Here is a 55,767-nt window from a genome sequence, read left to right as displayed (position 1 = left end):
CCCACGGTGCGCCGACCGAAGGCAACGCCCACCCGCATTTCTCCGGCAACGAAGTGGCGGTGGTGCACAACGGCATCATTGAAAACCACGAAGAGCTGCGTGAAGAGCTGAAAGGTCTGGGGTACGTGTTTGCCTCGCAGACCGACACTGAAGTCATCGTGCACCTGATCCACCATACGCTGAAGACTCTCCCCGACCTCGCCGAGGCGCTGAAGTCTGCGGTCAAGCGCCTGCACGGTGCCTATGGCCTGGCGCTGATCAGCGTGAAACAGCCTGATCGCCTGGTAGCCGCGCGCAGCGGCAGCCCGCTGGTGATCGGCCTGGGTCATGGCGAAAACTTCCTCGCCTCCGACCAACTGGCACTGCGCCAGGTCACCGACCGCTTCATGTACCTGGAGGAGGGCGATATCGCCGAGATCCGCCGCGACCAGGTGAAGGTCTGGGACCAGGCTGGCCAGGCGGTGCAGCGTGAAACGGTGCAGTACCACGAAGGCGCCGAAGCGGCCGACAAGGGCGCCTATCGCCACTTCATGCTCAAGGAGATCCACGAGCAGCCGACCGTGGTCCAGCGCACCTTGGAAGGCCGCCTGGGCAAGGACCATGTGATGGTCCAGGCGTTCGGCCCGCAGGCTGCCGAGCTGTTCGGCAAGGTGCGCAACGTACAGATCGTCGCCTGTGGTACCAGCTACCACGCCGGCATGGTCGCCCGTTACTGGCTGGAAAGCCTGGCCGGCATTCCTTGCCAGGTCGAAGTGGCCAGCGAGTTCCGTTATCGCAAGGTGGTGGTGCAGCCAGACACCCTGTTCGTGTCGATCTCCCAGTCCGGCGAAACCGCCGACACCCTGGCCGCCCTGCGCAACGCCAAGGAACTGGGCTTCCTCGGTAGCCTGGCCATCTGCAACGTCGGCATCAGCTCGCTGGTGCGTGAGTCCGACCTGACCCTGCTGACCCTGGCCGGTCCAGAAATTGGCGTGGCCTCGACCAAGGCCTTCACCACCCAGCTGGTTTCGCTGATGCTGCTGACCCTGGCCCTGGGCCAGGTGCGTGGCACCCTCGAAGCGGGCGTCGAAGCCGGGTTGGTGGAAGAACTGCGTCGCCTGCCAGCCCGCCTGGGCGAGGCCCTGGCCATGGACAGCACGGTGGAGAAAACCGCCGAACTGTTCGCCGACAAGCACCACACCCTGTTCCTCGGCCGTGGTGCACAGTACCCGGTGGCCATGGAAGGTGCGCTGAAGCTCAAGGAGATCTCCTACATCCACGCCGAAGCCTACCCGGCAGGTGAGCTCAAGCACGGCCCGCTGGCGCTTGTGGATAACGACATGCCAGTGGTGACCGTGGCGCCGAACAACGAACTGCTGGAGAAACTCAAGTCCAACCTGCAGGAAGTTCGCGCCCGCGGTGGTGAACTGGTGGTGTTCGCCGACGAGAATGCCGGCATGAGCAACGGCGAAGGCACCCACGTGATCAAGGTGCCGCACATCGTCGACGAGCTGGCGCCGATTCTCTACACCATCCCGCTGCAGCTGCTGTCGTATTACGTGGCAGTGCTCAAGGGCACTGACGTCGACCAGCCGCGTAACCTGGCGAAGTCGGTGACTGTGGAATAAGCGAGTCGATGGTCGAAGCTGAAATATGGCTACTTTGCGGTCGCGCAGTGAACGGATTGTCGCAAGCGCGGCTCCGACACGTACAGCGCACGCCTGGAAGGTGGTCATAATCCTGTAGGAGCGGCTAATGAAAAGCCCCGGCTAATAGCCGGGGCTTTTCATTTGTGCGATCAGTATGTTTCAAGCTGCTTTCAGCACAGTCTTCCCTGCCGCCCGTGCTTTGATGTTGCCGATCAGCGCATCCACGCTCAATGCACCCCCGCCGAACGCTGCAATCTGCAACAGGCCGCCTGCGATTGAGATGTTCTTGAAGAAGTTGATGAACTGCCCTTGGTCCGCCAGGTTGTTGTGGAAGGCGAAGGCTGCCATCACGGTGAAGAGCGCCATGACCACCGCGACGATGCGGGTTTGAAAGCCGATGATCAGCAGTGCTGCGAGGCCGAGTTCAACACCCAGTGCGGCCAGGTAGCTCAGTACCGGGAAGGGCAGGCCGCTCGATTCGATATAGGCAATGGTGCCCTCAGGCGAAGTCAGCTTGCTGAAGCCGCTGAGCAGGAAGAGCACCGCCAGCAACACACGACCGACGACAGCAGTTGTACCTTTGAAATTGTTCATCTTGTAGCTCCTGATACTTGAGTTCGAATGGCTCACCGCGCTGTGCCCGGTGGCGTTGTCTGCGGTATGGGGCCATTCTGAAGCGCAATATCAGCCAAGACAATTAGGCTGGAAAGTGAATAATTGTTCCGTAAATTGGGACAATTTGACCTGCCCTTTTTGCGCCTAATCGTTCACATCCACTGCTCAGGAAAACGGAGCACGGGCCTCATTGATCTCATCAGCGCATCAATTAATGAAAAATGAACGATTATCCCGAGCCTCGCTTTCGACGATCATGCTGGAAATAAGCACTTACAATTATTAAGAAACGCTGGAGATCCACCATGAGTCTGCCATCAAGCTCGGCGTCCGAGGGCAAGTCCAAGGCCGGAATGGTCTTCCGGGTAACGTCCGGAAACTTCCTCGAACAGTTCGACTTCTTCCTGTTCGGCTTCTATGCCACGCACATCGCCGGGGCCTTCTTCCCTGCCTCCAATGAATTCGCCTCGTTGATGATGACCTTCGCCGTGTTCGGTGCAGGCTTCCTCATGCGCCCGCTGGGTGCGGTGATCCTGGGTGCCTACATTGATGACGTGGGCCGGCGCAAAGGGCTGATCGTCACCCTGGCGATCATGGCCAGCGGTACCTTGCTGATCGTGCTGGTGCCCGGCTACGCCAGCATCGGGCTATTGGCCCCGGCGCTGGTGCTGATCGGGCGCTTGCTGCAAGGGTTCTCGGCCGGTGCCGAGTTGGGTGGCGTGTCGGTATATCTGGCGGAAATGGCAACGCCCGGGCACAAGGGCTTCTATGCCAGCTGGCAGTCCGCCAGCCAGCAGGTGGCGATCGTCGTCGCCGCAGCGCTGGGCTTTGCCCTGAATGAATGGTTGACTGCCGCCGAAATCGCCCAATGGGGCTGGCGTGTGCCATTTGCTGTGGGCTGCATGATCATCCCGGTGATCTTCCTGCTGCGGCGCAGCCTGCAGGAGACCGAGGAGTTCGCCGCTCGCGAGCATCGTCCAACCATGAAACAGGTGCTGGCCACGCTTGCCGCGAACTCCGCAGTAGTGCTGTTCGGCATGCTGATGGTGGCCATGACCACCACCGCCTTCTACATGATCACGGTTTATGCACCGACCTTCGGCAAGACCGTACTGCAACTGAGTACCGGCGATGCCCTGCTGGTGACCTTGTTGACCGCGGTGTCGAACTTCATCTGGCTGCCTATCGGCGGCGCTCTCAGCGACCGCCTCGGGCGCAAGCCGCTGCTGCTGGCCATGTCGCTGCTGACCTTGATCACCGCTTACCCGGCGCTGACCTATCTGGCTCAATCGCCTACCTTTGGCCACATGCTGGAAGTGCTGCTGTGGTTCTCGTTCCTGTACGGCATGTACAACGGTGCGATGATCCCGGCGCTGACTGAAATCATGCCGGTGGAAGTCCGTGTGGCAGGTTTCTCCCTGGCCTATAGCCTGGCGACCGCCTTGTTCGGCGGTTTCACCCCGGCCATCTCGACCTGGATGATCCACGTCACCAACGACAAGGCCGCTCCGGCCTACTGGATGATGTTCGCCGCGCTCTGTGCATTCGTCGCCACCTGGATGCTCTACCGTCGCCTGGCCAACCGCGCAGCGGTGATCGCATGAGGGCTTCGTTGAAAGCGTTGCTGGCCGCTACTTTGTTCGCCAGCTGCAGCCTTGCCCAGGCTGCCGAACTGACTGTGATGACCTCGGGCGGCTTCACTGCCGCCTACAAGCAGCTGGGGCCGAAGTATGCAGCGCAGAGCGGCGATACGCTGGTCACCGTGCTGGGCCCCTCCATGGGCAAGGCACCTGAGGCGATACCCAACCGCCTAGCTCGGGGCGAGCATGCCGATGTGGTGATCATGGTCGGCTATGCGCTGGACGAACTGATCCGCCAGGGCAAGGTGGACCCGGCCCCACGCGTGGAACTGGCTGATTCGCGCATCGGCATGGTGGTCAAGCAGGGCCAGGCCAAGCCTGATATCGCCACTCCTGATCAGCTGAAGCAGACACTGCTGGCGGCAAAGTCGGTGGCCTATTCGGACAGCGCCAGTGGCGTGTATATCGAGAAGGAGCTGTACAAGAAGCTGGGTATCGAGAACCAGCTGGTCGGTAAGAGCACGATGGTGGAACGTATTCCGGTGGCGTCGCAGGTGGCTCAGGGCACCTATGAGCTTGGCTTCCAGCAGGTTGCCGAATTGTTGCCAGTGCCGGGTGTCACCTTCGTGGGCAAGATTCCGGAAAACCTGCAGTCGGTGACCCGCTTCGCCGGCGGTATTCCGAAAGGCGCCGAGCATCCGGCCGAAGCGAAACAGCTGCTGGATTACCTGGCTTCGCCTACCGTGCAGCCTGATGTGCGGGCCACCGGGCTGGATTCAGTCGCCCGGTAACACCCCGGGCAGTTCGCGAATCAACCTGACCATCTCAAGCGCCGCAGGTGTCAATGTGCGCCCGCGGCGCTTGAGCAGGCCCATCTTGCGGCTGACCTGCGGTTCGACCAGTGCAATGCTGGCGAGGATCGGATGCGGCGTCAGCGGCAGGGCGATCGATGGCACCGCCGCAATACCCAGCCCCGCTTCGATCAGGCCAAGCAGGGTGGTTACATGCCTGGCTTCGCAAACACTCTCCTTGCTGACCTGCATCCCCGCCAGCGCCCGATCCAGTACCAGGCGGTTGCCAGACGACTTGCCCAGGCTGATGTAGTCATGTTCGTAGGCTTGTGCCCAGGTCACCTCGTCCAGCTTGGCCAGCGGATGGTCCTGGCGGCAGGCAATGACGTAGCGCTCCTCGAGCAAGTCGCTGAATTCGATTTCTGGTGCGAGGTTGCCGGTGAAACTCAGGCCGAAGTCCGCTTCGCCGGAGGCCACGGCGGCACTGACTTCGTTGGCGGAGGCGTCGTACAGGTTGATCCGGACTTTCGGGTACTGCGCATGGAAGGCACGGATCGCATGGGGCATGAAGTAATAGGCGGCAGATGGCACGCAGGCGATGGTCAGGGTACCGGTGCGCAGCGAGCCACCATCGCCGACGCTCAGCAGCGCCAGGTCCAGGTCGTCCAGCAGCCGCTCGACCTGGGGCAGGAACGCCCGCCCGACATTGGTCAGCGACACTTTGCGCGTGGTGCGTTCGAGCAGCTTCACGCCCAGTGCCGACTCAAGTTTTTCGATGCGCCGGCTCAACGCTGACTGGGTGATGCGGATGGTGTCGGCGGCGCGGCGGAAGCTGCCTTGCTCGACGACAGCGCGGAAAGCTTGCAGGTCATTCAGATCGAAGTTGATGCTCAACCGGTGGCTCCGCTGGTTTGATCGAAAGCGTGCATCAATGGTATTTCGAAAAAACCGGCGGAGCCAGCGGGGGTCAGATCTGCATGGCCATGCCGTGCACGTTCATCGCTGCCTGGCGCAGGGCTTCGGAGCGGGTCGGGTGCGGGTGGCAGATCAGGGCGATGTCTTCAGCCGAGGCGGCGAACTCCATGGCCACGCAGAATTCGCCAATCATCTCGCTGACACTCGGACCGACCAGGTGCACGCCGAGCACTTCATCGGTGTTGGCATCGGCGATGACCTTGGCGAAGCCTTCGGTCTCGTGGTTGATCTTGGCGCGGCTGTTGGCGGTGAAGGGAAACTTGCCGACCTTGTAGGCGCGGCCTTCGGCCTTCAACTGCTCTTCGGTCTTGCCGACGGTAGCCAGTTCCGGACGGGTGTAGATCACGCCTGGGATCAGGTTGTAGTTCACTTCATGCGGCTTGCCGGCGATACGCTCGATGCAGGCGACCGCTTCGTCTTCAGCCTTGTGCGCCAGCATCGGGCCGGAGGTGACGTCGCCGATCACCCACACACCTGGCACCGAGGTACGGTGGTGGTCGTTGCTCAGCGTGCCGCGCTTGTCGGTTTCCAGCCCTACGCTCTCAAGGTTAAGGCCCTTGGTATAAGGACGACGGCCGATCGCGACCAGCACGTAGTCAGCCTGCAGGGTTTCGGCGGCACCGCCAGCGGCCGGCTCGAGGGTCAGGCTGACACCGTCGGCTTCACTCTTCGCCTGGGTGACCTTGCTGCCCAGCTTGAAGGCCATGCCTTGCTTGGCCAGGGCTTTCTGCAGGGTCTTGGCGGTTTCTTCATCAGTGCCAGGGCAGATGCGGTCGAGGTACTCGATGACGGTGACTTGTGCACCCAGCCGGCGCCATACCGAACCCAGTTCCAGGCCGATGACGCCCGCGCCGATCACCACCAGATGCTTGGGTACCTGTGGCAAAGACAGGGCACCGGTGGAGTCGATGATGCGCTGGTTGTCGATGGTCACGCCGGGCAGGGGAGTGGGCTCGGAGCCAGTGGCGATGACGATGTCCTTGGCCTGCAGGGCGGTCTCGCTGCCATCTTCAGCCTTGACGATGACCTTGCCGACACCATCCAGCCGGCCCCAGCCTTTCACCCAGTCGACCTTGTTCTTGCGGAACAGGTATTCGATGCCCTTGGTCAGGCCGGTGACGCTCTCGTCCTTCTGTTTCATCATCTGGGCGAGGTTGAGCGTTGGCTTCACTTCAATGCCGAGGTGGGCGAACTCGTCGCCGCTGGCGGCTTCATAAAGCTCCGACGCGTGCAGCAATGCCTTGGACGGCATGCAACCGACGTTCAGGCAGGTGCCACCGAGGGTCGAGCGGCCTTCCACGCAGGCGACGCTGAGGCCCAGTTGGCCGGCGCGGATCGCTGCGTTGTAGCCGCCAGGGCCGCCGCCAATGATCACCACGTCATAGGATTTCATGGGTTTTGTACTCCAGATGAGGAAGCGCGAGAGGGGCATAAGGTTAAGCTGAGAAGGCTGGATTGTATACAATCTGTTGCTTTCATCAGATCAGTTGGTTCTAGACCTTGGTCTCGTTTAGAGGAAACATCCCACGAATGAACTACTCTGTTCCGGCGACGTTCGAAGTTTCAGGCGTCGTGGCCTTTTAGGGATAGGAGGAGTGTTCATGCTTGCTCAACTTCCACCGGCACTGCAAAGCCTGCATCTGCCGCTGCGGCTGAAACTGTGGGATGGCAACGAGTTCGATCTTGGCCCAAGCCCGCAGGTCACCATCCTGGTGAAGGAGCCGCAGCTGATCAGCCAACTGACCCATCCGAGCATGGACCAGCTGGGCACTGCATTCGTGGAGGGCAAGCTGGAGCTGGAAGGCGATATCGGCGAAGCCATTCGGGTGTGCGACGAGCTCAGTGAAGCATTGTTGACCGACGAGGAAGACGCCCCGCCAACGCGGCTGTCCCATGACAAGAGCACAGACGCCAAGGCCATCTCCTACCACTACGATGTTTCCAATGCGTTCTATCAACTCTGGCTCGACCAGGACATGGCCTATTCCTGTGCCTACTTCCGCGAGGCAGACAACACCCTGGATCAGGCTCAACAGGACAAGTTCGACCACCTGTGCCGCAAGCTGCGCCTGGATGCCGGTGATTACCTGCTCGACGTGGGCTGTGGTTGGGGCGGGCTTGCGCGTTTTGCCGCGCGCGAGTATGGCGCCAAGGTATTCGGCATCACCCTGAGCAAGGAGCAGCTCAAGCTCGGGCGCGAGCGCGTGAAGGCAGAGGGCCTGGCCGGCAAGGTTGACCTGCAGATTCTCGACTACCGCGACCTGCCTCAGGATGGCCGCTTCGACAAGGTCGTCAGCGTTGGTATGTTCGAGCATGTCGGGCACGCCAACCTGGCGCTGTATTGCCAGAAGCTGTTCGGTGCAGTGAGGGAAGGTGGCGTGGTGATGAACCACGGGATTACTGCCAAGCACGTCGATGGCCGACCGGTCGGGCGCGGTGCAGGTGAGTTCATCGACCGATACGTGTTCCCCCATGGTGAGCTGCCGCACCTGTCGATGATCACTGCGAGCATCTGTGAGGCAGGGTTGGAAGTGGTGGACGTGGAGAGCCTGCGCCTGCACTACGCCAAGACGCTGCACCACTGGAGCGAGAACCTGGAGAACCAGCTGCACAAAGCGGCAGCGCTGGTGCCGGAGAGAACCTTGCGCATCTGGCGCTTGTACCTGGCCGGCTGTGCCTATGCGTTCCAGAAGGGCTGGATCAACCTGCATCAGATTCTGGCCGTGAAGCCGTATGCCGATGGGCACCACGATCTGCCCTGGACGCGGGAAGACCTTTACCGTTGACCTTGCTCTGAATGAGGAAGGGGCCGCATCTGCGGCCCTTTCTTCATTCAGAGAATGGGTGAAATCAGCCGCGCTATGCGCATCCCCAACTGTTGGACACGATGGGTATCGCGGCTGTCCTCGGCGGTAATCTCGCGGGCCTGCTCGAAGTCGTCCAGCAACATCGCTTCCACCTGGTCAGCGAACGGGCGGTCTACGGTCAGCAAGGTGATCTCGAAGTTGAGCCGAAACGAGCGGTTGTCCAGGTTGGCGCTGCCGATCGCACTGACCTCGTCATCCACCAGCACCACCTTCTGGTGCAGGAAGCCTGGCTGGTAGCGAAACATGCGTACCCCTGCCCGAACCGCTTCGAATGCGAACAGGCTGGACGCTGCATAGACAATCCTGTGATCGGGCCGGGACGGGATCAGCACGCGTACATCCACCCCGCGCAGCACGGCCAGGCGCAGGGCAGCGAATACAGCTTCATCCGGAATGAAGTAGGGGCTGGTGATCCATACCCGTTTTACCGCCGAGTGGATGGCTTCGATAAAGAACAGGGAACAGGTTTCCTGCGGGTCTGCCGGGCCACTGGCCAGGGCTTGGCAAAGCACGCCGTTGTCAGGGTAGGTGTCCGGCAGGATCAACGGCGGCAGCTGGCGCGTGGCCCAGTACCAGTCTTCGGCGAACGACTCTTGCAGGCAGGCCAGTACCGGGCCGCTGATCTGCACATGGGTATCGCGCCAAGGTGACAGGTGCGGGTTTTTGCCGAGGTACTCATCACCCACGTTGTGCCCACCGATGAAGCCGAGCAGGCCATCGACCACGACGATCTTGCGGTGGTTGCGGAAGTTGACCTGAAGGCGGTTGAACAAACCTCGACGGGTAGCAAAGGCGTGGATCTGCACACCACCATCACGCAACACCTGGCTGTAGCTGCTGGGCAGGGCATGGCTGCCGACCCGGTCATACAGCACGAATACCTTCACACCCTCGGCGGCCTTGCGCAGCAGCAGTTGCTGCAGGGCCTTGCCAAGGCCGTCGTCATGGATGATGAAGAACTGCACCAGCACCACTTCACGTGCTTGTTCGATGGCGGCGAATATGGCGTCGAAGGTGGCTTTGCCATTGATCAGCAGCTTCACTTGATTATTGGCCAGGCAAGGCATTCGCCCGAGTTTCGGCATGGCGCGCAAGGCGGCGTAGCTTTCCGACTCTCTGGCAGTGAGGGCTTCCTCGACCCAGGGGCGCCAGTTGAGGTTGGCCATGGCGACGTGCATTTCCTGGTTGGCCTGGCGCCGGGCCTGGATGTAGGCGTAGAAGGAGCGCGCACCAAAAATCAGGTATGGAATAAGTGTGAAGTATGGAATGAAGAACAGTGACATGGCCCAGGCGATTGCACCTTGGGCGGTGCGCACGGTGAACACTGCATGCAACGCGGCGATCATGCCAAGCAAGTGGACCAGGCCGAGCACGTAGCCGAAGAAGTAGGGGCTGTGGTAATCCATACGCATCCTGCTTGGCGAATACACAGTGTTTAACAGAACACGTTCCATGTCCGCCTTGCAACCTGAAAGCGGATTTGGCGTCTAAGGCTGAGCCCGGCCCGTTGGCCGGTTTTTCGAGGAGCGTTCGTTCATGAAGATTCGTCTGCCACTGTTGGCTCTGGCCTTGGGCCTGAGCAGCCCACTGGTGCATGCGCAGATGTTGCAACCTGGCCTGTGGGAGCTGACTACCAGCAACATGCAGGTCGATGGCAAGCCATTACCCGACATGCAGTTCATGCTCGGGCAGTTGAAGAACCTGCCACCGGAACAGCGGGCCATGATGGAAGGTGTGTTGGCCAAGCAGGGCGTTACGATTGGCGGCAATGGCGTGCGCTCGTGCCTGACGCGTGAGCAGGTCCAGACCAACGACATTCCGCTGCAGGATCCGAAGTCCGGTTGCACGCAAAAAATCACCGACCGTTCAGGCAATGTCTGGAAGTTTCAATTCAGCTGCCCGAAAGCCCAAGGCACTGGCCAGGCGACGTTCCTCAGCGACAAGGAATTCACCACGCAGGTCAACGGCACCTTCAATGCCTCGGGCGTTCAGCAGCAAGGCAGCATGAACACCCGGGCCGTATGGCTCGGCAACGACTGTGGAACAGTCAAACCCCGTACCTGAGTTTCACCACTGCCACTGGCTGCTGGCTACCGCATCGTGGGCATGCAGGCTCTCTGCATGTTCCACGCGCAGCTTGAAGGCCGTCGCCCACTCCAACTGTCGTAGTGACTGATACAGCCGCCGAGCGGCGTCTTCACAGAACATCAGGTTCTGCCCATTGGCCAAGGCGAACGCCTGTTCGTCTGCGCGCTTCACTGCGGTCTGCACGGCGGTACCCAGGCTGTGCTCAATCCGGTTGATCAATTCGGTGACCGGTAATGACGCCAGATTGTTCTGCAGGCGCACGTTGATCAGCGCTTGGCTGCGCTGGCTATGGGGCGTCGCGACGATGCCCTTGCTACTACCGAGCCATTCCAATACTGCACTGCGCTCTAGCTGTTGTTCTGCGAAATCAGCCTCAAACTGCTGTTGAATCAATTGCCTGGCCAGGGCTGCCGAGCAGGGGCAGGTTGAGGAGTAAGGCACACGCACTGATAGTTCCACGTGGAACATTTCATTTTCTATCTTCGCTTCGAGGGTAATTGGATAGCGCTTCCAGCCGGCGAGCGGGCTGACCAGAGCAGGCCGTTTCAGCAGGTGCTCGAAAGACAGGTTGAGATAAGCCGCATTGGAAAGCCCTTCGTGGCTGGCAAGGAAGTCTGCCAGAAGACGGCGTATGGCCAAGGGCGTCAATGGCTGTTGTTCAAGCGCTTCCAGCGCGAGGTACAGGCGAGACATGTGAATACCCCGCGCAGTGCCATCCACCAGGCTGACACCGGCATCAGCCATGGCCGATAGATGATGGCCGTCGAACTGGATGGGCAGGGCGATACCGCACATGCCAACCCAATCCAGCGGGGCGGTGTGCTCTTGGGGCTGTGTGGCAATGTCCGGAAGCGTCAGGCTAGTCATGGGCGATACCAGGCAAGAAGGTCAGCGACATCCGCCGACCAGGCTGCAATGCAAATTGAAACGTTGGCCGCTGGAGCTGGAAATACGATTCAAGGTGGTCCAGCCAACACGTCGGCTGTAGCCGAACCAGGCTTCACCATCGCTGGCCAGGCCGGTGAAAAACGTCAGCGCGCCGTAGCGGCTGTTGGTCTGCGACCAAAGCCGGCGTGTCGTCGTATCGAAGCCGCGTAGGTAAAAATGGCTGCCCTCGGTGCGCACGCTGTAGTAACTGCCATTGCCGTCCTGGCAGGCGAGCAACGTTGCGCTGCGGGTACACAGCGCCAGCGAGTTGCTCTGCGCCAATGCCAGGGCTGGCAGAGGTGTGAGAAACAGCAGCAACAGGGCAGCAGGTGACAGGCGCATTTCCATCTCCGAATGACGCTTGCGACAAGTACGACTTGGCGAAATTGTATTGTTACTTTATAACATTATGCAATGCATCGTTTCGAGTGCGTCCGCCTGAAGAGGTTTCACCATGTCCAATCGCCTCCCTGTCACCGTGCTTTCCGGCTTCCTGGGCGCCGGCAAGAGCACCTTGCTCAACCATGTGCTGCGTAATCGCGACAACCTCCGGGTCGCGGTGATCGTCAACGACATGAGTGAAATCAACATCGACGCCAGCGAAGTGCAGCGCAACGTCAGCCTCAACCGTGCCGAAGAAAAACTGGTCGAGATGAGCAACGGCTGCATCTGCTGCACTCTGCGGGAAGACCTGCTGGAGGAAGTCGCGCGGCTTGCCGAGGAGGGTCGTTTCGACTATTTGCTCATCGAGTCCACGGGCATCTCAGAGCCGCTTCCGGTTGCCGAGACCTTCACCTTCCGCGATGAGCAAGGCCGCAGCCTGTCCGACATGGCGCGCCTGGACACCATGGTCACCGTGGTCGATGGCCTGAACTTCCTGCGCGACTATCAGCAAGCCGACAGCCTGGCCAGCCGTGGCGAGACGCTGGGCGAAGAGGATGAGCGATCCATCAGTGATCTGTTGATCGAACAGGTCGAGTTCGCCGATGTGCTGCTGCTGAGCAAGATCGACCTGATCAGCCAGCACGAGCGCGAAGAACTCATCGCCATCCTGCGTAGCCTCAATGCCCGCGCGCAGATCGTGCCGATGGTCATGGGCCAGGTGCCGCTGGCGCGGATTCTCGACACCGGGCTGTTCGACTTCGATCAGGCCGCACAGGCACCCGGTTGGCTGCAGGAGTTGCGCGGCGCACACATTCCGGAAACCGAGGAGTACGGCATCGCGGCGACCACCTGGCAAGCCCGCCGGCCCCTGCACCCACAACGCTTCTTCGACTTTATCCACAATACCTGGAGCAATGGTCGGCTGCTGCGCTCCAAGGGCTTTTTCTGGCTGGCCAGCAAGTTCCAGGAAGCCGGCAGCTGGTCGCAGGCCGGCGGCATGATGCGCCACGGCCTGGCCGGGCGCTGGTGGCGTTTTGTGCCACGCGAGCATTGGCCGCAGGATGAGCAGAGCACCGCCGACATTCTCAAGCATTGGCACGCCGAAACCGGTGACTGCCGCCAGGAACTGGTATTCATCGGGCAGAACATCGACTTCGCACAGTTATCCACAGAGCTCGATGCCTGCCTGCTGAGTGATGAGGAAATGGCGCTCGGTCCGATGGCCTGGCTTCGCCTGCCGGATCCGTTCGGCCCCTGGCACGCCGAGGAAGCAGCATGAAGCTGGCGCCGCGCCCTGTGGATATCCGCCAGGCGTTTGGTGAAGCGCCAAAGGTACTTACCGAGATCTTCCAGGATGGCGTAAACCTGGCCGTCTGGCAGCGCCGCCTGCCGGCCCAGCTGGAAGACTTTGCCGCCTTGGTGGTCAGCCTTGGCCAATCGCTGGCTGACCAGCGTGTACTCGATGTGAACGAGCACCAGCCGCCGCTGTTGCCGGGCTTGCTGCAGGAGGCTGCCGATCTGCATGGCTACGAGGGGTTTGTCGCCGATGTGAAGTGGCTGGTATCGGCCTACACCTGCCTGCTCGGAGCACGGCGGGTGGGGTTGCGGCTGCGGGTGCTGCAAGGGGCCATGTGCCCGCGCTTCCATGTGGATAACGTGCCCTTGCGCTTGCTGACCACCTACATTGGCCCTGGCAGCGAGTGGTTGGAAGAAGGCGCAGTAGAGCGGACCGGCCTGCATCTGGCAGTGGCGCCTGTGGATAACATTCGGCGCCTGCAGGCGGGTGAGGTGGCTGTCCTCAAAGGGGAAAAATGGCTGGGTAATGAAGGTGCGGGACTTATCCACCGCTCGCCTGCCAGCGAACAGCGGCGTCTGTTGCTCAGCCTTGACTGGCTGGCATGACGGGGCATAGTGGGGGGAAACCCGCATAGAAGCCCTGGCATGCTGCAGAACATTCCCACCCATGTCATCGCCGGCCCCTTGGGCGCCGGAAAGACCAGCCTGATCCGCCAACTGATGGCCCAGCGGCCGGCAAACGAACGCTGGGCCGTGCTGGTTAACGAGTTTGGCCAGGTCGGCCTCGATGCGGCGCTGCTCAGCCGTGATGAGGACGGTATTGCCATCGGCGAAGTGGCCGGAGGTTGCCTGTGCTGCGTAAACGGCACACCGTTCCAGGTCGGCCTGGGCCGTCTGCTGCGCAAGGCACGGCCCGATCGGCTGTTCATCGAGCCCTCCGGGCTGGGTCATCCTTTGCAACTGCTGAACCAACTGGGGCAGGCACCCTGGGTTGGGGTGCTGGCGGTGCAGCCGTTGGTGATGGTGCTGGATGCTCAGGCTCTGGCGCGAGGCGAGCCATTGCCGGAGGCTCAGCAACAGGCCCTGCAAGCGGCAGCGCTGGTGCTGCTGAATAAAGCCGATGCTGTGGATGAAGATATCAAGTTGTTGATAAATAAAGATTTTTTAAATATCCACAAGGTTTGGACCCGGCAGGGCTTGGTCCAGCTCGAAATGCTGCCTGTTTCATCCACAAGTCAGATCAGTGACAGTTCTGTGAATAATTTGCCTGAGCAAAGCCTATCCACAGCCCCTTCAGCACTGTGGATAGATCCAGCTGTGCCGATTTGTTCGGCCCAGGAGGGTGAGGGGGGTTGGAGCATAGGCTGGCGCTGGCACCCCAGTCAGCGATTCGATCCACAGCGCTTGCAGGCGTTTCTCGCAGCCTGGCCATGGAAGCGCGCCAAGGGAGTTATCCACAGCAAGGATGGCTGGCAGTCATTCAATGGCTTGCAAGGTGACTTGTCGCAGTGGCAGCCGAGCGACTGGCGCAAGGACTCGCGCATCGAGCTTATCTTCAATGGACAGCAATCTCAGTCGCTGCTGATGGATGCAATCGCCCGCTGCTTGATAAGTTAACCGGTTGGGGCTGCTTCGCAGCCCTTCGCGGGCAAGCCCGCTCCCACAGGTATTGCGCTGCTCCCGTGGGAGCGGGCTTGCCCGCGAAGGGCCGCAAAGCGGCCCCAACTTCAGTTGCGCCAGCGATTGTGCTCCTGGCGCCACTGCTGCATCTCGATCACATTGTCAGCCCGTGGCGGCGTCTTGATCTCGAACGGGTAGGGCGCCAGTTCGATCTGTACGCTGTGGGCACCGAACTGGGTCACGGTGCCGGGGTGGCGCTGTTCGCCGGTCACGGTGAACTCGAAGGCATAAACCCGAGCCAGGCGCTTCCTGCCGTTGGCATCGCGGATGAAGGCGATGCGTTTGAGCGCAACGGCGTCATCCAGCAGCTCCAGGTCGAGCTTGGCGCAATGCTGTTTGACCCGCTCCAGGGCCTTCTCGCGCAGCCCATGGTTGTGCCATAACCAAGCGCCTGCCGTGGCCAACAACATCAGGACGAAGAGATTCTCCAGGGTCAACATTTACGTATGCTCCAAACAGGTCGAACCAGCTTAACTGCGTCCCTGGCCTGTCGTACAGGTGGCAATCGAGTTCATACTGCGCGCTGCACAATCCTTGAAACAGCTTTGGAATCCGCCCGCATGAAACGTACCCCGCATCTGCTCGCCATCCAGTCCCACGTGGTGTTCGGCCACGCCGGCAACAGCGCTGCGGTGTTCCCCATGCAGCGTATCGGGGTCAACGTCTGGCCCCTTAATACAGTACAGTTTTCCAATCACACTCAGTATGGCCAGTGGGCGGGTGAAGTGCTCGCTCCAGCGCAAATTCCTGCGTTGGTGGAAGGCATTTCCAACATCGGCGAGCTGGGGCACTGCGATGCGGTGCTTTCCGGCTACCTGGGCAGTGCCGAACAGGGCCGGGCGATACTCGCCGGCGTTGCGCGGATCAAGGCGGTGAACCCGAAGGCGTTGTACCTGTGCGACCCGGTCATGGGCCATGCGCAGAAGGGCTGTATCGTTCCGCAGGAAGTCAGTGAGTTCCTGCTCGATGAAGCCGCGGCCGAGGCAGATATCCTCTGCCCCAATCAGCTGGAACTGGACAGCTTCTGCGGCCGTCGTGCGCAATCCCTCGAGGACTGCGTGAACATGGCGCGCAGCCTGCTCGAGCGTGGCCCGCAGGTGGTGCTGGTCAAGCACCTGGCCTATCCGGGGCGTACTGAAGACATGTTCGAGATGTTGCTGGTAACCCGCGAAGAGAGCTGGCACCTGCGCCGCCCCCTGCTGGCTTTCCCGCAGCAACCGGTTGGCGTGGGTGACCTGACGTCGGGGTTGTTCCTGGCCCGCGTGCTGCTGGGCGACAGCTGGCTGCAGGCCTTCGAGTTCACCGCAGCGGCCGTGCATGAGGTGCTGCAGGAAACCCAGGCCTGCGCCAGCTACGAGCTGCAGCTGGTGCGGGCCCAGGATCGCATCGCTCACCCGCGCGTGCGCTTCGAGGCGCAGCGCCTGGCGTTCTAGATCGAGTCGGTTTTCAGGTCCTGGTAGCGCTTTTCCAGTTCCTGACGGATCTGGCGGCGCTGCTGGCCCTGCAGGAAGCGGCGTTTCTCTTCGCTGGTATTTGGCTGCAGTGGCGGCACCGGCACCGGGCGGCGGTTGTCATCGACCGCAACCATGGTGAAGAAGCAGCTGTTGGAATGGCGTACCGACCGTTCGCGGATGTTTTCGGTGACCACCTTGATACCCACTTCCATCGAGGTGTTGCCGGTGTAGTTGACCGATGCGAGGAAAGTGACCAGCTCGCCGACGTGCACCGGCTCGCGGAAGATCACCTGGTCGACCGACAGGGTCACCACATAACTGCCGGCGTAACGGCTGGCGCAGGCATAGGCCACTTCGTCGAGGTACTTGAGCAAGGTGCCGCCGTGTACGTTGCCAGAAAAGTTGGCCATGTCCGGGGTCATCAGGACGGTCATGCTCAGCTGGGCGTTTCCAGGTTCCATAGTGTGCTCACGGTGAGGTTGCGCTGAATCGGGGTGGGTATCTTCTGACACTTCTGCTTCCCCTCTTGAAGATTTGCCTTCCTGTTACGGGACGTTGCCGAACGCTCTATCGTCACGCCTGATGCGTCATCAGAGGCGGCTGATCGGCCGATCTGTTTCTACATATTGCACCGGCATTTTGCAGCGGGGTGCGATGTTACCCTGAGTACGCCCATGCAACATGGGCTTTCCTGCATTCAATACAGTATGTACTTGCTGCTCGCTCGGCTTGGCCTTGGCAGAGGAGCGGTCTGCCCGGGCATCCAGCAAAGTCGAAAAGGAGTATCGCGCCATGCATGCCATCAGCTTCATCCAGGACCTGGCAGTGATCATGCTGGTCGCCGGCGTGGTGACGATTCTCTTTCATCGCCTCAAGCAGCCCGTGGTGCTGGGCTACATCGTCGCGGGTTTCATCATCGGCCCACATACCCCGCCGTTCGGCCTGATCCACGATGAAGACACGATCAAGACCCTGGCCGAGCTGGGGGTGATTTTCCTGATGTTCTGCCTGGGTCTGGAGTTCAGCCTGCGCAAGCTGTTCAAGGTCGGCGCCACGGCATTCATCGCGGCGTTCCTGGAAATCGTCCTGATGATCTGGATCGGTTTCGAGATCGGCCGCTGGTTCGGCTGGAACACCATGGACGCGCTGTTCCTCGGCGCGATTCTGGCGATCTCCTCGACCACCATCATCGTCAAGGCGCTGAACGACCTGAAGATGAAGAACGAGCGTTTCGCCCAGCTGATCTTCGGCGTGCTGATCGTTGAAGACATCCTCGGCATCGGCATCATCGCCTTGCTGTCCGGCATCGCCGTCAGTGGCTCGGTCAGCTCCGGCGAGGTGTTCTCGACGGTCGGCAAGCTGTCGTTGTTCATGATTGTCGCGCTGGTCATCGGCATTCTGCTGGTGCCGCGGCTGCTGGCCTACGTGGCAAAGTTCGAAAGCAACGAGATGCTGTTGATCACCGTGCTGGGCCTGTGCTTCGGCTTCTGCCTGCTGGTGGTCAAGCTGGAATACAGCATGGTGCTGGGGGCCTTCCTGATCGGCGCGATCATGGCCGAGTCGCGCCAGCTGCTGAAGATCGAACGCCTGATCGAACCCGTTCGCGACCTGTTCAGCGCGATCTTCTTCGTCGCCATCGGCCTGATGATTGACCCACAGGTGCTGGTCGACTACGCCTGGCCGATCGTGGTCATCACCCTTGCGGTGGTGCTGGGCAAGATGCTGTCGTGCGGCATGGGCGCATTCATTGCCGGTAACGATGGCCGTACCTCGCTGCGGGTGGGCATGGGTCTTTCGCAGATTGGCGAATTCTCCTTCATCATCGCGGCTTTGGGGATGACCTTGCAGGTCACCAGTGACTTCCTTTATCCGGTGGCGGTGGCGGTTTCGGCCATCACCACGCTGCTGACGCCATACCTGATCCGCGCCGCCGATCCGCTGTCGCAAAAGCTCGGCAACATCGTGCCAAGGCGCCTGGCACGGGTGCTGTCACTCTATGGAGAGTGGTTGCGCAACATTCAGCCGCAAGGCGAAAGCGCCATGCTGGCGGCGATGATCCGGCGCATCCTGCTGCAGGTCGGCGTCAACCTGGCGTTGGTGATCGCCATCTTCTTCAGCGGCGGTTATTTCGCCGGGCGCATCGGCAGTTGGCTCAATGAGTGGGTGACGGATGTCAGCCAGCAGAAGGCGCTGATCTGGGGCGCGGCGCTGCTGCTGTCGCTACCGTTTCTGATTGCCGCCTATCGCAAGCTCAAGGCACTGTCGATGCTGTTGGCCGAGATGGGGGTTAAGCCGGAAATGGCCGGGCGGCATACCCAGCGCGTGCGTCGCGTGGTTGCCGAGGTGATTCCGCTGCTGTCGTTGCTGGTGATCTTCCTGCTGCTGTCGGCATTGTCGGCCAGCATCCTGCCGACCAGCGAGCTGTTGCTGGTGATCGCAGTGGTCGCGGCAGTGGTGGTGGCGTTGCTGTGGCGCTGGTTCATCCGCGTGCATTCACGGATGCAGATCGCCTTGCTGGAGACGCTGGAGAACAGTCGAGATCATTCACACTGAGGGCAAGCCCTCTGCGCAAGATTTCACCGTCGTCCGAGGGGATGGAGCGGTAACGATGTCGCCAGGCGCAGAAAGCCTGGCGATTTTACCTGCATTGATGGCACTAAGCCATTTTCAGTGGGTCAGCTTTCCAGCCACACGTCCCGTGCCCAGTGCCACACCGATTCCCAGCTTTCTTCGGCAATGGCTTCTTCGTCGCCATCCCACAGCACTACGGTGCCATCTTCCTCGACGCAGTAGTAGTTGTTGCCGTCCTCGCACAGCGGAATCAGGTCGCGCGGAACACCGGCGTCCCAGGCGTTGGCGGCGACGTCGGGCAGGTAGGTGTGGGATTGCGGGTCGGTGCAGGTCACCGGCTCAAGCGAGCCGTACACCACATCGCTGACGGTCAGCAGAAACTCCTTGAACACGAACGGAATGTTGATGAACAGCTGTTCCTCGATCTCGACCAGTTGGTCCTCATCGGGAAGCTCCAGCGGCACCGGCACGGGTTCATTGGCTTCACGGAGTTGTTCGATCACTTCTTCCACGGTTTACATCCTCTGACCTTGATGACAACGCTGCGCGTTATACCCTAGTAGCCCGCTCTGGCAAAAGCAAAAACCCCGGGACAGGCCCGGGGTTTTTTGTGCAACGTGTGACGGTTAACCGTTTTGACGGATACCGGCGACCAGCCAAGGCTGGTTCTCGCCCTGGGCGCGAACCATGTGCCAGCTTTCGCTGAAGGCCTCGCCCTGGTCGAAGCGCGAGGTCTTCGACACGCCACGGAAGGTCAGGGTGGCGTCGGTGCGGTCGGCGCGATCGTCGACACCGTCCAGTTGTACGTCGAGGTCATCGATGTAGGTGGACTGGAAGCCATCACCCAGGTCGGCACGCTCGCGCTTGAGGAACTCGAGCATCTGCGGGGTGACGAACTCGGCGATCTTGTCCATTTCGTTGGCATCCCAGTGCTGCTGCAGCGACTGGAAGTGGCTGCGGGCTGCGGCCAGGAAGCTCTGCTCGTTGAACCACGCCGGTGCGTTGATCACCGGGGCGGCTGCGGCAGCAGGGGCAGCCGAACCACCGAAGATCGACGGCTGAGCAGGCTGCTGGCCATGCGCTTCACGCTGGAACGGCGCGTGGCCCGGCGCGGCCATTTGCGGCTGCTGCTGGCGACGGCGTGCGGCAATGAAGCGGAACACCAGGAAGGCGATCAGGCCCATGATCAGGAAGTCCATGATCTGCATGCCCTGGAAGCCGTCACCCATGAACATGGAAGCCAGCAGGCCACCGGCGGCGAGGCCGGCCAGAGGGCCCAGCCAGCGCGAAGCACCGCTGGCGGCGGCCGGGGCGCGGCCAGGAGCGGTCGGCGCGGCAGCAGGCGTGGTTGGCGTAGCCTGGCGGGTCTGGTGGATAGGCGCGGCGCCCGAGCTCTTGCCGCCGCCAAATCGCTTGGCGTTGGCGTCCAGGCTCAGCGTCAGGCCGACGCAGAGCGCCAGTGCGATGCTAAGAAAACGTTGCATAAATGGGATTTCCCCTGTTGTGGATTGCACGCGCGCCATGGTGCACAGGTTCCTGTGCACATGACCAGCGACAAGATGTTTCCAGCTTTTGCCTGAATGGTTCGAGGCTTTAGATGGCCTCGAGCTTGGCGTACCCCAGCATGAGCCATTTGCTGCCTTCGGCAAAGTTCACCTGCACCCGCGCCTGGGCACCGGAACCCTCGAAGTTGAGGATGACCCCTTCGCCAAACACCGCGTGCTGCACGCGCTGGCCCAGGTTGAAGGCGGTCTGCGGAATATTGGCATTGGCAAACAGGTTGCTGTTGGTGCTCGTCGAACCGCCGAATGGTCGGCTGACACTGTTGGAAAGTCGTACTTCCTGAACCAGTCCGCTCGGAATCTCACGTACGAAACGAGACACCTTGTTGTAGGTTTCGCTGCCATAGAGGCGACGGGTCTCGGCATAGGTCATGATCAGCTGGCGCATGGCGCGGGTGATACCCACGTAGGCCAGGCGGCGTTCCTCTTCCAGGCGGCCGGGTTCTTCCAGGCTCATCTTGTGCGGGAACAGGCCTTCTTCCATGCCTACCAGGAACACGTATGGGAATTCCAGGCCCTTGGCGCTGTGCAGGGTCATCAATTGGATGCTGTCTTCGTGCTCGTCCGCCTGGGTGTCGCCGGCTTCCAGCGAGGCATGGCCCAGGAATGCCGACAGCGGCGACAGGTCGGCGTCGTCTTCGCTGGTTTCGAAGTTGCGCGCGGCGCTGACCAGTTCCTCAAGGTTTTCTACCCGTGCCTGGCCCTTTTCACCCTTTTCTTCCTGGTGATAGATGATCAGGCCGGACTGCTCGATGGCGGTCTGGGTCATGGTGTGCAGCGGCATGTCGGCGACCTTGCTGGCCAGGCCCTCGATCAACTCGATGAAGGCACCCAGGGCAGAGGCCGCGCGGCCTTTCAGCGCCTTGGCGGCCAGCAGCTGGCACATGGCTTCCCACATCGACAGCTGGCTGTGGCGGGCATGCTCGCGAATGGCCTCGACGGTTTTCTCGCCGATTCCACGGGGTGGCACGTTGATCACCCGCTCCAGGGCCGCATCGTTGCCGCGGCCCTCGATCAGGCGCAGGTAGGCCATGGCATTCTTGATTTCGGCGCGTTCGAAGAAGCGCTGGCCACCGTAGATGCGATAGGGGATGCGTTCGCGCAGCAAGGCTTCTTCCAGCACCCGCGACTGGGCGTTGGAGCGATACAGGATGGCGATGTCGCTGCGCGCGTTGCCTTGCTTGATCAGGCTCTCGATGGTCTCGACCACATAGCGCGCTTCATCGTGTTCGTTGTAGGCGGCGTACAGCGTCAGCGGCTCGCCTTCACCCATGTCGGTCCACAGTTCCTTGCCCAGGCGCCCGCTGTTGTTGGCGATCAGCGCGTTGGCGGCCTTGAGGATGCCGCCGGTGGAGCGGTAGTTCTGCTCCAGGCGGATCATCTCGGCATCAGGGAAGTCGGCGGTGTACTGGTGAATGTTTTCGATCTTGGCACCGCGCCAACCGTAGATGGACTGGTCGTCGTCGCCCACAGCCATCAGGCTGCCACCATTCTTGCCCGCCAGCAGGCGCAGCCAGGCGTACTGCACGGCGTTGGTGTCCTGGAACTCGTCCACCAGCAGGTGACGGAAGCGCCGCTGGTAGTGTTCCAGCAAGCCAGGGTGGTCGCGCCACAGGTCGAGGGCGCGCAGCAGCAATTCGGAGAAGTCGATGACCCCGGCGCGTTCGCAGGCCTGTTCATAGGCGCTGTAGACATCGCGCATGGTCTGCAGGAACAGGTCGCCGCTGGCCTGGATGTGTTGCGGGCGCAGGCCCTCGTCCTTTTGCCCGTTGATGAACCACTGGGCCTGACGCGCCGGCCATTTCTGCTCGTCCAGGCCGAGTTCGCGCATGACGCGCTTGATCAGCCGTTGCTGATCATCGCTGTCGAGGATCTGGAAGTTCTGCACCAGGCGTGCTTCCTGCCAGTGTGCCCGCAGCAGGCGGTGCGCCAGGCCGTGGAAGGTGCCCACCCACATGCCCGCCGGATTGATGCCCAGCAACTGCTCGATCCGCTGGCGCATTTCGGCGGCAGCCTTGTTGGTGAAGGTCACCGACAGAATCGAGTGCGGCGAGGCCTGCTCGACCTGGATCAGCCAGGCGATGCGGTGCACCAGCACGCGGGTTTTACCGGAACCGGCGCCAGCAAGCACCAGTTGACGCCCAAGCGTGGCCGCGACGGCCTGGCGTTGGGCATCGTTGAGGGAATTCAGCAGGAGGGAGAGGTCATCTGTGTGCATCCGGCCATTCTAGGGGGAGGCCGGTTAAGGGGCAAACATCTACTGTATGAATATTCACCTCAAGCGCTGTCGCTCATCGAGTTCTGACGCCAGTCAGCCTGATCGCCGCATGGCTGCGATCAGGCTGACTGGCGCCAGGCTTACTTGACTGCCTCGCGGTAGCCAATTTCAACCCTTTGCGAACCCTTTGGCTCGATGATCTCGAGAGTCCTCCATGAAGTACCGCCTTCGCGCCTGTAGAAAACCTCCTTCTCGGTAAGGACCTGAAGGGCAACGCTTCCGTTATCCACAAGTTTCAACTCGAGTACTTCCCAGCCCCCGTGGTGGCGTACTTCGGGTGCTACCAGAACAGGTTCGATGCCTGTGTGGGCAACCGTCACGGTTCCTCGCACTTCGAAGCAAGTCGGCTCGCCGGGTGCATCGCTGTTGTAGGCAATCAGATTTTTGATCGTGTTCATGATGAAGTCCCTGGTAATTGAGATAGCGCTGATAGACGCAGCGCCACTTTCGCTTTCCAGGGTGGCCGATGGGATCCGGTAACATTTCAGCTATACCAGCGTCTGCTCCGCGCGAGGTAGTGAAAGATGACCAGGAGCAGTTTGGCCAGGTCTGCCGTTTGTGTAAGATCGCAGCTCGTTGAGTGCCAACCATAACAAGAACTCTACAAGAACCAGCGCTATGACCCAGGACTGCACGGCGATCGGAGTATCGCTGGAGATGACAAGGAATGTGCGCAGGCAGTTCGCCACCCAGCTCTCCGTCGAGCGAACGCGTCTGCTGTATCAAGGCTCTCTGTTACCCACATTGTTCATGCTGCTCAACGGCTTGCTCTGCGCCTGGCTGTTGTGGAGCCCTGGGCGTTATCTGCTGGTGGGCGTGTGGCTGGTATGGCTGCTGGCGCTGGTGGCCCTCCGGGTGATCCAGGTTGCGGCGTTCGACGCCGCCTCGGCGCAACGCCAGGCCAACCCCGGCTGGCGCCGCATGTTCCTGTTCGGTTCGGCATTCAGTGGTTTGACCTTGGCCTGCGCCGCGATCGCCTTGGTGCCGCAAGACAACTTCGTGCAGCAGGCCTGGGTGTTCGGCTTGCTGGGGATGGCCACTTTAAGTGCGAGCATCGCCTATGCAGTCAGCCTGCCGGCCTTTCTCAGCTTTGCCTTGCCCTGCCTGTTGCCGCCGATCCTGTTCCTGTTCTACTTCGAGGCGGGGCAGCAGCGTGGCTGGGGCTGGCTTGGCCTGATTTTGCTGGCGGCGCTGGTGGTGGTGGCCTGGCAGGTCAACCGGCTACTCGACCGCAGCCTGCTGCGGCGCTTCCAGAATCAGGCGTTGAACCAGGACCTGCTACGGATCTCCGCGCAGAAGGTGCTCGAAGAACAGCAGCGCCTGGCGGCCACGGTGTTCGAAGCCTGCAATGAAGGCGTGGTGATTCTGAGTGCCGAATTCGTGGTGCTTGCAGTGAATCAGGCCTACTGCCAGATGACCGGCTACAACCGTTCCGAGCTACTGGCGCGCGAATGGTTCGAGTTGCCGTGCCATAGCGATGCGCGCCGGCACAGCCAGGCCATCGAGTCGGCGCTGGCGCAGCAAGGCGGCTGGCAGGCTGAGCTGGTAGAGGCGCGCAAGCACGGCGAGTTGCATCCGCAACGGTTGCAACTGACGGCTGTGCGCGACACCCAGGGCCAGTTGAGCCAGGTGGTCGGATTCTTCACCGACCTGTCTTCGCGGCGGGCCTCCGAGGAGCGCTTGCGCTACCTGGCGCACTACGACGAATTGAGCGGGCTGGCCAACCGTTCACTGTTCCGCCTGCGTCTGCAGGAAGCCGCTCAACGCGTGCGCAGCAACGGCCGCAGCCTCGCCCTGCTGCATGTCGATCTGGACCGCTTCAAGCTACTCAATGAAAGCCTGGGTCATGAGCTGGCCGATCAGCTGATTCGCAAGATTGCCCGGCGAATTGTCAGCACCGTTCCCGAGGCAGATACCGTGGCGCGGCTTTCTGGCGATGAGTTTGCCGTCCTGTTCGATGGTTACAGCAACCTGTCGAGCCTGGTGCGGGTCACCACCCGGTTGTTGAACAAGCTGCGCAAGCCGCAGCGGCTCGACGGGCACGAGGTCGTGGTCAGCGCTTCGGTGGGCATCAGTGTGCTGTCCGACGCCACGCTCGATGCCGATGCCCTGATCAGCCAGGCAGACATGGCCAAGCAGCATGCCAAGCATCTGGGCGGCGACAACTTCCAGTTCTATACCGAGAGCCTGCGCGCCAGCACTCTCGAGCGCCTGCAGCTGGAGAACCAGCTACGCAAGGCCATCGATGAAGAACAACTCATGGTCTTTTACCAGCCCAAGCTGTGCCTGCTCAGTGGGCGTCTGCATGCCGCCGAGGCCCTGGTGCGCTGGCAACATCCAGGGTGGGGCATGGTGCCCCCAGGGGAGTTCATCGGCCTGGCCGAAGAAACCGGGCTGATTGCCCCTATCGGCGAGTTCGTGCTCCGCCATGCCTGCAGGCAGGCTCGCGATTGGCAGCGCCAGGGGCTGGAGGTGCGGGTTTCGGTCAACCTGTCGGTGTACCAGTTGCGCCAGGGCAAGCTGGTCAGCCTGGTGCGTCAGGTGCTTGAGGAGACCGGCCTGGCACCGCACCTTCTGGAGCTGGAGCTTACCGAAAGCCAGCTGCTGGACAGCGTCGAGCACATCATCGCGACCTTCGAGCAATTGCACGCGCTGGGGGTGAAACTGGCCATCGACGATTTTGGCACCGGCTATTCGTCATTGAGCTACCTCAAGCGGTTGCCGGTGGACTATGTGAAGATCGACCAGGCATTCATCCGCGGCTTGCACGAAGGCAGCCAGGATGCGGCCATTACCCAGGCAATCATCACCCTGTCCAGGAGCCTGGGCCTGAAGGTGGTGGCGGAAGGGGTGGAAACGGCGGAACAGCTGGCGTTCCTGCGGGAACACGCGTGTGATGAGGCCCAGGGCTACCTGATCAGCAGGCCTGTCCCGGAGCCTGAGTTCAGGCAGATGCTTGCCCGCCCTTGGACGCATTGAGGCAAGGTCCCTCAGCCATGCCAGTGCCTGCCGTGCCTGGCCAGCAGGCTGTTGGCCTGTTCCGGGCCGTTGCTGCCAGCAGCATAGTGGCGGGGCGCCTGGAAGTGCTCTTCCCAACCCTTGATGATCGGGTCGATCCAGGTCCAGGCAGCCTCCACTTCGTCGCGGCGCATGAACAACGTCGAGTCGCCCTCCAGGATGTCCAGCAGCAGGCGTTCGTAGGCGTCCCATCGGCGGGTCTGGCCAAATACCTGGGCTAGGTTCAGGTCCAGATCGACCGGCTCCAGGCGCATGCCCTTGCCGGGGCTCTTGGTCATCATGCGCAGGCTGATGCGTTCCTCGGGCTGCAGCTGGATCAGCAGCTGGTTGACCTGGCCGCCGCTGAACAGCTCGTGGGGCACCGGTTTGAACTGGATGACGATTTGCGACGAGCGCCGCGCCATGCGCTTGCCGGTACGCAGGTAGAAGGGCACGCCGGCCCAGCGCCAGTTGTCGATGTGGGCGTGCACGGCGACGAAGGTTTCGGTGTCGGTGTCGTTGTCGACGTCCTTCTCGAAGTAGTAGGCCGGTACTTCCTGGCCGCCGATGTGCCCGGCACCGTACTGGCCGCGCACGGTCTTGTCCTGCACGTCCTGGCCGGTGATGGGCTTGAGGGCACGCAGGATCTTCACTTTCTCGTCGCGCACGGCTTCGGCCTCGAATTGCGCCGGCGGTTCCATGGCCACCAGGCACAGCAGCTGCAAAAGGTGATTCTGCAGCATGTCACGGGTCGCCCCGGCGCGGTCGTAGTAGCCACCGCGGTTTTCCACACCCAGGGTTTCGCAGACGCTGATCTGCACATGGTCGACCTGGCCGTTGCGCCACACCGGTTCCAGCAGGGCATTGGCGAAGCGCAGGGCCATCAGGTTCTGCACGGTTTCCTTGCCCAGGTAGTGATCGATGCGAAACACCTGCGATTCGTCGAACACCGCGCCGATCGCTTCGTTGATGGCGGTGGCGGATGCCAGCGAGTGGCCGATCGGTTTCTCCAGCACGATGCGCGCTTCACTGTCGGCCAACCCGGCAACACGCAGATGGTTGGCGATCGGTACGAAGAGGTTGGGCGCAGTGGCCAGGTAGTAGATGCGGGTCAGCCCTCCAGGCTCGCCGAGGTAGCGCGCCAGGCGGCCGAAATCGGCGCTTTGCGCGGCGTCCATGGGGAAGTAGTCGAGGCGGGCGGAAAAGCGTTGCCACACGTCCTCGTCGAAGTCGTGGCGGGCGATCTGCGCCCGGCAATGGCGCTCGGCGAGCTTGAGGTATTCGTTACGGCTAATGTGCCGGCGGGCGAGGGCAATGATGCGCACCGCGTTGTTCAGGCGTGCCTCGCGATACAGGTGATAGAGCGCCGGCAGCAGTTTGTGCAGGGCCAGGTCACCGGTGCCACCGAACACCAGAATGTCGCAAGGAATAGTCAAACCACCACTCTCCACGTTCGTTTAACTGGGCGGGTTGGCGTCCATGTAGTATAACTACAAGAAAGCTACATCCCGGCCAGCCGATCATAACCGAGTCCAGCCCGTGAATCTGTTGCAACATATCGCCCAATCGCGCCACCTGCTGCGCAAATCGGAACTCAAAGTGGCCGACCACGTGCTGCTCGACCCGGCTGCCGTCATGCACAGCTCGATGGCCGACCTGGCGCACAGCGTGGGCATCAGCGAGCCGACGATCGTGCGTTTCTGCCGGGCGATCGGTTGTTCGGGCTTCCAGGACCTCAAGCTCAAGCTGGCGCAAAGCCTGGCAGCCGGTGCCAGTTTCGGCCAGTTCGCGATTCATGAGGACGACTCGGTTGCCGACTACAGCCTGAAGATTTTCGACACCACCCTGCACACGCTGATGGAAGTACGCGAGCACCTCGACCCCCAGGCCCTGCAACAGGCCGTGAGTGCCATGGCTCAGGCGCAACGCGTGGAGTTCTACGGCTTTGGCGCGTCCGGTGCGGTAGCCGCCGACGCCCAGCACAAGTTCTTCCGCCTGCTGCTCAGCGCTGCGGCCTACTCCGACCCGCACATGCAGGCCATGTCGGCGGTGACGTTGAAGCCGGGTGACGTGGCGGTGTGCATTTCCCAGTCGGGGCGTTCCAAGGACTTGCTGATCACCGCCAACCTGGTGCGTGAAAGCGGTGCCAACCTGATCACTCTGTGCCCGAGCGCGACGCCGCTGGCGGAACTGTCGACGGTCAACCTGGCGATCGACGTGCATGAAGATACCGAGATCTACACCCCGCTGACCTCGCGTATCGCTCACCTGGTAGTCATCGATGTGTTGGCCATGGGCGTGGCCATGGCCCGTGGGCCGAGCCTGGTCAATCACCTGAAGAGCGTGAAGCGCAGCTTGCGCAGCCTGCGTTTGTCGCCCAAGTCGATCAAGGCTACAGACGACTGATATCAGCCTGTACCGGCCTCTTCGCCGGCAAGCCCGCTTCCACAGGAATCGCACTGCCTTCAAGAAGCATACAGTACCTGTGGGAGCGGGCTTGCCCGCGAATAGGCCCGCACAGGCAAAGCAGATTTCACGGTTTTGTCACCATTCCACAGCCAAACCGTAAACCGCCGAGGCCAGTCTGAAACTCCCGCATCCTAACTGGGAGACAGGCAATGGCTCGTGACTTCGACGGTACGTACCAACCCAGCGCCAAGGCTCGCAAGCAGCAGGAAAAGGATCAGCGCCGCATGGAATACCGCCGCGCGATCGAGAGCTATTGCGACCAACGTCAACTGCTCCGTGACCTTGTGGATTACCCCGAGTTACAAGCACTCACGGTATGGCAGGCGTCGGCGGCAGCTTCCCCGAGAAGCGCTCAACAAGCGCGCTGATCAACGCACGTTCGCTGCGGATGAACGCAAGAAAGGCCAAGGCCACCGGCGACTGTCGCTTGGCCTTGGCCTGCACCACACACCAGCTGCGGTACAGCGGCAACTCTTCCACCGGCAGCTCCCTGAGCACCCCCGTGGCCAGCTCCAGGTTCACGGCGTGGCGGGTCAGCAGGGCGATCCCCAGGCCGGCGATCACGCATTCGCGCTGGGCATCGGCCGAAGCGACCTCCAGTGTCTGGGTGAAGTGCACGCGCTTGTCCTTGAAGTACTCCTCGCAGGCCTTGCGCGTTCCCGAACCTTGCTCGCGGACCAGCAGGGTATGAGGCTCCAGGTCCTGCAGGCGCAGCTGTTCGAGCTTGCACAGCGGGTGTTCAGGCGGGGCCACAGCCACGATCGGGTTGTTCAGAAACGGCAGAAACTCCAGGCCCATGTCCTGCGGCACCATGGACATGATGATCAGATCGTCGCGGTTGTCGGAAAGCCGGCGGATCGCCTGGGCCCGATTGACCACGGTAAGGGTCAGGTTGACCTCCGGGTGACGCTGCTTGAAGGCGGCGAACAGGTGTGGCACGAAGTACTTGGCACTGGACTCGATCGCCAGTTTCAGCTGCCCCTGCAATGAGCCCTGCATGTCCGACAGCTGCATGTCGAGGCTTTCCAGGCGCCCGAAGATGTCGCGGCTGGCCCGCTGCAGCGCTTCGGCGGCTTCGGTCAGGTAGAGCTTCTTGCCGACGTACTCGAACAGCGGCTGGCCAATCAGCTCCTCGAGCTGACGGATCTGTAGACTAACGGCGGGTTGCGTCAGTGCCATCTCCTCCGCCGCTCGGCTGTAAGAGCGTAAATCACACACCTCGTTGAAGATCTGCAATTGACGCAATGTCATACGCATCAAGGACTTACGCATTTTTATCGGCTCTTTGGCAATACCTTGTTACCGAACTATAAGCTTTTGCTAATACAGCCTCTAACAAATATTGATTTTTGTTTATCGACCTTCAGCGCTAGGGTGAATGTGCGACTGGCCAGCAACCTCTGGTCACGCGCCGACCGGTAAAACCGGATCGACTGTTCCTACGGCTTTGGGAAGACTCCAGTGATAAAAAAAATCCTGATCGCCAACCGGGGTGAAATCGCAGTTCGGATCGTCCGTGCCTGCGCCGAGATGGGCATTCGCTCTGTCGCGATCTATTCCGATGCCGACCGTCATGCCTTGCACGTCAAGCGCGCCGACGAGGCCTACAGCATTGGTGCCGAGCCGCTGGCCGGCTACCTGAACCCGCGCAAGCTGGTGAACCTTGCTGTGGAAACCGGCTGTGACGCCCTGCACCCGGGCTACGGTTTCCTTTCGGAAAACGCCGAACTGGCGGAGATCTGCGCCGAGCGCGGGATCAAGTTCATCGGCCCGGCCGCCGACGTCATCCGCCGCATGGGCGACAAGACCGAAGCGCGTCGCACCATGATCCAGGCCGGTGTGCCGGTGACCCCCGGTACCGAAGGCAACGTTGCCGATATTCATGAGGCCCTGAGCGAAGGCGACCGTATCGGTTACCCGGTGATGCTCAAGGCCACTTCCGGTGGTGGCGGCCGTGGTATCCGCCGCTGCAACAGCCGTGAAGAGCTGGAACAGAACTTCCCGCGGGTGATCTCCGAGGCCACCAAGGCCTTCGGTTCGGCCGAAGTGTTCCTGGAAAAGTGCATCGTCAACCCCAAGCACATCGAGGCGCAGATCCTGGGTGACAGCTTCGGCAACGTCGTGCACCTGTTCGAGCGCGACTGCTCGATCCAGCGCCGTAACCAGAAACTCATCGAAATCGCTCCGAGCCCACAGCTCACCCCCGAGCAGCGCGCCTACATCGGCGACCTGGCGGTACGTGCAGCCAAGGCGGTGAACTACGAGAACGCCGGTACCGTGGAGTTCCTGCTCGCCGATGGCGAGGTGTACTTCATGGAGATGAACACCCGGGTGCAGGTGGAACACACCATCACCGAGGAAATCACCGGGATCGACATCGTCCGTGAGCAGATCCGCATCGCTTCCGGGCTGCCGCTGTCGGTGAAACAGGAAGACATCCAGCACCGTGGCTATGCGTTGCAGTTCCGCATCAACGCCGAAGACCCGAAGAACAACTTCCTGCCCAGCTTCGGCAAGATCACCCGTTACTACGCCCCCGGCGGCCCGGGTGTGCGTACCGACACGGCTATCTACACCGGCTACACCATTCCACCGTTCTACGACTCCATGTGCCTGAAACTGGTGGTCTGGGCGTTGACCTGGGAAGAAGCCATGGACCGCGGCCTGCGGGCCCTGGACGACATGCGCGTGCAGGGGGTGAAGACCACCGCCGCGTACTACCAGGAAATCCTGCGCAATCCGGAATTCCGTAGCGGTCAGTTCAATACCAGCTTCGTCGAAAGCCACCCGGAACTGACCAACTACTCGATCAAGCGCAAACCCGAAGAGCTGGCCCTGGCCATCGCCGCCGCCATCGCCGCCCACGCAGGCCTGTGAGGAACCCTATAATGTCCAAGAAAATTCACGTAACCGACACGATCCTGCGCGACGCCCACCAGTCCCTGCTGGCTACCCGCATGCGTACCGAAGACATGCTGCCGATCTGCGACAAGCTCGACAAAGTCGGCTACTGGTCGCTGGAAGTCTGGGGTGGCGCCACCTTCGATGCCTGCGTGCGCTTCCTCAAGGAAGACCCGTGGGAGCGCCTGCGCAAACTGCGTGCGGCCCTGCCTAATACCCGCCTGCAAATGCTGCTGCGTGGCCAGAACCTGCTCGGCTATCGCCATTACAGCGACGACGTGGTCAAGGCCTTCGTCGCCAAGGCTGCGGTCAACGGCATCGACGTGTTCCGCATCTTCGACGCGATGAACGACGTGCGTAACCTGCGTGTTGCCATCGAAGCGGTGAAGGCTGCTGGCAAGCACGCCCAGGGCACCATCGCCTACACCGTCAGCCCCGTGCACACCATCGAGGCCTTCGTTGCCCAGGCCAAGCAGATGGAAGCCATGGGTTGCGACTCGATTGCGATCAAGGACATGGCTGGCTTGCTGACGCCGTTCGCCACCGGCGAGCTGGTCAGGGCACTGAAGGCCGAGCAGTCGCTGCCGGTGTTCATCCACTCCCACGACACCGCCGGCCTGGCCGCCATGTGCCAGCTCAAGGCCGTGGAAAACGGTGCCGACCACATCGACACCGCGATCTCCAGCTTCGCCTGGGGCACCAGCCACCCGGGTACCGAGTCGATGGTCGCCGCGCTCAAGGGCAGCGAGTTCGACACTGGCCTGGACCTGGAACTGCTGCAGGAAATCGGCCTGTACTTCTACGCCGTGCGCAAGAAGTACCACCAGTTCGAGAGCGAGTTCACCGCCGTGGACACCCGCGTGCAGGTCAACCAGGTGCCAGGCGGGATGATTTCCAACCTGGCCAACCAGCTCAAGGAGCAGGGCGCGCTGAGCCGCATGAACGAGGTGCTGGCCGAGATCCCGCGTGTGCGTGAAGACCTCGGCTTCCCGCCGCTGGTGACCCCGACCTCGCAGATCGTCGGTACCCAGGCGTTCTTCAACGTGCTGGCCGGCGAGCGCTACAAGACCATCACCAACGAGGTGAAGCTGTACCTGCAAGGCGGTTACGGCAAGGCCCCAGGTGTGGTCAACGAGCAGCTGCGCCGCCAGGCGATCGGCAGCGAAGAAGTGATCGATGTGCGCCCGGCCGACCTGCTCAAGCCAGAGATGGCCAAGCTGCGCGCCGACATCGGTGCACTGGCCCGTTGCGAAGAAGACGTGCTGACCTTCGCGATGTTCCCGGACATTGGCCGCAAGTTCCTCGAAGAACGCGAAGCCGGTACCCTGACCCCCGAAGCCCTGCTGCCGATTCCCGAAGCAGGCGCTGTGGCGTCCCATGCCGGTGAAGGGGTACCGACCGAGTTCGTCATCGACGTACACGGTGAAACCTACCGCGTCGACATCACCGGGGTGGGCGTCAAGGCCGAAGGCAAGCGTCACTTCTACCTGTCGATCGACGGCATGCCGGAAGAAGTGGTGTTCGAGCCGCTCAATGAGTTCGTCGGCGGCGGTGGCAGCAAGCGCAAGCAGGCCAGCGCGCCGGGCCACGTCAGCACCACCATGCCGGGCAACATCGTCGATGTGCTGGTCAAGGAAGGTGATGTGGTCAAGGCCGGCCAGGCGGTGCTGATCACCGAGGCGATGAAGATGGAGACTGAAGTGCAGGCGGCCATCGCCGGCAAGGTCGTGGCCATCCACGTTGCCAAGGGCGATCGAGTGACGCCGGGCGAGATCCTGATCGAGATCGAAGGCTGAGATCAGCCCTCATCTACAAGCGGTTAACCTCTGGGGAGCGGATGCTCCCCTTTTTTTATCGTCAGCAGTGCATTTTAATGCAGATTTTATAAAGATGAGCTACCTTTATCTGCATTAAAATGCAGGTAAAGGATGGAGACTGTAGAGAATCTGCACTATGCTGCAGATAACACGCCCGAATCGTCCGGCAGCATGCAGTAAATTGCAGGTGAACCATGCACAGACTCACGCTCCAACTCCATGATCAAGGGCGGTGGCATGATGCTGTTGCCATCGCCTTTGCCGAGCCTGAAAAGAGCCTCTCTAGTCCCTGTGAGTTCGGGTACACCTCCGAGTACGTCAAAACCAATCTGGATGCCTACGACAGTCTGTTCTGCCAGGCCGCAAGCGCCAGGCTGCCGGTGGACTTCGGCTCCCATCGTCTGCCGCACGCTCCGGCATTCCTTTACGACATCGCGCCCGCTGGGGCTGCGAAGCGTTTTTTGCTCAGGCATATCGGCCGAGAGAAACCGGAAGGCATGGGTGAGGACCTGTATTTGCTCGGGCGCTCCACCCCGGCCCCTATTGGCAATCTGCGCATCAAGGAGTCGGTCGAGGAACTGGACCTTGCGGACCCGATCGGTTTTTCACGGCAAGACGTCATCACTCGCGATCAACGCTTTCTCGAATACGCGGCATCTGTTGGCATTGCCGGATATCTTGTCCGGTCTTGGGCTCCCGGATGCAGTGATGAATCATCCGGCGATTGCGCTGGGCAAGCTTGAGCGCCGGATGGCGGAGTGGGGGTTGGCATGACGGTTTCCATCGACGCCCGCGGGCTGATGATCGATGGCGTGCGCGAAGGTATTGCCGATGGCAGCCTTGAGCTGGGGGCTGCCGTGCGACGGCTGCGCGTGGAGGTGGCGAAGATGCAGCAGACTCAGTTTGCGCGGATGTGCAAGATTTCCGTGCGTACGCTCATTCAGATCGAGCAGGGGGACGGCAATCCCACGCTCAAGTCGTTGAACGCTGTATTCAAACCATTTGGTTTGCAGATGGGTGTCGTAAGGCGCGCGAGCCAGGTCAGGTAAACCCCTCAGACCAATCACAGGCCGGCTGGCCCGTGATCGGTCTTGATGATCAGCCCCTGCGGCAGTCCACAAGTGTTCGTGCCTGGCCTTCCGGCCTCTGGTTTTCTGCGCTCAACCACTGCTCGAACCCCGCCGCGACCTGCGGCCATTCATCATCGGTAATTGAGTACCACGCCGTATCGCGGTTGTGGTCCTTCACCACCAGGTGTTTGCGGAACACGCCCTCGAAAACGAAGCCGAAGCGCTCTGCCGCGCGCTTGGAGCGGGCGTTGGCGTTGTTGCACTTCCACTCCAGCCGACGGTTGCCCAGCTCAAAGCCAAGCTTGGCCAGCAAGTAGACGGCTTCGGTGCTTTTAGGCGTGCGTTGCATGGGGGCGCCGAAAGCGATATGGCCGATCTCGATGCGGCCGTGGTCCGGCACGATCGACATCAGCGTGAGCATGCCTTGGGCTTGGCCGCTGGTGCGATCGATGACCGTGAAGTACAGAGGATCGTGGCCGGCGGCGTTGCCATGCAGCCAGCGGTCGAAGGCGGCGCGCTCGGTGAAGGGGCCGTAGGGCAGGTAGTCCCACAGCAGCGGATCGGACGCCGGGCCTTGCAGCGTGGTCCAGAGGTCGTCGCCGTGGCGCGCCGGGTCGAGTTTCTCCAGGCGGATGAAGCGGCCGTCGATGGGCTCGGCCTTGGGCGTAGCGGCAGGTTTCCAGTTCAGTGCGTCAGTCATGTGCGGCCTACAACCCTTTGCGGAATTGGATGAAGCCCGGGCGCTCGGCAACCTGCTCGTACAGGCTGATGGCGGTGGCGTTGGTTTCGTGGGTCAGCCAGTGCACCTTGATGCAGCCAGCGGCCTTGGCCGTGGCATACACGTGCTCGATCAGCTGGCGGCCGATGCCCAGGCCGCGCTGGCTGCTGTCGACGTAGAGGTCCTGCAGGTAGCAGGAATTCTCGATGCTCCAGTTGGAACGATGGTAGATGAAGTTGACCATGCCCACCGCCTTGCCATCGACCCATGCCAGGGTCGAATGCGTCGGTTCATTCGGGTCGAGCAGGCGTTGCCAGGTGCTGAGGCTGACCGTTTCGGCCAGTTCGGTCTGGTAGAAGCGCAGGTAGGCTTGCCACAGGGCGAGCCAGGCGGCGTGGTCTTGGGCGCTGACAGGGCGCAGGGTAACGCTGGGCATGGGCTTTTCCTTCAGAGTTGGCGCATGTGCGCCGCAAGTTGGTTGTCCAGGTAGTCCGGGCTGGCGCCCAGGCCATCGCGCACGCCAGCGATATCCTGCGCCGAGCGGTTCTGGCTGAGCTTGCGCGCGCCTTGCAGGCGGGTGATGGGCAGGCGGATGCCAACGATGGCGCGGAGCATGCTGTCGAGGTAGTCGGCGGGGGCGTCGGCGACTTTCCAGGGCTCGCTGCGGCCCTGTTCGTGGCGGTCAGTCAGGCGGCTGACGATCTGCAGCAGTGGTGCGGCGTCGTGGATCACTTCGGCCGTGCCGTAAGCGTGTACGGCAAGGTAGTTCCAGGTCGGCACCACCTTGGGGTTTTCGGCCTTGCTCGGGTAATAGCTGGGGCTGACATAGGCATCGGCACCCGGAAACACCAGCAATGCTTCGGCGCCTTGCTCCAGCGCCTGCCATTGCCGGTTAGCTCGCGCCAGGTGGGCGTAGACCGTGCCGAATTCGCCCTCGTCGGTGGCCAGCAACACCGGCAGGTGCGTGGCCAGCAGGCCCTGTTCACCGTGGCTGACCAGCACGGCCAGGCGGGTGTCGCGCATGTGCTGGTGCAAGCGCTCAAGGTCATGTTCCTGATGGGGTTTGCTGTTGTACATGCGCTGAGTCCTTGTCGAATGGCTCCATCGTAGGCAGGCTATTGGCTCTGAGTAAGAGCCATTAAAGGCTGTTTTCATAGGTCCAATCTCATGAGCGAGCGCTCCCTCGTATTGCCTTTCGATCCTGCTGGAATCGTTCTCGATCGTCGCCGTGGTCTCAGTCAGCAGCTGTACCAGGCCTTGCGTGCACGGGTGCTCGATGGCCGACTGAGCAGCGGTACCCGGTTGCCGGCCACGCGCGAACTGGCGAACGTGCTGGCGCTGTCGCGCAACAGCGTGGTGCGTGCCTACGACCAGTTGTATGCCGAGGGCTACATTGAAAGCCGGGTCGGTGATGGCACCTATGTGAGTCGCCTGGCAAAACTATCCACACAACTGTCCACAGGGTTATCCCGGGGTTTATCAACAGACTTATCCACATTTTCGCTTGGAAATACTGAGGATTTATCCAGCAACAAGCTTTCCAGTGAGCCGTTGGAGCGTCTGAAAAGTAACCATCTGCCGCCACCAAAAAGCGGTGCGCCGAGGGCATTTCGAGTTGGGATTCCGGCATTCGATCTATTCCCGTTCGACGTCTGGGCCAAGCTACAGGCGGGTTTCTGGCGCAATCCGGCCCTTTCGCAGCTTGGTTATGGCGACCCGGCGGGTGAACCACTGTTACGCGACCTGATTGCAGCCTACTTGCGCCGTTCACGCGGCCTCTCCTGCGCGGCTGAACAAATAGTGATCACCAGTGGCGCGCAGCAGGCGATAAGCCTTTGTGCACAGTTGCTGTTGCAGCCGGGCGACGGGGTGGCTGTGGAAAACCCGGGTTACCGGGCGGCCGGGTACACCTTTGCCGTGGCCGGTGGCAAGGTCACTGGCGTGCCGGTGGACGAGGAGGGCATGGATTGCCAGCGCCTGGAGCAGGTGACGGGCTGCCGGTTGGCCTACGTTACCCCTGCGCACCAGTATCCGACCGGGGTGACCATGAGCTTGCCTCGGCGCCTGGCCCTGCTGGCCTGGGCTGAGCGCAACGACGGTTGGATCATCGAGGATGACTACGACGGGGAGTATCGCTACAGCGGTGCGCCCCTGGCCCCGCTGGCAGCGCTCGACCGCCAGGGGCGGGTGTTGTACGTCGGTACCTTCGGCAAGATCGCCTTCCCGGCATTGCGCCTGGGCTACCTGGTGTTGCCGCCGCGACTGGTGCAGGCGTTCAGCCAAGGCAGGGCACTGGCTGTTCGGCATTCGGAGGTGGGGACGCAGTGCGTGATGGCCGAGTTCATGGCGCAGGGGCATTTCCAGCGGCATATTCGGCGCATGCGCAAGGCAGCGTTGAGCCGGCGCAATGTGCTCAAGGCCGGGTGGCCGGTGGATGTGCCTGGGCTCGGTGCGATGCCTGAAGTGGCGGCGGGGCTGCACGTGAAGGTGGATGTGGATAACTTTGCGCGGGAGCAGCAGCTGGTGGCCAGGGCCGAGGCGGTGGGCGTCGAGGTGAACCCGCTGAGCAGCTACTGGCTGGAGGAAAGCGAGGTGCCTGTGGATAAGCGGGCAGGGCTGGTGCTGGGGTTTGCGGCGGTGCCGGAAGGGCAGATTGCCGAAGCCTTGATGCGTTTGCGCAAGGCCTGGAGAGCGTGAGTGGGGCCGCTGCGCGGCCCATCGCCGGCAAGCCCGGCTCCCACAGGGGTAGTGCAAAGCTCAAGGCTTGCGCTTGACCTGTAGGAGCCGAGCTTGCCGGCGATGGGCTGCGAAGCAGCCCCTGGCTTACCTCAGGTACCGGACTTGATCCGGGTCCAGGCCCGAGTTCGCGCCCTTTCAGCCTCACGCGACAGCGGCTTCAAGGTATACAGCTTGGTCATCGCCTCCGCTGTCGGGTACAGGTTCGGATTGTTGCGAATCGCCGGGCTGACCTTGTCGGTGGCATCCTTGTTCGGGTTCGGATAGCCGACGAAGTCGCTGATCGGCGCGATTACTTCAGGTCGCAGCAGGTAGTTGATGAAGGCATGGGCGTCCGCCGGGTTCGCCGCGTTCTTCGGGATCGCCAGCATGTCGAACCAGATCGGCGCACCTTCCTTGGGCAGGCGCATGTCCACCACCACGCCGTTCTTCGCATCCTTGGCGCGGTTGGCAGCCTGCGAGAAGCTGCCGCTGTAGCCCACCGCCACGCAGATATCGCCGTTGGCGATGTCGGCCATGTACTTCGAGGAATGGAAGTAAGTGATGTAGGGGCGGATCTTCAGCATCAGTTCCTCGGCCTTCTTGTAGTCGGCCGGCTTGTCGCTGTTCGGCGGCAGGCCCAGGTGCTGCAGGGCCAGAGGCAGGATCTCCGAAGGCGAGTCAAGCAGCGCCACGCCGCATTGCTTGAGCTTGGCGATGTTCTCTTCCTTGAAGATCAGGTCCCAGCTGTCGACCGGTGCCTGGTCGCCGAGCACGGCCTTGACCTTGTCCGGGTTGAAACCGATCAGGATGGTGCCGTACATGTAGGGCACGGCGAACTTGTTGCCCGGATCGTTGGCTTCGATCAGCTTCATCAGCGCCGGGTCCAGGTGTTGCCAGTTTGGCAGTTTGCTGCGGTCCAACGGCTGGAACACCCCGGCCTCGATCTGCTTGGCGAGGAACACGTTGGACGGCACGACCACGTCGTAGCCGGAGTTGCCGGTGAGCAGCTTGGCCTCGAGCGCTTCGTTGGTGTCGAAGATGTCATAGATCAGCTTGACGCCACTGTCCTTCTGGAAGTCGCTCAAGGTCTGCGGGGTGATGTAATCGAACCAGTTATACACACGCAGGGTGCGCTGCTCGGCCTGAGCGTGCAGGGCACCGGTGAACAGGGTGGCAGCGATGAACGGGGCGAGCAGACGCTTGAGTCGGACCATTACTGGGCTCCTGGCTGGGCGCGCTGGAAACCTTCCAGCACATTGACCGCGTTGATACCGATTTCTTCCACAGCGTAGCCACCTTCCATCACGAACAGGGTTGGCTTGCCGAGCTGGGCGATGCGCTTGCCCATTTCCAGGTAATCCGGGCTGTCCAGCTTGAACTGGGAGATCGGGTCGTCCTTGAAGGTGTCCACGCCCAGGGAAATCACCAGCACGTCGGCATCATAGTCGGCGATGCGCTGGCAGGCGGCTTCCAGTGCAGCGCTCCAGGCCGCCCAGTCACTGCCGGCGGGCAACGGGTAGTTGATGTTGCAGCCCTCGCCTGGGCCCTCGCCGGTTTCGTCGGCATAGCCGAGGAAGAACGGGAACTCAGCTTGTGGATCGCCGTGGATCGAGGCGAAGAACACGTCGCTGCGCTGGTAGAAGATGTCCTGGGTGCCGTTGCCGTGGTGGTAGTCGACGTCGAGGATCGCCACCTTGGCGCGGCCTTGGTCGAGGAAAGCCTGGGCTGCAATCGCAGCATTGTTGAGGTAGCAGTAGCCACCCATGACTTCAGCGGCAGCGTGGTGCCCTGGTGGGCGGCACAGGGCGAAGGCCGAGTGCGCGCCTTGCTGGATTGCCGCCTGGGCAGTCAGGGCGACTTGCGCGGCGCTGTAGGCGGCTTGCCAGGTGCCTGCGGTGATCGGGGCGCCGGCGTCGAAGCTGTAGTAGCCCAGTTCGCCATGCAGGCCGGTTGGCTTGACCTGGCGCAGGGTGCGCGCCGGCCAGGTGAAAGGCAACAGGTCGCCGTCGTGGCCCAGCGCAGCCCAGCGTGCCCAGGCGCCCTGGAAGAAATCGAGGTAGTCGGCACTGTGGATGCGTTGCAGCGGCGCACGGCCGAAGTCGGTCGGGCCCTGGATGTCGCCGAGGTTGCGCTTTTTCACTTGCTCGAGGACATGGTCGGCCCGTGAGGGCATTTCGAAGCACGGCATCAGTTTGCCGTCGATCAGCTCGCAGCGGCCGTGGTGCAGGCGATGATCATCGGAATAGATCGTCAGCATTTGTTGTTCTCCGGTGGTACTGGCGTGGGCCCATTTTCACGGGCGGCCGAGTGCCGGAGAACGACGCAAACGGCCAAAAGGGGATCGATGTGGCCAAGCTCGTTGGCCGCTACAGGTCAACCGCGGAAATGGCTGGGCGCCACACCGCTCCAACGCTGGAATGCATGGCGGAAGCTCGCGGTCTCGCTGAACCCCAGCGTTTCGGCAATCCGGTAGATCGGCATCTGCTCATCGGCCAGTAATTGCTTGGCTCGATCGAAGCGCAGTTCATCGAGCAGTTGTTGATAACTGCAGCCCAGCGCCTGCAGGTGCCGGCGCAAGGTTCGCGACGAGCAGTTCATCTGCCGCGCCAGCCCCTCCAGGCCCGGCGCCGCATCCAGCTGTTGCAGCAACAGCTGGCGGATCCGCCCGAGCCAGGCCTGGCGCCCGGTGAACTCCAGGTTCAGGCGCCGGCAGCGCTCGCTCATGGCCTTGTGGGTAATCGGGTCGGCCAGCGGCAATGGCATGTCCAGCCAGCGCCGTTCGAAGGCAAAGGCGTTGTCCTCGGCGTCGAAAGCCAGTGGGCACTGGAAGGCGCCGGTGTAGAGGTTGTGGTAGCTGGGTCGCGAGTGCTCGAAGCGTGCACCAAGCAGCGGCAGCGTGCGGCCGAGCAGGTCATCGCAGATCACTTTCAGCGACACCAGGCAGAATTCGGCATTGAAGGCGGCGAGGGCAGGGCTGTCATGGTATTCGCTGGCGCTGAACCAGACGCGTTGGCCGTCATCGACCAGGCGCAGCTTGAAGACTGTTCCCAGCAGTGCCGGATAGTGCAGCGCCAGGCGCAGGGCGTCACCCAAAGTGGCACTGGAGAGCAGGGCGTAACCGAGCATGCCGTAGCACGACACATGCATGCGCCGGCCCAGCTCAAGGCCGATCTCCTCGCGCCGGGCCACGGCATTGGCGCACACCTGCAGCTCTTGCTGGGTGGTGATGCGCGCGTCGCTATGGCCCAGGTCGGCCGGGCCTATGCCGCTGCCGGCGAGCAACGTCGTCGCCTCGCAACCCTCTTCCTGGAACAGGTTGAGGATCAGCGAAACCGCGTTGAGGGTGGTCAGGTGGCTGTGCAGCATGCTCGGTCATCCCGTGGGCCTGGGAAGCATTATGGAGCAAGTTACGTGCCGGGCGATTAAAGAAGCAGTCAGGCATGACGGACCCGAAACAACTGTGGGAGCGAATTTATTCGCGATGCGCCGCGCGGGCGGCACTCGATCTCCCAGGCACCAAATGTCTTCTGTCAGGCGAAAAAAAAGGCCCGGAGCGTGCGCTCGGGCCTTTGAAAGGTTGAGAGGTGTCTAGTCCCTCGACCTGGTGAGACTGTTTGCAGCGGCCTGGTTACGCCTTCAGCGGAACCAGACGTGGAGCGATCATGTTTTCCGGACGCAGGATGTCGTCGAGCATCGCGTCGTCCAGCAGCTTTTCTTCACGCACCAGTTCCAGTACGCCGCGGCCGGTTTCCAGGGCAACGCGGGCGATACGGGTGGCGTTTTCGTAGCCGATGTACGGGTTCAGGGCGGTGACCAGGCCGATCGAGTGCTCGACCAGTTCACGGCAGCGCTGTTCGTTGGCGGTGATGCCGACGATGCAGTGTTCGCGCAGCATGTCCATGGCGCGCTGGAGCAGGCGGATCGAGTCGAAGATCTTGTAGGCGATCAGCGGCTCCATCACGTTCAACTGCAGCTGGCCACCTTCGGCGGCGACGGTCAGGGCCAGGTCGTTGCCCATGATGGCGAAGGCCACCTGGTTGACGGCCTCAGGGATTACCGGGTTGACCTTGCCTGGCATGATCGAGCTGCCTGGCTGACGCGCTGGCAGGTTGATCTCGTTGATGCCGGTACGCGGGCCGCTGGACAGCAGGCGCAGGTCGTTGCAGATCTTCGACAGCTTGACCGCGGTACGCTTGAGCATGCCGGAGAACAGCACGAAGGCGCCCATGTCGGAGGTGGCTTCGATCAGGTCGGCAGCCGGTACCAGCGGTTGGCCGCTGATGGTGGCCAGGCGCTGTACGGCCAGGGCCTGGTAGCCAGGGTCGGCGTTGATGCCGGTACCGATGGCAGTACCACCCAGGTTGATTTCGGTCAGCAGTTCCGGAGCCAGCGAGCGCAGGCGCTGCAGGTCTTCGGTCATGGTGGTGGCGAAGGCGCGGAATTCCTGGCCCAGGGTCATCGGCACGGCGTCCTGCAGCTGGGTACGGCCCATCTTCAGTACGTGGTCGAATTCCTTGCCTTTGGCAGCGAAGGCCTGGATCAGGCTGTCGAGGCTGGCCAGCAGGGCGTCGTGGCCCAGCAGCAGGCCCAGGCGGATGGCGGTCGGGTAGGCGTCGTTGGTCGACTGCGCCATGTTCACGTCGTTGTTAGGGTGCAGGTACTGGTACTCACCCTTCTGGTGGCCCATGGCCTCCAGCGCGACGTTGGCGATGACTTCGTTCGCGTTCATGTTGGTGGAAGTACCGGCACCACCCTGGATCATGTCCACCACGAACTGGTCGTGGTAATCGCCTTTGATCAGGCGAGCGCAGGCTGCACTGATGGCAGCGTGCTTGGCATCGCTCAGGTGACCCAGCTCACGGTTGGCGTCGGCAGCAGCCTGCTTGACCATGGCCAGGGCCACGACCAGCTTCGGGTAGTGCGACAGCGGAACACCGGAGAGGTGGAAGTTGTTGGCAGCGCGCAGGGTCTGGATGCCGTAGTAGGCATCGGCAGGGACTTCAAGGGTACCAAGCAGATCTTTTTCGACGCGGAACGATGCAGCGGAGGACATGATGGATATCATCTCGATTTTGACCCGGCACATGCCGGAATGGCGCCAATCCTAGGCCTGAAGGGGATTTTGCGGCCAATGCTGTTGCACGCTAACCTATGCACAAACGGCATAGTGTTTCATGTGACGCCAATTGACATTCGAGCGTGTTCCATTTTGGTGCACGCCGGGAGATCTGCTTCATGAACCTCGAAAGCAAGTGGCTGGAGGACTTCAGTGCCCTGGCCTCCACCCGCAGTTTTTCCCAGGCGGCCGAGCGACGTTTCGTCACGCAACCCGCTTTCAGCCGGCGTATACGCAGCCTGGAAGCGGCCCTGGGGCTGACCTTGGTGAATCGTTCCCGCACGCCGATAGAACTGACCGAGGCAGGTCAGCTGTTTCTCGTCACTGCGCGCACTGTTGTCGACCAGTTGAGCGAAGTTCTCCGCCATTTGCACCACCTCGAAGGTGGCCAGGGCGAGGTGATCCAGGTGGCTGCCGCGCACTCTCTGGCATCGGGCTTTTTCCCACGCTGGGTGGCCCAGTTGCGCAACGATGGTTTGAACATCGCCACCCGCCTGGTTGCGACTAACGTCGGAGACGCGGTGCATGCCCTGCGGGAAGGTGGCTGCGACCTGATGCTGGCTTTCTACGACCCGGATGCGGCGCTGCAGATGGACGCCGAGATCTTCCCGTCGCTGCACATGGGCACCACCGAGATGCTGCCGGTGTGCGCCGTGGGGAACGATGGCAAGCCCATGTTCGACCTGGAAGGCGATGCCAGCGTGCCGTTGCTGGCCTACAGTGCCGGCGCGTTTCTCGGGCGTTCGGTGAACTTGCTGCTGCGCCAGCGCAACCTGCGCTACACCACTGTGTATGAAACGGCCATGGCTGACAGTCTCAAGAGCATGGCACTGGAGGGGATGGGGATCGCCTGGGTGCCGCGCCTGTCCATGCGAGGTGAGCTGGAGCGCGGTGAGCTGGTGATCTGCGGAGGCAGCCAGTGGCATGTACCGCTGGAAATCCGCCTTTACCGCTGCGCACTGGTACGCAAGGCCAACGTGCGCCTGCTGTGGCGCAAGCTGGAGTCGGCAGGTGGCCCGGGCGAGGTCTCAGTTTGAGTTGTGCTTCAGGTAGTCGGCTATGGCTGCACGGTTCTGGTCGCTGTATCGATAGCAGTTGGAGCGCAGCGGCACACGATTGGGCACCATGTAGGTTTCGCAGAACCAGCCATTGAACTCGGTCTTTGCATTATCGTGGGTGGCGGAAAGCATATGACCTAGTTCATGACCGGGGGCCGCATAGGTGACCATCGAAGCGATGCCGGTGTTGCCGTTGAAATGGGCAAGCCCTGCGACGAAGTTCAGCCCGCTTCGGTCATAGCTGTCCTTGGTCAGCAGCAGGTCCTTGTTCATGAAGGAGAAGGGTCTGGCCGAACGCTGAGTCGTTATTTCCTCGGTGAAGGCATCGAGTATCTGAGTGGATGACATCGCGCGATAGTCGATGTCGGTCAGGCCCCGGATGGCGCGTTGAAAGATCACTTCGATCGGATGCTGCGTGAAACTACGCATTTCATCGAGCCAGTGCTGGAAGTAGTCATCCTGCAATTGCTTGTCGCTGATACCTGCCAGTTCATCATGCGGATAAACGGTAACCACCAGGGATCTGGCTGCCCAGGCCGAGGGCAGGATCATGCTGCAGGCGAGGCCAAGGGTGAGCGCGATGTAGCGGGCTTTGAGCATCTTTGCATCCTTCGAGGGTGACCGGTGGCGAAGGGGCGAATTCTCTGGGCCTGTCGCACCTTCGAGCAGAGGGAAAAGTTGTCCCGCGAGACAGCTTGCCCTTTGATCCGACATGTGCTTGTGGGGGTGGGCGGCTCGCCCAGAAATACGCTACAATCCCGCGCCTTCGACCGACCCGGTCGAATCAGAATCCGTATGACAAGCCACGCCGGTCCACCTGCGTGGCTTGTTGCTTTTAGCGCGCCAGAAGGCGCTTGCAGGAGAGGCTCGACGATGAGTGCACTGGTTGGCGTGATCATGGGCTCCAAGTCCGATTGGTCCACCCTTAGCCACACCGCCGATATGCTGGAAAAACTCGGCATTCCCTACGAAGTGAAGGTGGTTTCCGCCCACCGCACCCCGGACTTGCTGTTCCAGTATGCCGAAGAGGCCGAAGGGCGTGGCATCGAGGTGATCATTGCGGGTGCCGGTGGCGCTGCCCACCTGCCAGGCATGTGTGCCGCCAAGACCCACCTGCCGGTGCTGGGTGTGCCAGTGCAGTCGTCGATGCTGTCGGGCGTCGATTCGCTGCTGTCGATCGTGCAGATGCCGGCCGGTGTGCCAGTGGCCACCCTGGCCATCGGCCGCGCTGGCGCCGTCAACGCCGCGCTGCTGTCGGCGAGCATCCTGGGCGCCAAGTACCCGCAGTATCACGCGGCGCTCAAGCAGTTCCGCAGCGAACAGACCGACACCGTGCTGGACAATCCAGACCCGCGCCAGGCTTGAGGTTGAACCCATGAAGATCGGTGTAATCGGTGGCGGCCAGCTGGGCCGCATGCTGGCCCTGGCGGGTACCCCGCTGGGCATGAACTTCGCCTTCCTCGACCCGGCGCCAGACGCCTGTGCCGCCCCGCTGGGCGAGCACCTGCGTGCCGACTACGGCGACCAGGACCACCTGCGCCAGCTGGCCGACGAAGTCGACCTGGTGACCTTCGAGTTCGAAAGCGTCCCGGCCGAAACCGTGGCTTTCCTGTCGCAATTCGTCCCGGTCTACCCGAGTGCCGAAGCCCTGCGCATCGCCCGCGACCGCCTGTTCGAGAAGAGCATGTTCCGCGACCTGGGCATCCCGACCCCAGCCTTCGCCGACATCCTCTCGCAGGCAGACCTCGACGCGGCGGTCGCCAGCATCGGCCTGCCAGCGGTGCTCAAGACCCGCACCCTGGGTTACGACGGCAAGGGCCAGAAGGTGCTGCGCACGCCTGAAGACGTGGTGGATACCTTTGCCGAACTGGGCAGCGTGCCATGCCTGCTGGAAGGCTTCGTACCGTTCACTGGCGAAGTATCGCTGGTGGCCGTGCGTGCCCGCGATGGTGAAACCCGCTTCTATCCGCTGGTGCACAACACCCACGAGAGCGGCATCCTGCGCCTGTCGGTAGCCAGCGAAGCGCACCCGTTGCAGGCCCTGGCCGAAGACTACGTCGGCCGTGTGCTCAAGCAGCTGGATTACGTTGGTGTGATGGCCTTCGAATTCTTCGAGGTCGACGGTGGCCTGAAAGCCAACGAAATCGCCCCGCGTGTGCATAACTCCGGGCACTGGACCATCGAAGGCGCCGAGTGCAGCCAGTTCGAGAACCACCTGCGCGCCGTGGCCGGCCTGCCGCTGGGTTCGACCGCCAAAGTCGGTGAGAGCGCCATGCTCAACTTCATCGGCGAAGTGCCGGCGGTGGACAAGGTAGTGGCCATCGACGGCTGCCACCTGCATCACTACGGCAAGGCCTTCAAGGTCGGGCGCAAGGTCGGCCACGCCACCCTGCGTTGCCAGGACATGGCCACCCTCCAGGCCAGAATCGCTGAAGTAGAGGCGTTGATCAGCAACTGATCGAAGCGCGCAATCGAACTTCTGCCAGCGGCTTGCCCTCTGAAATGGCAACAAGCCAAAGCGCTGTCTAGGCTTTGGCTTGTTCCATCTTCATTTCAGAGGGACTGCCATGGGCATCATTGGAACCATCTTCATCGGCCTCATCGTCGGCCTGCTGGCCCGCTTCCTCAAGCCGGGCGACGACAGCATGGGCTGGATCATGACCATTCTGCTGGGTATCGCCGGCTCCCTGCTCGCCACCTATGGCGGCCAGGCGCTGGGGATCTACCAGGCGGGCCAGGCCGCTGGATTCATCGGTGCGCTGGTCGGTGCGATCATCCTTCTGGTGATCTACGGATTCATCAAGAAACGCTGAATACTGGTTAGAATGCCCGGCAATTCATCCCGAGTTGCCGAGCATTTTCATGCGTGCCTTTTTCCTCATTCCGTTGCTTCTGGCCAGCACCCTGGCCCATGCCGAACTGCCCGAAACCGACTGGCTGGAGCTGATGCCCAAGTCGGACCAGAAGGCCCTCGAAGAAATGCCCGAGATCGATCACAACTCGCCGGAAGCCAATGGCACCTTCACCGCCAAGGGCGGCCTCAAGCAGAGCAAGGGTCTGCCGGCGGTGATGTATTCGACCAAGACCGTGGCCGCCATGAACGGCAAGGACATCCGCCTGGGCGGCTACCCGGTGCCGCTGGAAAGCGATGCCAAGGGCAACAGCACCTTGTTCTTCCTCGTGCCTTACCCTGGCGCCTGCATCCACGTGCCGCCGCCGCCGCCCAACCAGTTGGTACTGGTACGTTATCCGAAGGGGTTGAAGATCGATGACATCTACACACCGCTGTGGGTCAGCGGCAAGCTGAAGGTGGAGAAGGTCAGCAATGACCTGGCTGATGCGGCCTATGCGCTGGATGCGGGGCAGGTGAGGGTGGTCGAAGACGCCGACCTCTGATCGCCTGTGCCGGCCTCTTCGCGGCGGTTCGACGCCTCGATAAACCCGCTCCCACAGGTACCACATAGCTTTCGAAGGCTAGAATCGATTCTGTGGGAGCGGGCTTACCCGCGAAAAGGCCGCCGCCAGCTTCAGATCCTTTCGCTACCAATCCTGACCTGCAACGAATGGCTGGAGCCCGGCTTGAGTTCCACCACATCATCCCAGACATTCGCCGTCTCGATGCACAGCATCCGCTGCCAGCCATCGTCGGCCATGTCCGCCAGCTCCTTGGCCCGCTCGGTCCAGGGGTTCCAGATGACTGCCGAGCGCGATCCGCTACTGGTCAAGGTAATCCGCCGCGCCCAGTGCGGGTCGACAATGCTCAGCGTCTGCGGCGTACCCAGGTAGATCCGGTCGGTTTCCCCGGCAAACCCCAACGCACCCTGCTGCTGGCGCTGTTCCCAGTCGGCCAGGGTCTCGATGTAGTGCAGTCCCTCGACCCCTTCGACCCGCGCCTGGCGCACGTCGCTGACGGCGAAATAGCTGTGCAGGGCCTGGCTGATGGTCACGGGGCTGTTGCCCATGTTGCGGCTGGTCAGGGCCACGCTCAGCGTGTCACCCAGAACGATCTGCAGCTTCAGTTCGACATCATGCGGCCAACCCGGCAGATCGCCCTGGGCCTCTGGCAGCTCGAACTCGATGTGCAGGTCCGCCCCTTGCTCCTCGACGGCCAGCAACTGCCAGTCACGCGTACGCGCCAGGCCGTGGGCGGGCGCCGGCTCGCCATGGAACATGGCCTGCACCGATGCGGGATTGCGCTGCAGGTTGCCAAACCACGGCCAGCACACCGGCACACCGGCACGCACCGATTTGCCCTGGCGGAAGATGGCCTGGTCGCTCAGCCACAGCAGCGGTGGCTCGCCAACACGCTGGTAGCTGAGGATCTGCGCGCCCTGCTGGGCGATCAGTAGTTCGGCGCGGTCGCTGCTGATGCGCCAGCAGTTGAGTTCGCCGTGTTGCTCGGATTCGACCTTGAAGGTAGCCATTGCGCTCGTCTCATTGATTGCCTGTGGGCCCTTGGACCCGGTGACGTGCAATGAGTTTACCGCTCGCGAGGCTCAGCGACGAGGCACCGAGCGGGTTCGGCCGCTGCCGTCGATGGCGACGAACACGAACGTCGCTTCCGTGACCTTGCGCCATTCGCTGGACAGCGGGTCGTCGCTCCACACCTCGACCATCATGCGAATCGAGCTGCGGCCGATTTCCAGGGTCTGGGTATAGAACGACAGCTGCGCGCCCACGGCCACCGGCACCAGGAATGCCATGCGGTCGATGGATACCGTGGCCACCCGGCCGCCAGCGACGCGGCTGGCCATGGCGGTGCCGGCCAGGTCCATCTGCGCGACCAGCCAGCCGCCGAAGATGTCGCCGAAGCCATTGGTTTCGCGCGGCAGCGCGGTGATCTGCAAGGCCAGATCGCCTTGCGGGATAGGATCTTCTTGTTCGAGCTCAATCATGCGATGGGGCCTCTGACCCGTGACGCTTTCGTTGGTGTGGCGCAAGGCCGGGAAAACGATTCAGCTGACAACATACTACGCCGATTCCGTTTCGCTGGGCGGCCATAGGGAAACTCTGCGAAACCGTCTGACATCACGACCGGCGTTTTCGCACAACTTCCCTCGGTTAAAGCAACCTTTTCCTACGAACGGCCAGTATATATAGCCAATCGCCCAGCGACGACCGCACATTCACGAATATCTGTATGGATTTTGTATCGCTTTCAGCGCAGCTCGGCAATTTGCTATCTTCGCTCCTCGCCCCAATCCAGAAGCCGCGTGCCAAGCGGCCTGCATGCCCTACAAGAGAATGACGAGCGATGACCTCCGTGCCGAGCAGTATCGAGCAGCCCTCGCGGCCGCTGACCCGCAGTGACTACAAGACCCTCTCACTGTCCGCGTTGGGCGGAGCCCTGGAGTTCTACGACTTCATCATCTTCGTGTTCTTCGCCACGGTGGTCGGCAAGCTGTTCTTCCCCGCCGACATGCCCGAATGGCTGCGCCTGATGCAGACCTTCGGCATCTTCGCCGCCGGTTACCTGGCACGGCCGCTGGGTGGCATCGTCATGGCTCACTTTGGTGACCTGCTCGGGCGCAAGAAGATGTTCACCCTGAGCATCTTCATGATGGCCCTGCCGACCCTGATCATGGGCTTGCTGCCGACTTATGCACAGGTCGGTCTGTTGGCGCCGATCCTGTTGCTGCTGATGCGGGTGATCCAGGGCGCGGCCATCGGTGGTGAAGTGCCGGGCGCCTGGGTGTTCGTCTCCGAGCACGTGCCGGCGCGCAACACCGGTTACGCCTGCGGCACCCTGACCGCCGGCCTGACGGCGGGCATCCTGCTCGGATCGCTGGTGGCGACCCTGATCAACACCCTCTACAGCGCTGAAGAAGTGGCTGACTACGCCTGGCGGATCCCGTTCCTGCTCGGCGGTGTGTTCGGCCTGTTCTCGGTGTACCTGCGCCGTTGGCTGCACGAAACCCCGGTGTTCGCCGAGATGCAGCAGCGCAAGGCCCTGGCCGAAGAGCTGCCGCTGCGCGCAGTGCTGCGCGACCACCGGGGTCCGATCATCCTGTCGATGTTGCTGACCTGGATGCTTTCGGCAGGCATCGTGGTGGTGATCCTGATGACCCCGGCTCTGCTGCAGAGCCTCTACCACGTCAGCCCCACCGATTCGCTCAAGGCCAACAGCCTGGCGATCGTGTTGCTGAGCATCGGCTGCATAGGCGCCGGCAGCCTGGCCGACCGCTTCGGTGCGGGCCGGGTGTTCGTGATCGGTAGCCTGCTGTTGCTGGCCAGCTCCTGGACCTTCTACCACAGCCTGCCGACCCATCCTGAGCTGCTGTTCCCGCTGTATGCGGTGACCGGGTTGTGCGTGGGCGTAATCGGTGCGGTGCCGTACGTGATGGTCAAGGCGTTCCCGGCGGTGGTGCGCTTCAGCGGGCTGTCGTTCTCCTACAACGTTGCCTACGCCATCTTCGGCGGCCTCACGCCGATGGTGGTGACGGCGCTGCTCAAGGTCAGCCCAATGGCACCTGCCTACTACGTGGCTGGCCTGTGCGCCGTCGGTCTGGCCGTGGGCCTGTACCTGCTCGCCAACAAGCGCTGATCTGCGCCAAGGCGACTGGCCTCTTCGCGGCTAAAGCCGCTCCCACAGGTACGGTGCAGGCCCTGGGGTCTGTGCAAAACCCTGTGGGAGCGGCTTCAGCCGCGAAGAGCCGGACCTGTTTTCGGTGATGGCCTTTCATCCATTTGTCACATTCAAGTCATATCGTATTCATGCGGCCTGCAGATACTTGGCCCCGTTCCATCCAACACCCCCATATTCCTGCTAGGAGCAAGGCATGAAACTGAAGCGTTTGATGGCGGCCCTCACCTTTGCCGCCGCTGGCGTTGCAGCCGCCAACGCGGTAGCCGCTGTCGACCCTGCGATCCCGACCTACACCAAGACCACCGGTGTTTCGGGCAACCTCTCCAGCGTCGGTTCCGACACCCTCGCGAACCTGATGACTCTGTGGGCCGAGGCCTACAAGAAGGAATATCCGAACGTAAACATCCAGATCCAGGCGGCCGGTTCCTCCACCGCGCCACCCGCGCTGACCGAAGGCACCGCCAACCTGGGCCCGATGAGCCGCAAGATGAAGGACGTCGAGCTGCAGGCCTTCGAGCAGAAGTACGGCTACAAGCCGACCGCCATCCCGGTCGCCGTAGACGCCCTGGCCGTGTTCGTGCACAAGGACAACCCGATCAAGGGCCTGACCATGGCCCAGGTCGACGCCATCTTCTCGTCCACCCGCCTGTGCGGCGCCAAAACCGAGGTCAAGACCTGGGGCGACCTGGGCGTGACCGGCGACCTGGCCAACAAGCCGGTTCAGCTGTTCGGCCGCAACTCGGTATCGGGCACCTACGGCTACTTCAAGGAAGAAGCCCTGTGCAAAGGCGACTTCAAGCCTAGCGTCAACGAACAACCGGGCTCGGCTTCGGTCGTGCAGTCGATCAGCTCCTCGCTGAACGGCATCGGCTACTCGGGCATCGGTTACAAGACTGCCAGCGTCAAGACTGTGGCCCTGGCCAAGAAAGAAGGCGGCGAGTTCGTTGAAGACAACGAAACCAACGCCCTGAACGGCACCTACCCGCTGTCGCGCTTCCTGTACGTCTACGTCAACAAGGCACCGAACAAGCCTCTGGCCCCGCTGGAAGCCGAGTTCGTCAAGCTGGTGCTGTCGCAAGCGGGCCAGCAGGTCGTGGTGAAGGATGGCTACATCCCGCTGCCAGCCAAAGTGGTCGACAAGACCCTGGCTGACCTGGGCCTTTCCCACGCGGGTAACGTTGCAAAGAAGTAACTGACTGAGGATGAGGCCGGTGCTGATGCCCGGCCTCTTCCACGACTTTCCAGTCCGGTGCCAGGGTTCCTGAGCGGCGGGCTTTTTTGCGTCAACTCACTGTCATGTTTTTGTCATACGGGACCGCTAGGGTGTGCGCATGAATGATCTGGCCAATTCCACAATGACCCCAAACTCCCCTCCCGTGCGGATTGACTTCAATACGCCCGAGTTGCAACGCAAGCGCCGGATGCGCGCCCTCAAGGACCGCCTGACCCGCTGGTACGTACTGGTAGGCGGGCTTGCCGTATTGGCGGCCATTACGCTGATCTTCTTCTATCTGGCTTATGTGGTGCTGCCACTGTTCCAGGGCGCCGAGCTGACCAGCAAGAAAGCCCTGAAGCCGACCTGGCTGCAACAGGATGCCGGCAAGCCACTGATGATCGCCCTTGAAGAGCAGAACCTGGTCGGCATGCGCGTTTCGGACAAGGGGCAGGCCATTTTCTTCGACACCAAGAGCGGTAACCAACTCAGTAGTGTCGACTTGCCACTGCCGGCAGGCACCCAGGTCACGTCGATCAGCGCCGACCAGCCGGGCAGCCCGCTGGTCGTACTCGGTTTATCCAATGGTCAGGCGCTGGTGTTCCACCACGCCTACAAGATCACCTACCCGGACAACAAGAAGACCATCTCCCCAGGCATCGACTATCCGTACGGCCAGGCGCCGTTCGTGCTCGATGAGCAGGGCCGCGCGCTGGAGCACGTGAGCGTCAACGTCAATGGCGAAACCCTGGTGCTGGCCGGCTCCACCGGGGCGCACCTGCAGGTGATCGAGCTGTCGCGTACGGAAAACATGCTGACCGGCGAGACCAGCACCGAGCAGAACCGCATCGAATTGCCACAGATGACCGAAGTGGTGAAGAACATCTTCATCGACCCGCGTCAGCAGTGGCTGTATGTGATCAACGGTCGCGCCACCGCGGATGTGTTCAGTCTCCGCGACAAGAGCCTCAATGGCCGCTACAAGCTGGCCGAAAGTGCCGACACCGAAATCACCGCCACCGCCCAGCTGGTTGGCGGTATCTCGCTGATCATTGGTGACTCCAAGGGCGGCCTGGCCCAGTGGTTCATGGCTCGCGATCCGGATGGCGAGCAGCGCTTGAAGCAGATCCGTACCTTCCAGTTGGGCAAGGCGCCTATTGTCCAGATTGATGCCGAAGAGCGCCGCAAGGGCTTCGTCGCCCTGGATAGCGAAGGCAAGCTCGGCGTGTTCCACAGCACCGCGCACCGCACCCTGCTGGTCGAGCAGGTTGCCGAAGGCCCAGGCATCCTGGCCCTGTCGCCACGCGCCAATCGCATCATCATCGAAGAAGGCGGCAAGCTGCTGCCATTGAGCCTGCGCAACCCGCATCCGGAAATCTCCTTCAGCGCGTTGTGGGGCAAGGTCTGGTACGAAAACTACGACGAGCCCAAGTACGTCTGGCAGTCGACCGCGTCGAACACCGACTTCGAACCCAAGCTTAGCCTCTCGCCGCTGACCTTCGGTACCCTCAAGGCGGCGTTCTACGCGATGATCCTTGCCGCCCCGCTGGCCATTGCCGCCGCTATCTACACCGCCTACTTCATGGCGCCGGGCATGCGCCGCAAGGTCAAGCCGGTGATCGAACTGATGGAAGCGATGCCGACGGTGATCCTCGGCTTCTTCGCCGGCCTGTTCCTCGCACCCTACCTGGAAGGCCACCTGCCAGGCGTGTTCAGCCTGTTCCTGATCATGCCCATCGGTATCTTGCTGACGGGCTTCACCTGGAGCCGACTGCCGGAGTCGATCCGCCTGCGTATCCCGGATGGCTGGGAAGCGGCGATCCTGATCCCGGTGATCCTCGCCATCGGCTGGTTCGCCCTGTCAGTCAGCCCGTACCTCGAAAGCTGGTTCTTCGGTGGCGACATGCGTCTGTGGATCGAGCACACGCTCGGCCTGCGCTACGACCAGCGCAACGCCCTGGTGGTGGGTATCGCCATGGGCTTCGCGGTCATCCCGAACATCTACTCGATCGCCGAAGACGCCGTGTTCAGCGTGCCGCGCAGCCTGACCCTGGGCTCCCTGGCGCTGGGGGCGACGCCGTGGCAGACCTTGACCCGCGTGGTCATCCTCACCGCCAGCCCGGGTATCTTCTCGGCGCTGATGATCGGCCTGGGCCGTGCGGTAGGCGAGACCATGATCGTGCTGATGGCCACCGGCAACACCCCGGTGATGGAACTGAACCTGTTCGAAGGCATGCGCACCCTGGCCGCCAACGTGGCGGTGGAAATGCCTGAATCGGAAGTCGGCGGCAGCCACTATCGTGTGCTGTTCCTCGCCGCCCTCGTGCTGCTGATGTTCACCTTCGTCATGAACACCTTGGCCGAGCTGATTCGCCAGCGTCTGCGCAAGAAATACTCGTCGCTTTGATAGAAAGGTAGCGATCCGTGAAAAAGGATTCCCTCAAAGGCTGGTTCAAGAGCGGCGCCCCAGGCGTCTGGGTCAGCGGTGGCGCGGTGGCCATGGCGGTGATCATGACCGTTGGCCTGCTGGCGGTGATCGCCGTGCGCGGCCTGGGCCACTTCTGGCCAGCCGACCTGATCCAGGCCACCTACAAGGTGCCGGGCCAGGCCGACCATGTCGTCATCGGCGAAGTGGTGCAGAAGGAAGAGGTACCGCGTGCCCGCCTCAAGGGCGCCGGCCTGCCGGTGCCGGACGATGGCCCGGAGTTCATGACCCGCGAGCTGGTCAAGGTGGGTAACCGCGACCTCAACGGCAGCGACTTCACCTGGGTGGTCGGCGACTGGCTGGTCGATGAGCAGCACCCGGCCGACCTGATCGCCCTGGAGCGCCGCGAGTGGGGCAACTTCTACGGTTACCTGGTCAGCGTCAAGGAAGAAGGCCGCGTGGTTGCCCAAGGACCGGCGGCCTGGAACGAGCTGCAAGCCCGTCTCAAGCGCGCCAACCAGCTCAACAGCGAACTGCAAACCCTCGAGAAGAAGGACATCGGTGCCATCAACCATGGCCTTGAACGCTTGCGCCTGCACGGCCGCAAGCTGGAGCTGGACGGCAAGCTGGACGCCACCGCCCAGGCCGACATGGAAGCCGAGCGCGCCGAGCTGAACAGCCGCTACAAGGCCATCGAGGAGCGCCTGCTGGGCTTGCACCAGGCCTTTGCCCGCGACAGCCTGGTGGCCCGCGACGGCAACGGCCGCGAAGTGGAAATCAACCTGAGCAAGGTGGTGCATGCCATCCAGCCGAACGGTATGTCCGGCTTCAGCAAGCTGGGGACCTACTTCGCCAAGGTCTGGGAATTCCTCAGCGACGACCCGCGTGAAGCCAACACCGAGGGCGGTATCTTCCCGGCCATCTTCGGTACCGTGATGATGACCCTGATCATGGCCGTGATCGTCACGCCGTTCGGCGTGCTGGCCGCGGTCTACCTGCGCGAATACGCCAGGCAAGGCGCGGTGACCCGCCTGATCCGCATCGCCGTGAACAACCTGGCCGGCGTACCGGCGATCGTCTACGGTGTTTTCGGCCTGGGCTTCTTCGTCTACGTGCTGGGCGGCTCGATCGACCGGCTGTTCTTCCCCGAAGCATTGCCGGCACCGACCCTGGGCACCCCAGGTTTGCTGTGGGCGTCGCTGACCCTGGCGCTGCTGGCCGTGCCGGTGGTGATCGTGGCCACCGAGGAAGGCCTGGCGCGCATTCCGCGGACCGTGCGCGAAGGCTCCCTGGCCCTGGGTGCGACCAAGGCCGAAACCCTGTGGAAGATCGTCCTGCCGATGGCCAGCCCGGCCATGATGACCGGCATGATCCTCGCCGTGGCCCGCGCCGCCGGTGAAGTGGCGCCGCTGATGCTGGTAGGTGTGGTGAAGCTGGCGCCATCGCTGCCACTGGACGGCAACTACCCGTACCTGCACCTGGACCAGAAGATCATGCACCTGGGCTTCCACATCTACGACGTCGGCTTCCAGAGCCCGAACGTCGAAGCCGCGCGACCGCTGGTGTACGCCACCGCGCTGCTGCTGGTGCTGGTGATCGCCACCCTCAACCTGTCGGCTGTGTGGATCCGTAACCACCTGCGCGAGAAGTACAAGGCGCTCGACAGCTGAGCCTGACTTGCAAGCGTGCCGCCGGCCAGCCGGGCGGCCCTTTGAAACGTATTGATAGCGTATGGAGTTGACCATGCAGCATGATTCCCATACCCACGGCATCGACATGTCTGCCCTGGGTCGCGACAAGCAGGGCCTGCGCCTGGCCGAAGAAACCGTGGCCATCGAGGTACCGGGCCTGAGCCTGTTCTACGGCGACAAACAAGCGCTGTTCGACGTGCAGATGAACATTCCCAAGCAGCGCGTGACTGCCTTCATCGGCCCGTCCGGCTGCGGCAAGTCGACCTTGCTGCGCACCTTCAACCGCATGAAC

At 62.1% G+C, this 55,767-nt stretch carries 52 protein-coding genes (2 of these 52 cut by a window edge); 28 read left to right on the top strand and 24 right to left on the bottom strand.

Going from position 1 to position 55,767, the window contains the following annotated elements; all coding sequences use genetic code 11:
* Positions 1–1,607: the 3' portion of a glutamine--fructose-6-phosphate transaminase (isomerizing) gene (glmS, locus tag OCX61_RS27085; protein WP_261942110.1), read on the top strand. The gene continues 229 nt to the left of window position 1, outside the view; 1,607 of the gene's 1,836 nt are visible here — the last part of the coding sequence; the start codon falls outside the window, past its left edge; the stop codon is at positions 1,605–1,607.
* A 180-nt stretch (positions 1,608–1,787) separates the two neighbouring features.
* Here glmS and OCX61_RS27080 read toward each other — a convergent pair whose 3' ends face one another.
* On the bottom strand, positions 1,788–2,222 hold the full coding sequence (locus OCX61_RS27080) for a DoxX family protein (protein WP_261942109.1): 435 nt from the start codon (positions 2,220–2,222) through the stop codon (positions 1,788–1,790).
* A 326-nt stretch (positions 2,223–2,548) separates the two neighbouring features.
* On the opposite strand from OCX61_RS27080, the gene OCX61_RS27075 reads away from it, so the two are divergent.
* On the top strand, positions 2,549–3,847 hold the full coding sequence (locus OCX61_RS27075) for an MFS transporter (RefSeq protein ID WP_261942108.1): 1,299 nt from the start codon (positions 2,549–2,551) through the stop codon (positions 3,845–3,847).
* The gene (locus OCX61_RS27070; protein ID WP_261942107.1) at positions 3,844–4,614 is read left to right on the top strand and encodes a substrate-binding domain-containing protein; all 771 of its coding nucleotides are present in this window, start codon (positions 3,844–3,846) and stop codon (positions 4,612–4,614) included. The genes OCX61_RS27075 and OCX61_RS27070 overlap by 4 nt, the downstream gene beginning before the upstream one ends.
* Here OCX61_RS27070 and OCX61_RS27065 read toward each other — a convergent pair.
* Both OCX61_RS27065 and lpdA read right to left on the bottom strand, forming a co-directional pair.
* Positions 4,600–5,508: a LysR family transcriptional regulator gene (locus OCX61_RS27065; RefSeq protein ID WP_261942106.1), complete on the bottom strand. Its 909-nt coding sequence runs from the start codon at positions 5,506–5,508 to the stop codon at positions 4,600–4,602. The genes OCX61_RS27070 and OCX61_RS27065 overlap by 15 nt on opposite strands.
* A 73-nt stretch (positions 5,509–5,581) precedes the next feature.
* Entirely contained in the window at positions 5,582–6,982 is a 1,401-nt protein-coding gene (gene lpdA, locus OCX61_RS27060) for a dihydrolipoyl dehydrogenase (RefSeq protein WP_261942105.1), read from the bottom strand.
* Positions 6,983–7,190: 208 nt separating this feature from the next.
* Here lpdA and cfaB point away from each other — a divergent pair, with 208 nt between their 5' ends.
* Positions 7,191–8,375: a C17 cyclopropane fatty acid synthase CfaB gene (gene cfaB, locus OCX61_RS27055; protein ID WP_261942104.1), complete on the top strand. Its 1,185-nt coding sequence runs from the start codon at positions 7,191–7,193 to the stop codon at positions 8,373–8,375.
* A gap of 47 nt (positions 8,376–8,422) precedes the next feature.
* Here the strand turns inward: cfaB and cls are convergent, their stop codons facing one another.
* On the bottom strand, positions 8,423–9,862 hold the full coding sequence (cls, locus tag OCX61_RS27050; protein ID WP_261942103.1) for a cardiolipin synthase: 1,440 nt from the start codon (positions 9,860–9,862) through the stop codon (positions 8,423–8,425).
* A gap of 130 nt (positions 9,863–9,992) precedes the next feature.
* On the opposite strand from cls, the gene OCX61_RS27045 reads away from it, so the two are divergent.
* Positions 9,993–10,520 carry a DUF3617 domain-containing protein gene (locus OCX61_RS27045; RefSeq protein WP_261942102.1) on the top strand — a complete coding sequence of 176 codons (528 nt, stop codon included), beginning with the start codon at positions 9,993–9,995 and terminating at the stop codon, positions 10,518–10,520.
* 3 nt (positions 10,521–10,523) lie between these two features.
* On the opposite strand, the gene folE2 is transcribed toward OCX61_RS27045, so the two are convergent.
* Entirely contained in the window at positions 10,524–11,411 is an 888-nt protein-coding gene (folE2, locus tag OCX61_RS27040; protein WP_261942101.1) for a GTP cyclohydrolase FolE2, read from the bottom strand.
* Positions 11,412–11,432: 21 nt separating this feature from the next.
* Positions 11,433–11,813, bottom strand: a complete 381-nt coding sequence (locus OCX61_RS27035; RefSeq protein ID WP_261942100.1) for a glutamine synthetase — start codon at positions 11,811–11,813, stop codon at positions 11,433–11,435.
* A 112-nt stretch (positions 11,814–11,925) separates the two neighbouring features.
* Here OCX61_RS27035 and zigA point away from each other — a divergent pair, with 112 nt between their 5' ends.
* The 3 genes from zigA to OCX61_RS27020 are packed head-to-tail and all read left to right on the top strand — an operon-like array spanning position 11,926 to position 14,768.
* Positions 11,926–13,134 carry a zinc metallochaperone GTPase ZigA gene (zigA, locus tag OCX61_RS27030; protein WP_261942099.1) on the top strand — a complete coding sequence of 403 codons (1,209 nt, stop codon included), beginning with the start codon at positions 11,926–11,928 and terminating at the stop codon, positions 13,132–13,134.
* Positions 13,131–13,757: a DUF1826 domain-containing protein gene (locus OCX61_RS27025; RefSeq protein WP_261942098.1), complete on the top strand. Its 627-nt coding sequence runs from the start codon at positions 13,131–13,133 to the stop codon at positions 13,755–13,757. Before zigA ends, OCX61_RS27025 begins: the two co-directional genes overlap by 4 nt.
* Positions 13,758–13,796: 39 nt before the next feature.
* Positions 13,797–14,768, top strand: a complete 972-nt coding sequence (locus OCX61_RS27020) for a CobW family GTP-binding protein (RefSeq protein WP_261942097.1) — start codon at positions 13,797–13,799, stop codon at positions 14,766–14,768.
* A gap of 110 nt (positions 14,769–14,878) precedes the next feature.
* Here the strand turns inward: OCX61_RS27020 and OCX61_RS27015 are convergent, their stop codons facing one another.
* Positions 14,879–15,271, bottom strand: a complete 393-nt coding sequence (locus OCX61_RS27015) for a DUF3301 domain-containing protein (RefSeq protein WP_027917088.1) — start codon at positions 15,269–15,271, stop codon at positions 14,879–14,881.
* Positions 15,272–15,391: 120 nt separating this feature from the next.
* Between OCX61_RS27015 and pdxY the strand changes: the two genes are divergently transcribed.
* Positions 15,392–16,264: a pyridoxal kinase PdxY gene (pdxY, locus tag OCX61_RS27010; RefSeq protein ID WP_261942096.1), complete on the top strand. Its 873-nt coding sequence runs from the start codon at positions 15,392–15,394 to the stop codon at positions 16,262–16,264.
* Here the strand turns inward: pdxY and OCX61_RS27005 are convergent.
* Positions 16,261–16,746 (bottom strand): acyl-CoA thioesterase, encoded by a 486-nt coding sequence (locus OCX61_RS27005; protein ID WP_261942095.1) that lies wholly within the window; start codon positions 16,744–16,746, stop codon positions 16,261–16,263. The two genes, pdxY and OCX61_RS27005, sit on opposite strands and share 4 nt — an antisense overlap.
* Positions 16,747–17,077: 331 nt before the next feature.
* Here OCX61_RS27005 and OCX61_RS27000 point away from each other — a divergent pair, with 331 nt between their 5' ends.
* Complete coding sequence (locus OCX61_RS27000; RefSeq protein ID WP_261942094.1) at positions 17,078–18,838, top strand: cation:proton antiporter; 1,761 nt, start codon at positions 17,078–17,080, stop codon at positions 18,836–18,838.
* 122 nt (positions 18,839–18,960) lie between these two features.
* Here the strand turns inward: OCX61_RS27000 and OCX61_RS26995 are convergent, their stop codons facing one another.
* The 4 genes from OCX61_RS26995 to OCX61_RS26980 form a co-directional block, all read right to left on the bottom strand.
* A complete protein-coding gene (locus OCX61_RS26995; RefSeq protein ID WP_261942093.1) occupies positions 18,961–19,368 on the bottom strand; it encodes an SMI1/KNR4 family protein in 408 nt (135 codons plus the stop codon).
* Positions 19,369–19,482: 114 nt separating this feature from the next.
* A complete protein-coding gene (locus OCX61_RS26990; protein WP_110638879.1) occupies positions 19,483–20,340 on the bottom strand; it encodes a Tim44 domain-containing protein in 858 nt (285 codons plus the stop codon).
* Between the two features lie 109 nt (positions 20,341–20,449).
* Entirely contained in the window at positions 20,450–22,636 is a 2,187-nt protein-coding gene (gene uvrD / locus OCX61_RS26985) for a DNA helicase II (protein ID WP_261942092.1), read from the bottom strand.
* 140 nt (positions 22,637–22,776) lie between these two features.
* Positions 22,777–23,094 (bottom strand): hypothetical protein, encoded by a 318-nt coding sequence (locus tag OCX61_RS26980; RefSeq protein ID WP_261942091.1) that lies wholly within the window; start codon positions 23,092–23,094, stop codon positions 22,777–22,779.
* Positions 23,095–23,314: 220 nt separating this feature from the next.
* Between OCX61_RS26980 and OCX61_RS26975 the strand changes: the two genes are divergently transcribed.
* Positions 23,315–25,675, top strand: coding sequence for a putative bifunctional diguanylate cyclase/phosphodiesterase (locus tag OCX61_RS26975; protein ID WP_261942090.1), 2,361 nt, complete (start codon positions 23,315–23,317; stop codon positions 25,673–25,675).
* Between the two features lie 11 nt (positions 25,676–25,686).
* On the opposite strand, the gene zwf is transcribed toward OCX61_RS26975, so the two are convergent.
* Entirely contained in the window at positions 25,687–27,129 is a 1,443-nt protein-coding gene (gene zwf / locus OCX61_RS26970; protein WP_261942089.1) for a glucose-6-phosphate dehydrogenase, read from the bottom strand.
* A gap of 103 nt (positions 27,130–27,232) precedes the next feature.
* Here zwf and hexR point away from each other — a divergent pair, with 103 nt between their 5' ends.
* Together hexR and OCX61_RS26960 are read left to right on the top strand one after the other, a co-directional pair.
* Positions 27,233–28,099, top strand: coding sequence for a transcriptional regulator HexR (gene hexR / locus OCX61_RS26965; protein ID WP_027917078.1), 867 nt, complete (start codon positions 27,233–27,235; stop codon positions 28,097–28,099).
* A 212-nt stretch (positions 28,100–28,311) separates the two neighbouring features.
* Positions 28,312–28,530: a PA3496 family putative envelope integrity protein gene (locus tag OCX61_RS26960; protein WP_261942088.1), complete on the top strand. Its 219-nt coding sequence runs from the start codon at positions 28,312–28,314 to the stop codon at positions 28,528–28,530.
* Here OCX61_RS26960 and OCX61_RS26955 read toward each other — a convergent pair.
* A complete protein-coding gene (locus tag OCX61_RS26955; protein WP_176247328.1) occupies positions 28,472–29,419 on the bottom strand; it encodes a LysR family transcriptional regulator in 948 nt (315 codons plus the stop codon). The genes OCX61_RS26960 and OCX61_RS26955 overlap by 59 nt on opposite strands.
* A 204-nt stretch (positions 29,420–29,623) precedes the next feature.
* On the opposite strand from OCX61_RS26955, the gene OCX61_RS26950 reads away from it, so the two are divergent.
* From OCX61_RS26950 to OCX61_RS26935, 4 genes are all read left to right on the top strand, one after another.
* On the top strand, positions 29,624–31,039 hold the full coding sequence (locus OCX61_RS26950) for an acetyl-CoA carboxylase biotin carboxylase subunit (RefSeq protein ID WP_054884776.1): 1,416 nt from the start codon (positions 29,624–29,626) through the stop codon (positions 31,037–31,039).
* A gap of 11 nt (positions 31,040–31,050) precedes the next feature.
* A complete protein-coding gene (oadA, locus tag OCX61_RS26945) occupies positions 31,051–32,859 on the top strand; it encodes a sodium-extruding oxaloacetate decarboxylase subunit alpha (RefSeq protein WP_261942087.1) in 1,809 nt (602 codons plus the stop codon).
* A gap of 215 nt (positions 32,860–33,074) precedes the next feature.
* Positions 33,075–33,623, top strand: coding sequence for a hypothetical protein (locus OCX61_RS26940; protein ID WP_261942086.1), 549 nt, complete (start codon positions 33,075–33,077; stop codon positions 33,621–33,623).
* A 27-nt stretch (positions 33,624–33,650) separates the two neighbouring features.
* Positions 33,651–33,929 (top strand): helix-turn-helix domain-containing protein, encoded by a 279-nt coding sequence (locus OCX61_RS26935; RefSeq protein WP_261942085.1) that lies wholly within the window; start codon positions 33,651–33,653, stop codon positions 33,927–33,929.
* A gap of 49 nt (positions 33,930–33,978) precedes the next feature.
* Here OCX61_RS26935 and OCX61_RS26930 read toward each other — a convergent pair whose 3' ends face one another.
* From OCX61_RS26930 to OCX61_RS26920, 3 genes are read right to left on the bottom strand one after another with little or no spacing between them, the layout of a single operon-like run.
* Positions 33,979–34,650, bottom strand: a complete 672-nt coding sequence (locus tag OCX61_RS26930; protein ID WP_261942084.1) for a GNAT family N-acetyltransferase — start codon at positions 34,648–34,650, stop codon at positions 33,979–33,981.
* 7 nt (positions 34,651–34,657) lie between these two features.
* Positions 34,658–35,104, bottom strand: coding sequence for a GNAT family N-acetyltransferase (locus OCX61_RS26925; RefSeq protein ID WP_060507731.1), 447 nt, complete (start codon positions 35,102–35,104; stop codon positions 34,658–34,660).
* A gap of 11 nt (positions 35,105–35,115) precedes the next feature.
* Positions 35,116–35,745 carry an FMN-binding negative transcriptional regulator gene (locus OCX61_RS26920; protein ID WP_261942083.1) on the bottom strand — a complete coding sequence of 210 codons (630 nt, stop codon included), beginning with the start codon at positions 35,743–35,745 and terminating at the stop codon, positions 35,116–35,118.
* Positions 35,746–35,835: 90 nt separating this feature from the next.
* Between OCX61_RS26920 and pdxR the strand changes: the two genes are divergently transcribed.
* The gene (gene pdxR / locus OCX61_RS26915) at positions 35,836–37,365 is read left to right on the top strand and encodes a MocR-like pyridoxine biosynthesis transcription factor PdxR (RefSeq protein ID WP_261942082.1); all 1,530 of its coding nucleotides are present in this window, start codon (positions 35,836–35,838) and stop codon (positions 37,363–37,365) included.
* 131 nt (positions 37,366–37,496) lie between these two features.
* Here pdxR and OCX61_RS26910 read toward each other — a convergent pair whose 3' ends face one another.
* The 4 genes from OCX61_RS26910 to aspA all read right to left on the bottom strand — a co-directional run bounded on the left by OCX61_RS26910 (position 37,497) and on the right by aspA (position 42,439).
* The gene (locus tag OCX61_RS26910) at positions 37,497–38,600 is read right to left on the bottom strand and encodes a polyamine ABC transporter substrate-binding protein (RefSeq protein WP_261942081.1); all 1,104 of its coding nucleotides are present in this window, start codon (positions 38,598–38,600) and stop codon (positions 37,497–37,499) included.
* Complete coding sequence (locus OCX61_RS26905; RefSeq protein ID WP_261942080.1) at positions 38,600–39,643, bottom strand: histone deacetylase family protein; 1,044 nt, start codon at positions 39,641–39,643, stop codon at positions 38,600–38,602. Before OCX61_RS26905 ends, OCX61_RS26910 begins: the two co-directional genes overlap by 1 nt.
* A gap of 116 nt (positions 39,644–39,759) precedes the next feature.
* Entirely contained in the window at positions 39,760–40,752 is a 993-nt protein-coding gene (locus OCX61_RS26900) for an AraC family transcriptional regulator (RefSeq protein WP_261942079.1), read from the bottom strand.
* 262 nt (positions 40,753–41,014) lie between these two features.
* Positions 41,015–42,439 carry an aspartate ammonia-lyase gene (aspA, locus tag OCX61_RS26895; protein WP_027917067.1) on the bottom strand — a complete coding sequence of 475 codons (1,425 nt, stop codon included), beginning with the start codon at positions 42,437–42,439 and terminating at the stop codon, positions 41,015–41,017.
* A gap of 182 nt (positions 42,440–42,621) precedes the next feature.
* Between aspA and OCX61_RS26890 the strand changes: the two genes are divergently transcribed.
* A complete protein-coding gene (locus OCX61_RS26890) occupies positions 42,622–43,539 on the top strand; it encodes a LysR substrate-binding domain-containing protein (protein ID WP_261942078.1) in 918 nt (305 codons plus the stop codon).
* Here OCX61_RS26890 and OCX61_RS26885 read toward each other — a convergent pair.
* The gene (locus tag OCX61_RS26885) at positions 43,531–44,160 is read right to left on the bottom strand and encodes a hypothetical protein (RefSeq protein WP_261942077.1); all 630 of its coding nucleotides are present in this window, start codon (positions 44,158–44,160) and stop codon (positions 43,531–43,533) included. The genes OCX61_RS26890 and OCX61_RS26885 overlap by 9 nt on opposite strands.
* Positions 44,161–44,433: 273 nt before the next feature.
* Here OCX61_RS26885 and purE point away from each other — a divergent pair, with 273 nt between their 5' ends.
* The 4 genes from purE to OCX61_RS26865 all read left to right on the top strand — a co-directional run bounded on the left by purE (position 44,434) and on the right by OCX61_RS26865 (position 46,956).
* A complete protein-coding gene (gene purE / locus OCX61_RS26880; protein ID WP_103448441.1) occupies positions 44,434–44,925 on the top strand; it encodes a 5-(carboxyamino)imidazole ribonucleotide mutase in 492 nt (163 codons plus the stop codon).
* Between the two features lie 10 nt (positions 44,926–44,935).
* Positions 44,936–46,018 (top strand): 5-(carboxyamino)imidazole ribonucleotide synthase, encoded by a 1,083-nt coding sequence (locus tag OCX61_RS26875; protein ID WP_261942076.1) that lies wholly within the window; start codon positions 44,936–44,938, stop codon positions 46,016–46,018.
* Between the two features lie 109 nt (positions 46,019–46,127).
* Positions 46,128–46,373, top strand: coding sequence for a GlsB/YeaQ/YmgE family stress response membrane protein (locus OCX61_RS26870; protein ID WP_060507722.1), 246 nt, complete (start codon positions 46,128–46,130; stop codon positions 46,371–46,373).
* Positions 46,374–46,422: 49 nt separating this feature from the next.
* A complete protein-coding gene (locus tag OCX61_RS26865) occupies positions 46,423–46,956 on the top strand; it encodes a DUF3299 domain-containing protein (protein WP_261942075.1) in 534 nt (177 codons plus the stop codon).
* A gap of 131 nt (positions 46,957–47,087) precedes the next feature.
* Here OCX61_RS26865 and OCX61_RS26860 read toward each other — a convergent pair whose 3' ends face one another.
* Positions 47,088–47,984, bottom strand: a complete 897-nt coding sequence (locus OCX61_RS26860; RefSeq protein WP_261942074.1) for a D-hexose-6-phosphate mutarotase — start codon at positions 47,982–47,984, stop codon at positions 47,088–47,090.
* Between the two features lie 72 nt (positions 47,985–48,056).
* Complete coding sequence (locus OCX61_RS26855) at positions 48,057–48,455, bottom strand: acyl-CoA thioesterase (RefSeq protein ID WP_027917060.1); 399 nt, start codon at positions 48,453–48,455, stop codon at positions 48,057–48,059.
* A 359-nt stretch (positions 48,456–48,814) separates the two neighbouring features.
* Here OCX61_RS26855 and OCX61_RS26850 point away from each other — a divergent pair, with 359 nt between their 5' ends.
* From OCX61_RS26850 to pstB, 5 genes are all read left to right on the top strand, one after another.
* On the top strand, positions 48,815–50,104 hold the full coding sequence (locus OCX61_RS26850; RefSeq protein WP_261942073.1) for an MFS transporter: 1,290 nt from the start codon (positions 48,815–48,817) through the stop codon (positions 50,102–50,104).
* A 235-nt stretch (positions 50,105–50,339) separates the two neighbouring features.
* Positions 50,340–51,338, top strand: a complete 999-nt coding sequence (locus OCX61_RS26845) for a phosphate ABC transporter substrate-binding protein PstS (RefSeq protein ID WP_261942072.1) — start codon at positions 50,340–50,342, stop codon at positions 51,336–51,338.
* Between the two features lie 139 nt (positions 51,339–51,477).
* On the top strand, positions 51,478–53,766 hold the full coding sequence (locus tag OCX61_RS26840) for an ABC transporter permease subunit (RefSeq protein WP_261942071.1): 2,289 nt from the start codon (positions 51,478–51,480) through the stop codon (positions 53,764–53,766).
* 17 nt (positions 53,767–53,783) lie between these two features.
* The gene (gene pstA / locus OCX61_RS26835; protein ID WP_261942070.1) at positions 53,784–55,454 is read left to right on the top strand and encodes a phosphate ABC transporter permease PstA; all 1,671 of its coding nucleotides are present in this window, start codon (positions 53,784–53,786) and stop codon (positions 55,452–55,454) included.
* Between the two features lie 73 nt (positions 55,455–55,527).
* Positions 55,528–55,767: the beginning of a phosphate ABC transporter ATP-binding protein PstB gene (pstB, locus tag OCX61_RS26830; RefSeq protein WP_054884758.1), read on the top strand. Its footprint extends 594 nt past the window's final position; 240 of the gene's 834 nt are visible here — the first part of the coding sequence; the start codon lies at positions 55,528–55,530; the stop codon falls past the right edge of the window.

It is taken from the genome of Pseudomonas sp. LRP2-20 (genome assembly GCF_024349685.1).
Lineage (GTDB): Bacteria > Pseudomonadota > Gammaproteobacteria > Pseudomonadales > Pseudomonadaceae > Aquipseudomonas.
Note: the sequence above shows the minus strand (reverse complement) of the source record. Positions and strands in the feature narration are given on the sequence as shown.

Excerpts from the sequence above, each read along its gene's own strand:
- OCX61_RS26920 (WP_261942083.1), bottom strand. The coding sequence starts at position 35,745 with ATGTACAACAGCAAACCCCATCAGGAACATGACCTTGAGCGCTTGCAC.
- OCX61_RS27045 (WP_261942102.1), top strand. The coding sequence starts at position 9,993 with ATGAAGATTCGTCTGCCACTGTTGGCTCTGGCCTTGGGCCTGAGCAGC.
- OCX61_RS26980 (WP_261942091.1), bottom strand. The coding sequence starts at position 23,094 with ATGAACACGATCAAAAATCTGATTGCCTACAACAGCGATGCACCCGGC.
- pdxR (WP_261942082.1), top strand. The coding sequence starts at position 35,836 with ATGAGCGAGCGCTCCCTCGTATTGCCTTTCGATCCTGCTGGAATCGTT.
- aspA (WP_027917067.1), bottom strand. The coding sequence starts at position 42,439 with ATGTCCTCCGCTGCATCGTTCCGCGTCGAAAAAGATCTGCTTGGTACC.
- OCX61_RS26925 (WP_060507731.1), bottom strand. The coding sequence starts at position 35,104 with ATGCCCAGCGTTACCCTGCGCCCTGTCAGCGCCCAAGACCACGCCGCC.
- OCX61_RS26885 (WP_261942077.1), bottom strand. The coding sequence starts at position 44,160 with ATGCTCAAAGCCCGCTACATCGCGCTCACCCTTGGCCTCGCCTGCAGC.
- OCX61_RS26860 (WP_261942074.1), bottom strand. The coding sequence starts at position 47,984 with ATGGCTACCTTCAAGGTCGAATCCGAGCAACACGGCGAACTCAACTGC.
- OCX61_RS27025 (WP_261942098.1), top strand. The coding sequence starts at position 13,131 with ATGAAGCTGGCGCCGCGCCCTGTGGATATCCGCCAGGCGTTTGGTGAA.
- folE2 (WP_261942101.1), bottom strand. The coding sequence starts at position 11,411 with ATGACTAGCCTGACGCTTCCGGACATTGCCACACAGCCCCAAGAGCAC.
- OCX61_RS26960 (WP_261942088.1), top strand. The coding sequence starts at position 28,312 with ATGGCTCGTGACTTCGACGGTACGTACCAACCCAGCGCCAAGGCTCGC.
- OCX61_RS27015 (WP_027917088.1), bottom strand. The coding sequence starts at position 15,271 with ATGTTGACCCTGGAGAATCTCTTCGTCCTGATGTTGTTGGCCACGGCA.
- OCX61_RS26900 (WP_261942079.1), bottom strand. The coding sequence starts at position 40,752 with ATGCTGCACAGCCACCTGACCACCCTCAACGCGGTTTCGCTGATCCTC.
- OCX61_RS27080 (WP_261942109.1), bottom strand. The coding sequence starts at position 2,222 with ATGAACAATTTCAAAGGTACAACTGCTGTCGTCGGTCGTGTGTTGCTG.
- cls (WP_261942103.1), bottom strand. The coding sequence starts at position 9,862 with ATGGATTACCACAGCCCCTACTTCTTCGGCTACGTGCTCGGCCTGGTC.
- OCX61_RS27005 (WP_261942095.1), bottom strand. The coding sequence starts at position 16,746 with ATGGAACCTGGAAACGCCCAGCTGAGCATGACCGTCCTGATGACCCCG.
- OCX61_RS26935 (WP_261942085.1), top strand. The coding sequence starts at position 33,651 with ATGACGGTTTCCATCGACGCCCGCGGGCTGATGATCGATGGCGTGCGC.
- OCX61_RS26975 (WP_261942090.1), top strand. The coding sequence starts at position 23,315 with ATGACCCAGGACTGCACGGCGATCGGAGTATCGCTGGAGATGACAAGG.
- OCX61_RS27070 (WP_261942107.1), top strand. The coding sequence starts at position 3,844 with ATGAGGGCTTCGTTGAAAGCGTTGCTGGCCGCTACTTTGTTCGCCAGC.
- oadA (WP_261942087.1), top strand. The coding sequence starts at position 31,051 with ATGTCCAAGAAAATTCACGTAACCGACACGATCCTGCGCGACGCCCAC.
- OCX61_RS26930 (WP_261942084.1), bottom strand. The coding sequence starts at position 34,650 with ATGACTGACGCACTGAACTGGAAACCTGCCGCTACGCCCAAGGCCGAG.
- OCX61_RS26910 (WP_261942081.1), bottom strand. The coding sequence starts at position 38,600 with ATGGTCCGACTCAAGCGTCTGCTCGCCCCGTTCATCGCTGCCACCCTG.
- OCX61_RS27075 (WP_261942108.1), top strand. The coding sequence starts at position 2,549 with ATGAGTCTGCCATCAAGCTCGGCGTCCGAGGGCAAGTCCAAGGCCGGA.
- OCX61_RS27035 (WP_261942100.1), bottom strand. The coding sequence starts at position 11,813 with ATGCGCCTGTCACCTGCTGCCCTGTTGCTGCTGTTTCTCACACCTCTG.
- OCX61_RS26875 (WP_261942076.1), top strand. The coding sequence starts at position 44,936 with ATGAAGATCGGTGTAATCGGTGGCGGCCAGCTGGGCCGCATGCTGGCC.
- OCX61_RS26990 (WP_110638879.1), bottom strand. The coding sequence starts at position 20,340 with ATGCAACGTTTTCTTAGCATCGCACTGGCGCTCTGCGTCGGCCTGACG.
- OCX61_RS26940 (WP_261942086.1), top strand. The coding sequence starts at position 33,075 with ATGCACAGACTCACGCTCCAACTCCATGATCAAGGGCGGTGGCATGAT.
- OCX61_RS26955 (WP_176247328.1), bottom strand. The coding sequence starts at position 29,419 with ATGCGTATGACATTGCGTCAATTGCAGATCTTCAACGAGGTGTGTGAT.
- OCX61_RS26855 (WP_027917060.1), bottom strand. The coding sequence starts at position 48,455 with ATGATTGAGCTCGAACAAGAAGATCCTATCCCGCAAGGCGATCTGGCC.
- cfaB (WP_261942104.1), top strand. The coding sequence starts at position 7,191 with ATGCTTGCTCAACTTCCACCGGCACTGCAAAGCCTGCATCTGCCGCTG.
- OCX61_RS26870 (WP_060507722.1), top strand. The coding sequence starts at position 46,128 with ATGGGCATCATTGGAACCATCTTCATCGGCCTCATCGTCGGCCTGCTG.
- OCX61_RS26840 (WP_261942071.1), top strand. The coding sequence starts at position 51,478 with ATGAATGATCTGGCCAATTCCACAATGACCCCAAACTCCCCTCCCGTG.
- OCX61_RS27000 (WP_261942094.1), top strand. The coding sequence starts at position 17,078 with ATGCATGCCATCAGCTTCATCCAGGACCTGGCAGTGATCATGCTGGTC.
- OCX61_RS26845 (WP_261942072.1), top strand. The coding sequence starts at position 50,340 with ATGAAACTGAAGCGTTTGATGGCGGCCCTCACCTTTGCCGCCGCTGGC.
- zigA (WP_261942099.1), top strand. The coding sequence starts at position 11,926 with ATGTCCAATCGCCTCCCTGTCACCGTGCTTTCCGGCTTCCTGGGCGCC.
- pdxY (WP_261942096.1), top strand. The coding sequence starts at position 15,392 with ATGAAACGTACCCCGCATCTGCTCGCCATCCAGTCCCACGTGGTGTTC.
- OCX61_RS26905 (WP_261942080.1), bottom strand. The coding sequence starts at position 39,643 with ATGCTGACGATCTATTCCGATGATCATCGCCTGCACCACGGCCGCTGC.
- purE (WP_103448441.1), top strand. The coding sequence starts at position 44,434 with ATGAGTGCACTGGTTGGCGTGATCATGGGCTCCAAGTCCGATTGGTCC.
- uvrD (WP_261942092.1), bottom strand. The coding sequence starts at position 22,636 with ATGCACACAGATGACCTCTCCCTCCTGCTGAATTCCCTCAACGATGCC.
- lpdA (WP_261942105.1), bottom strand. The coding sequence starts at position 6,982 with ATGAAATCCTATGACGTGGTGATCATTGGCGGCGGCCCTGGCGGCTAC.
- OCX61_RS26850 (WP_261942073.1), top strand. The coding sequence starts at position 48,815 with ATGACCTCCGTGCCGAGCAGTATCGAGCAGCCCTCGCGGCCGCTGACC.
- OCX61_RS26890 (WP_261942078.1), top strand. The coding sequence starts at position 42,622 with ATGAACCTCGAAAGCAAGTGGCTGGAGGACTTCAGTGCCCTGGCCTCC.
- OCX61_RS27020 (WP_261942097.1), top strand. The coding sequence starts at position 13,797 with ATGCTGCAGAACATTCCCACCCATGTCATCGCCGGCCCCTTGGGCGCC.
- OCX61_RS26865 (WP_261942075.1), top strand. The coding sequence starts at position 46,423 with ATGCGTGCCTTTTTCCTCATTCCGTTGCTTCTGGCCAGCACCCTGGCC.